Raw genomic sequence first — 41,907 nt, forward strand, 5'->3', positions numbered from 1 at the left:
GTCGGCCTGAAGCTCGTCGGGCGTTGCCATCATCATCAGGTCGGCCCAGCCGGCGGCTTCCGCCACGCTCATGACCTTGAGCCCGTCGGCCTCGACCTTCTTGGCCGTGGCCGAACCCGGACGCAGGCCCACGGCGATCTCCTTGACGCCGGATTCCTTGAGGTTGAGCGCGTGCGCCCGTCCCTGCGAGCCGTAGCCGATAATGGCCACCTTCTTGCCCTTGATGAGATTGAGATCGGCGTCGCGATCGTAATAGACACGCATATTGGCTTCCTTCCCGTGTGTTGTGTCGTCAGTTGCGGTTCGTTCCCGGTGCCGGCTTCGCCGCACCGAAAAGGGTGAAAAACTGTCGCGTCGCGCGCGCCGCATCCGCCGCGATCTCCGCCCGGCTCATCGCCAGGGGATCGCCCAGCAGCAGGCGGATCTGCACGTCGCGGCCGACGAGGCCGAAAAATGTCCGGAACGCCACTTCCGTATCGTCGAACAGAAGAAGCCCGGCCTCGCGCGCGGCTTCCAGAAGCGGCTTCAGGCGTTCGCCGATGGCGAGCCGGCCATTCGCCAGGACGATGCCGCCCAGGTCGCTCTTGCCCGAACCCGCATCCGCGATCGCCACCCGGTTGAGGGCAACCGAGGTGCGCGACGAGATTACGGTCAGCCAGTTGGCGGCGAAGGCTTCAAGGCTCTCGGAAAGCGCGTGTGCGTCGAGATGCTGTCGATCCCAGTTGCCCGCCCTCACCTTCGAGGCCTGCCAGCGAACGGTCGCCGTGAGAAGACCGTCGCGATCGCCGAACCATTTGTAAAGCGTCTCCTTCGAACAACTCGCCCGCCGCGCCACCGCCGTCATCGTCAGCCCGTCGCGGCCCTCCACCAGAAGCGCCAGCACCACGTCCAGTACTTCCTGCTGGCGCGGCGAGAATTCGGTTTCGGAATAGGTCGTTACCTCCATCCGCGCTCTGTACCGTACCGTACGGTACGGCGTCAAGCGTCGCTGATGGTGCCTATAGCGAAGCCAGCCAGCCCTTGAAGACCAGCCGGTCGGGGTCGCGCGCACCTGCCGCGAGCGCAGCCGCGTTGCGCCCTTCCAGGACGGCGCTGCGCGCCTCGCGCGGGCTGAACCCGAAATGCGACTTGAAAGCGCGGCTGAACTGCGCCTCGCTGGAAAAGCAGAGATTGTGGCCGATATCCCCCAGCCGGGCGCCCTGCCCCTGCTCGATGATGTCGCGCATCGCCTGGTTGAGGCGGGCTTCACGGATGGCCTTCGCCACGCCGCCCTGCGCCTCGAACAGCCGGTAGAGCGTGGCCCGCGAGACGCCCGTCGCCCGCGCCACGGTCGAAGGCTCGAGGCCCGGCGCGCGAAGGTTCCCGGCGATGTAGCCGCGGGCACGCGATATGGTCGCCACCTCCAGATCCGCCCGCGCCCGCGCCGCGCTTTCGCGCGAGGGTTCCAGGCAGGCGGCAAGCAGACCGGGCGTCAGCGCGTTGATCGCCGCCACCTCGGCAGCCCCCATCGTGCTGCCATGGCGCATGAGCGAGACGGCGTGATCGGCGAATATCATGGCCATGGGGCTCGCCAGGGCCGCCCCATGCAGTCGCGCCAACTCGCCATCCGACACCCCGAGCAGGCGCCGCGGCACCACGACAGACACGTTGTGGCACGGCGTCAGGCCGTACTCGGTCACGCGACCGAGATCGATCACCACCACATGCCGGGCCCTGCCCCCCTCCTCCGGCGCCCGGTCGAGATCGATCCTGATCATGATGTGGTCGATGAAGTCGCGCAACAGGCGCGCGCGCGGCCGCGTGAAGCAGAATTCGTGGCTGCGCATGGAACTGATGAGAAGGGATCCCAGATTGATACTGTGGATCTCGGCCGAGAAATGGGCCTCGTCCTCGCCGCGCAGCAGATTCATGTCGAACATGGAATCGATGCGGGCCCGAAACGCCTCGTATCTCAGGGCGACAGGTAGACGATCGGAAGAGAATACCTGTGAAACGGGAGATACAGGCGGCACGGCAGCTATTCTCCTCGGCGTTGCACTACCATGACAGATCGGACGTCGCCCGTGACGCAAGCCGGCACATTGAGACAGACGCGCAACTCTTGCCGCGAAGATGAGACGCTGTCGATAGCGCCCGTGTCGGGAAACGGCTTAATGGCTTGGGGGAACGACGGGTGAGACAGAAAAACCGCTTGCGAGCGAGGGCCTCTTCTCGATCCCAAGGCAGCGTGATCCCGACGAAGGCACCTTCGCGGACGAGGAGGAAAGATGCGAGCAGTCGCGGCAAGATGGATGATGTTGATGGGCTTCGCGGCAATTGTCGCGGGCTGCGTGACGACCGAGCAGGCTGGTCAGGCGATGCAGTCGCGCTGGATCGGCCAGGACGCCGACGTCTTCTTCCAGCGCTACGGCGCCCCGATCTCCGAATTCGCCCTGTCGAGTGGCGATCTCATGTACACATGGCGCGGTGGCGAGACCACGAAATACATCGCCGCCACCTACTCCAATCCGCCGGCCGCGGCCAATCCTTCATTTGGCACGTCGCCCTTCGGACGGTCGTCTTCCGCCACCGATCCGCTGTACAGCCGCGAGCGCGTGCGCACCGAGACGCAGGTCGAGAACCCCCGCGCAGGCGTGACCCGGACCACCACCACCACGACGTCGAGCAGCGCCTCGATCGGCCTCGGCGGGTTGGGCTCCACCGCTGGCGGCCGTCAGATGCTCTCGCCGCCGCGCACCGAGCAGCTCTTCTGCGAGCTTCAGATCACGGTCGACCGGGGCAACATGATCCGGTCCCTTCGCATCACGCGCGATACGGCGGCCGCCGGCATCGGGCTTTCCCGCTGTGCTGAGGTGCTCGACGTCAGGAACTGATGTGGCGGGAGATTCACCCCCGGGGGCAGCGTCAGGCGGCTTGCCGACAATTCAGAGTCGGCAGCCGCGCAATTGCTGGGCATAGCTGTTGGCCATGTTCGCCGCGCGCCGTGCGGCGGCCTGCATGCCCGGATTGTTGCGCCACACCCCGCGGCGATACCCGGCATGGCCGCCATAATAGGAGAGATAGAGGTTGTAGGCGTCGTTCAGCGCGATGCCGTTCTGTTCGTGGCTGCGGCGGTGATACCAGCCCACGAAGTCCACGGCGTCCGAGAAACTCGTGCGCCGCGCGCCGCGATTGCCCGTCGCCCGGCGGTATTCGTCCCACGTCCCGTCCAGCGCCTGCGAATAACCATAGGCGGTCGAGGCCCGGGTCCAGGGGATGAAGCCCATCAGCTTGCGCCGTGGCGGACGCGCCCTTTGCTCGAAGCCCGACTCGATGCGGATCGTAGCCAGGAGAACATGGATCGGCACGCCGTATTTGCGCTCCGCCGCACGCGCCGCGCTATGCCAGTTGCCAACCCAGCCATTGTTCTGGGCAAGCACCGCACAGACATTGTTGATCTGGCTGGGCTTGGTGGCACAGCCGGCAAGGGCGAGAAAAACCGCGCAGACAGCGATGACGCAATACGAGGAACGCATGCCTCGATCGATATCGCTAAAATCCTAAGGATTGACCAATCCCGACATTAACCATGTCGGCGCGCGGTTCTATCCCTGGAGCGCCTTTAGATACCGCCTTACCGTCCCCGCCATGCCATGTTCCAGCGCATCGGCGGCCAGCCCATGCCCGATCGAGACTTCCGCCAGCGTCGGTATCGCGCGCGCCAGCGCCGGCAGGTTTGCCACCGTCAGGTCATGGCCTGCATTGACCCCGAGCCCCATCGCCCTCGCCATCCCCGCCGTTTTCCCGAGCCTTTCCAGCTCCCTGGCGGCCTTTGCGGAATCATCGTGGCAAGCGCCATAGGGACCCGTATAGAGTTCCACCCGATCGGCGCCGGTGGCCTTGGCGGCCTCAAGCTGCTCCTCGGAGGCATCCGGATCGCAGAACAGCGAAATCCGCGCGCCGGTCTTCGTCAACCGCGCCACCTTCGCCTTCAGCATGTCGCGATGGGCAAGGAAGTCCCAGCCATGGTCCGAGGTCGGCTGCTCGGGATCGTCGGGCACCAGCGTGATCTGCTCGGGTTCGGCGGCTTCAGCCAGCGCCAGGAAGTCGTCCGTCGGATAGCCCTCGATGTTGAACTCGGCTTGCGGGAACTCGTCGTCGATGAGGGCGCGGATGTCGGGCAGGTCCGAAAAACGTGTATGCCGCTGGTCCGGTCGTGGGTGAACGGTGAGCCCGTGCGCCCCGGCCGCAAGAGCGATACGCCCCAGGACGGTCACGCTCGGCCATGGCAGGTCGCGACGGTTGCGCAAAAGCGCGACCGCGTTCAGATTGACTGAGAGTTGGGCGGGCATCCAGGTTCTGCCTTTCTCGCACGAATGTTGCCGGTTCTAGCGCCCGTCTCGTGGAACGAACAGGGTTTTCCCGTGTTCACGAGAGGGTTAGTCTTGGTCCACCGGCTCAAAGAGGATTCTCATGTCGCTTCATCCGCTCGATCGCATCCCGGCCCTCCGCCGCATCGACACCGACCGCTCGGACGTCTTTGCCATCGAGGTTTCGGGCTATGTGACCTCGGCGGACGTGGAGAACCTCTATGGCCTGATGGAAGGCGCCTATGCGTTGCACGACCAGCTCGACCTTCTCGTGAGGCTGACCGACTTCGAGGGCGTCGACGCCCAGGGATTGTCGCGCGAGACGACCGAGGAGGTCCGTGAGCATGCCCGGGGCCATGTGCGTCGCTGCGCGACAATCGGTTCGACCGGCGACCTGTGGGACTCCCGCACCTTCCTGCGCCTGCCCTCCGATGTGGATCACCGCGATTTCGCCCCTGAAGAGGAGGCGGACGCCTGGGCCTGGCTCGGCGCCGCCCCGACCGATTGACCTACCGCACCACCGTCAGCCGCTCCGCCGCGCGTGTGACCGCCGTGTAGAGCCAGCGCTGGCGCGTATCGCGGAAGGCATAGCTCTCGTCGAACAGCACCACCTCGTCCCATTGCGAGCCCTGTGCCTTGTGCACGGTCAGCGCGTAGCCGAAGTCGAAATCGTCATAGCGCTTCTTCTGCTGCCACGGAATGTCGGCGTCGGGATCCTCGAAGGCGGCTTTCATCAGCTTGATCTTGGAGACGCCGCGATCGGGATCGTCCTCCTCGGGCGAGACCAGCAGATTGATGCCCGGCTTCACCGTCTCGCGCGAGGCCGTCATCACCTTCCACAGCGAGCCGTTGAGCAGCCCCTTGGAAGGATCGTTTCGCAGGCAGACCAGCTTGTCCCCCGCCTGCGGCAGCATTCCGTCGAAACCCTTCAATTCGCGCAGGCGCTGGTTGTAGCGCCGCCGCGTCCGGTTGGTCCCGACCAGCACCTGATCGGCCGACAGCACCAGCTCGCTGTTCACGTCCTCGCGCCCGATCACCTGCGCGGTGCCGTAATCGCCCTTCATGAACTCGCGGCCCTCGCGCACGTCCTGCGCCAGGCGCAGGATCGGGTTGTCGCGGGCCTGGCGATGGATCTCGGTCAGCAGATGGTCCGGCTCGTGCTCGGTGAAGAAGCCGCCGCCCGAGATCGGCGGCAGCTGCGCTGGATCGCCCAGCACCAGGATCGGCGTGCCGAAGCTCAGGAGATCGCGACCCAACGCCTCGTCCACCATCGAACACTCGTCCACGACAACCAGCTTGGCCTTGGCGATGGGGCTCTGCCGGTTGAGCGAGAAGGTGGGCGAGACGGAGGTCTTGCCCGTCATCTCGTCCTCGATCGCCTCCTCGCCGCGCGGGCGATAGATCAGCGAGTGGATCGTGCGCGCATTGGTGGCGCCGCGCGCCCGCAGCACCTGTGCCGCCTTGCCGGTAAAGGCGGCGAATTGCACATGCCCGTCTATGTCTTCCGCGAAATGGCGCGCCAGCGTGGTCTTGCCCGTGCCGGCATACCCGAACAGCCGAAAGAGCTGCCGGTCGGGAGCCTTGAGCCATCGCGCGACGGCCTTGAGCGCTTCGTCCTGTTGCGGCGAGAATTTCATCGCGTTTCAGTGACGGATTCTCCGCTGGGGGGCAAGCCCGCCTCTGAGCGTTCCGCAGGGGCCCCACCGGCGGCAGCTCGACCGCCACTGCTTCGGCTCATCGAAATGCGCGCGCGACCTTGACCGCGCCCTCGCACATGCGGCACGGGAAGGCTGATAACCGGACGGCGAGCCATTGGACAACGACCACCTCGACAAGCTGCGTCGGCAGCATCGCAAATGGCTGCGCCGGCGCGGCCTCCTGGACCGGCCCTGGTTGATCTTCGGCTCGGCACCCGATCCCACCCTGCCGATGGAACTTGCCCAACGCTGTGCGCGCATCGACATCAACAATGCGGGCCGCACCGCGGATGCGTTGGGGCTCGGCGCCGCCGATCTGACGATCCGCACCGAAGCGAAGCCGTGGGCGGAGCATCCCGATCTGCGCACGCGGGCAATGCTGTGGGTACATCCAGGCTCGCTGCTGCGCATGCGCTGGCACATCTTTCGCAAGACCAAGGCCAGGGTCGGCGCCCTGCGCCGCTGGAGCCGCGAGGAGCGCGAGGCCATCGTCGACGAAATCGTCGGCAAACCGCTCGGTGGCGTCGGCGACCTGGGAAAGGCGACGACCGGCGTCGCGGCGGTCTGTTACGGCCTGTTCGTGGGCGTTCCCGAAATCTACATATGCGGGTTCTCCATCTCCTCCGGCCACTCCTATGATGAGCGCAACCGGGCCCGCAAGCAGATCGAGGAGGACCTGTTCGCCTTCGAGCAGCTGCGCGCGCGCCCGCATCTCTGGACAACGGAGCAAGCGCTTTCCGAGCAGGTGGGCCTGCGCCTTTACGGCCGGGATTGACGGGCCGCTGGCTTGCACGCGCCGCCGCCGGACGCTATGGCCGCCCTTGGAACCATGAAGGTAGTTCGATGAAGCTCAGGCACGCATTTCAGGCCGTCTTCGGATCGCGCAGGCGCCGCGACAGCGCCTGGTACGAAATCGCCGCTGCCCAGGGGGAGCGCCACGGTTTCCACGTCTACTCGCCCCACATGGTCTGGAAGGACCAGCCCTTCTTCCGCAAGGGCCGCGAGAAGGCGGCGGGCGTCAAGGGCATCCCCGATCCGCGCTCCTTCGTGCTGCAGAGCTGCATCAGGTCACTCGCGAATGTCGAGGGCGATGTGGCGGAATGCGGCGTGCGGCAGGGCCGCTCCGCCCTCTTCATGCTGGCAGCCGACGAGCGGCCGCGTACCTATCATCTTTTCGATTCCTTCGCCGGACTGTCGAGCCCGGGCGAGCTCGACCGCCGCCCGGACGGCACGCTCGGCTGGAAGGAAGGTGATCTTTCGACCGACGAAGCGCTGGCCCGCGGCAACCTCGCCGCCTTCGACAATGTCTCCTTCCATGTCGGCTGGATTCCCGACACTTTCCCGGCCATTGCGGATCGCCGTTTCGCGCTCGTCCATGTCGATGTCGATCTCTACGAGCCGACGCGCGATGCCCTCGCCTTCTTCTTCGAACGTCTCCAGCCGCACGGCATGATCGTTTGTGATGATTATGGCTCGGCCCGCTGCCCCGGCGCCCGGCGCGCCTTCGACGAGTTCTTCGCCGACCGGCCGGAGGGCATCATCGAGTTGCCGACGGGCCAGGCCCTGGTCACCAGGCGCGCCTGAAGCATCACCTCAGCATCGGCCACAGGCTTGCTGCCAGCAATAGCCCCATGGCGATGTTGAACCATTTGAGGCGAACCGGGTCGGCGAGAAAGCCGCGCATCGCGGTGCCGAAGCCAGCCCAGATGGACACGCTCGGGAAATTGACCAGCGTGAAGGCAATCGAGACGAGAAGCACCGAGACGACGGGCGCCTGCGGGCTGGTGTAGATCGCCATCGCGGTGACCGCCATCATCCAGGCCTTCGGGTTGACCCATTGAAAGGCGGCTGCCTCGAGGAAGGTCATCGGACGACCGTCCTTGCCCTCCTTGGTGTCGAGCGACCGCGACATGGCGATCCGCCAGGCGAGATAGAGCAGATACGCCCCGCCGGCGATCTTGAGCACCAGATGCAGGGTAGGAAACGCCGCCAGGAGCGCGCCCAGGCCGAAGCCCACCGCCAGAAGCAGCGAGGCGAACCCGCCCGCAATGCCGAACATATGCGGGACGGTGCGGCGGAAACCGAAATTCACCCCCGATGCCAGCAACATGAAATTGTTCGGCCCCGGCGTGACCGAGGAGACGAAGGCGAAGGCGACCAGCGCTGCGAAAATGTCGGCGGACATGGGGTGGTCCTGTTGAGGTCGATAATCATGACCTGTTTGTCGGCACGGATGATCGACCAGCCCGGCCGAAGGGCTGGCCCAGGCAAGAGACGGCTCTGCGGATGAGACTGCGCGGGAAGGTGGCCTACATGCCTTCCGGGCCGCGATTGAGCGCGGCCACGCCCGTCCGGCACACCTCGACAAGCCCGAGAGGCTTCATGATCGCGATGAACTGCTCGATTTTGGAGACACGGCCGGTCAGTTCGAAGACAAAATGCCCGGTATTGGCATCGATCACATTGGCGCGAAAGGCTTCCGCCAGCCGCAATGCCTCGACGCGGGCATCGCCCGTGCCCGCCACTTTGACCAGCGCCAGTTCGCGCTCGAGCGGTCGGTCATGGCCGTATTCCGCGGCCGCGATCGTCATGTCGACCACCCGGTGAACCGGCACGATCCGCTCCAGCTGGTGGCGGATCTGGTCGAGCACTTGCGGGGTCGCGCTTGTGACGATGGTGATGCGCGAGAGATGCTTCTCGTGCTCGGTCTCCGAGACCGTCAGGCTGTCGATATTGTAGCCGCGGCCCGAAAACAGCCCGATCACCCGCGCCAGCACGCCCGGCTCGTTGTCGACCAGCACCGACAATGTGTGCTTCTCGGGTTTCGCCACCTCCTTGGAGATGAAATAGGCGGATCCGGTGGGCTGGAGTTGGGCGTTCATGGGTGAATCACTTCTCGAAAATGTTGCGATAAGGTCCTGGCTGTCCTGCTTGATTTCCTGGCTGGACAGCTACACCAGCGCCCTGCCCTTGGCGTCGATGGCATTGGCCACCGCCTCGTCCGACGCCTCGTCCGGCAGGAGCATCTCGTTGTGGGCCTTGCCCGACGGGATCATGGGGAAGCAGTTGGCGAGCGCGGCAACGCGGCAGTCGAAAAGGACCGGCTTGTCGACCTCGAGCATCTCGCGGATCGCATCGTCCAGGTCCCCAGGCTTGTCGCAGCGAATGCCGTGGCAGCCATAGGCCTGCGCCATGAGCACGAAATCGGGCATCGCCTCCGTATAGGAATGCGAAAGCCGGTTGCCGTGCAGCAATTGCTGCCACTGGCGCACCATGCCCATATGCTGGTTGTTGAGGATGAATATCTTGATCGGCGCCTCGTATTGCACCGCCGTCGACATCTCCTGCATGGTCATCTGGACGGACGCATCGCCCGCAATGTCGATCACCAGCGCGTCGGGATGGGCGATCTGCACGCCAAGCGCGGCTGGCAGCCCGTAACCCATGGTGCCGAGCCCGCCGCTCGTCATCCAGCGGTTCGGCTCTTCGAAACCGAAATGCTGGGCCGCCCACATCTGGTGCTGGCCGACCTCGGTCGTCACGAAGGTCTTGCGGTGCTTGGTCAGCTCATAGAGCCGCTGGACGGCATATTGCGGCATGATGACGTCGTCATTGGGCTTGTAGGCCAGCGAGTCGCGGGCACGCCACTTCTCGATCTGCTCCCACCAGGGCGCGAGCGCCTTCTTGTCGGCCTTGACCGTGGCGCGCCACAGCCGGACCATGTCCTCCAGCACCCGGCCGACATCGCCCAGGATCGGCACGTCGACATGAACGTTCTTGTTGATCGAGGACGGGTCGATGTCGATGTGGATCTTGCGCGAATGCGGGGAGAAGGCGTCGAGCCTGCCGGTGATGCGGTCGTCGAAGCGCGCCCCGATGCACACCATGACGTCGCAATCATGCATGACCATGTTGGCTTCGTAGGTGCCGTGCATGCCCAGCATCCCGAGCCAGGCCGCGCCGGAAGCCGGGTAGGCGCCCAGCCCCATCAGCGTGGAGGTGATGGGGAAGCCTGTCAGTTCGACTAGGTCGCGCAGCAGATGGCTGGCCTCGGGACCCGAATTGATGACGCCGCCGCCCGAATAGATCACCGGCTTGCGTGCCTGCGCCATCAGCGCCACCGCAGCCTTGATCTGCTCCAGGTCGCCCTGGATCTTCGGCTGGTAGCTGGTGCGGGGCGCCGTCTGCGGCGGCGTGTACATGCCGATCGCGAACTGGATGTCCTTGGGAATGTCGACGACGACGGGTCCCGGGCGCCCCGTCGTGGCGATGTGAAACGCCTCGTGCAGCACCGCGGCCAGCTGGTTGACATCCTTGACCAGCCAGTTGTGCTTGGTGCAGGGGCGCGTGATGCCCACCGTATCGCACTCCTGGAAGGCGTCGGAACCGATCAGCGCCGTGGGCACCTGGCCGGTGATGCAGACCAGCGGGATCGAATCCATCAGCGCATCCTGGAGCGCGGTCACCGCATTGGTGGCGCCGGGGCCCGAGGTCACCAGCATGACGCCGGCCTTGCCGGTCGAGCGCGCATAGCCCTCGGCCGCGTGGCCGGCCCCCTGCTCGTGGCGCACGAGAATATGCTCGACATCCTCCTGCTGGAAAATCTCGTCATAGATGGGAAGCACCGCACCGCCGGGGTAGCCGAAGATGTGGCGGACGCCGTTGTCCTTCAGCGCCTGGACCACCATCTCGGCTCCAGACATCTCGCGTCGTCCGGTCTCGCTCTTCCCGCTGTTCATCGGTCTCTTCCCGTCTTTCCTGCGCCTGCGGCGTTTTGATGCGTAATTCTGGTTCGGGCAACAAAAAAGGCCCCCGAAGGAGCCTGCTTTTTCGCGCATGGGGAGCTGTCGCCGGGCGGCTACGCCGCCTTGCCCATGCGCTTTCCTACTACGAGAATGATGGTCTTGCTCATGGCGCGGCAACTTAAGTGTCCGCGTGCCGCTCGTCAACGTTCTTTTGTGCCTGCGCGAAACCCGGTGTTTGCCGCAATCGCTTAACCTGTCCTCAACCACATCTTCGAACGACCGTTTAACCCCATCCCGTTAGGCTTCGGGTTTCGGGGGGGACGTGAAGGGGACAGTGCATGTTTGTAGAGCGCGCGAGCACGCTCGGCGAGGAAACCAGCCAGGAACGCCGCGATACGAGGCAGCCCAGCGCGCGGGTGCTCGGTCGCGTCGTGCAATGCGATGGCGCGCGCGCGCGCATGTCGGCCTTCTCGCATGCGGACGAAGCGGGGGAAGCCGGCCTCTGGACCGTCGGCAGACTGGTGTCGATCAATCTGGGCGACATCCGCACCGTCGGCCTGGTCTACAAGATTGAATCGCCGTCCGGCGCCTGGGTGGAGGGCGAGGACAATCCCATCATGGTGGACGTGGAACTGATCGGCGAGGTTCGCGACACGCCTCAGGGACAGCCCTTTTTCGACCGCGGCATCACGCGATATCCCCATGTCGGCGCCATCTCGCATCGGATCCGCTCCAGGGATCTCGCGGCCGTCTACGAACTGGGCGGACGCAATGCCGTCACCATCGGCCATCTCTCCCAGGATGGGTCCATCGAAGCGCGCATCGCCATCGACGACACGCTCAGCCGCCATTTCGCCATCGTCGGCACGACCGGCGTGGGCAAGTCGACGGCCGTCTCGCTGTTCGTGCGCAAGGCGGTGGCTGCCCGCCCCGACCTGCGCGTCCTCATCCTTGATCCCCACAACGAATTCTCCGCGGCGTTTCCCGAAAACTCCATACGCATCGATACCTCGACCCTCGAACTCCCTTTCTGGCTCTTCCGCCTCGAGGAATTCGTCGAGGTTCTGTTCCGGGGCCGCGAGGCGGTGCCGGAGGAGGTCGACCTCCTGCGCGACTACATCCCGATGGCCAAGCAGATGTACGGATCGGCGGCCACAAGCCCCGTCGTCAAGCGCTCCAGCGGCCCGCATTCCCTCACGGCCGACACGCCCGTCCCCTACCGGATCGCCGACATCCTGCGTCTCATCGATGACCGGATCGGCATATTGGAGGCCAAGGCGGAACGACCTTTCCTGCGATCGCTGCGCATCCGCATCGAGGCCGCCATGGCCGATCCGCGCTATCGCTTCATGTTCGCCTCGCGCCTGATCGAGGACAATATCCACCAGACGATCGGCAGGATCTTCCGCGTTCCTCACGAGAACCGGCCGATCACGTGTTTCGAACTCGCGGGCATGCCCTCCGAGGTCGTCAACTCCGTCTGCTCGGTGCTTTCGCGGCTGGCCTTCGACATTGCGCGCGGCAGCCAGGGCCGCCTGAAGCTGCTGGTGCTGTGCGAGGAGGCCCACCGCTACATGCCGGCGGATCCCTCGCTGGGCTTCGCGCCGACACGCCACGCCCTATCGCGCATTGCCAAGGAGGGTCGCAAATATGGCTGCTTCCTCGGCGTCATCACCCAGCGCCCCGGCGAACTCGACCCGACCGTCCTGTCCCAGTGCTCGACGATCTTTGCCATGCGACTGGCCAATGAGCGCGACCAGGAGATCATCCGTTCGGCCATCGCGGACTCCTCCGCCTCGACCCTTTCCTTCCTGTCGGCCATGGGTCAGCGCGAGGCGATCGCCTTCGGCGAGGGCGTGGCCACGACCACCCGCCTGCGCTTCGAGCAGATGGACGCAGCGCTCCTGCCGGGCTCGGCATCGAAGCGCGAGGCCGTCGAGATCATGTCCGATGGCGACGACGTCGATCTCTTTTCGATCGTTTCTCGCCTTCGCACCGTCGGGCGCGTGGTGGAGCAGGTCCCCATGCCCGGACCACCTGCCGATGATGCGGCGCGGATTGCGCAGGCCGTTGCGGCGCGCCCCGAAGCCCAGCAAAGGCTGGCACTTCGTCGAGAGGACGATCACGCCTTCCGCAGGCTCTACGAATAGTCCAGGAGGCTGCGGGCAAAGCCCGCGGCAAAGGATGTGCCGTCAGGCCGAGACGCGGTTGCGCCCGCTTCGCTTGGCTTCGTAAAGCCGCGTGTCGGCGCGCCGGAAGAACTCTTCGGCGTTTTCGCGACCATCCCACACCGCCGCGCCGATGCTGGCGGTCACGCGGATGCGCCCGCGCGGCGTCGTGACCAGGACCTGCGCGACGGCGTTTCGGATTCGGCCGGCAAAGTCGACCAGTTCCGCCTCGTTCAGGTTCGGCACCACCAGCGCGAACCCCTCGCCGCCCAGTCGCGCGAGCACGTCATGGAAGCGCGTGACGGCGCGCAAATTGACCCCGACCTCGCGCAACACCTGGTCGCCCACGTCGTGGCCGTGGGTATCGTTGATCTGCTTGAAGTGATCCAGATCGAGGATCAGCAGGCCGAGCGGTTTGTCGACGCTTCTGAACGCGTCCAGATACTCGCGCAGCGCTTCATCGAAATAGCGCCGGTTCTGCATGCCGGTCAGCGCATCGGTCAGGGCGGCCTGCTGCAGCGTCTCCGAGCGATGACTGAGGGCCGCCGTCATCGCCCTGAGCTTGCCCTCCTCGCGCACCTGGGTCCGGATGATCGGATAGATGAAGAAGACCCCGAACAGGATCGCCGTGGCGATCAGCACGGCCGCCGCGAAGAGATGCTGGTCGAGCGACGCCGGTATGCCCGCCCCCACCGCCGGCTTGTGCAGGCTGTAGGCGTGCAGAATCACGACGCCGGCGAGGAAGACGACCGCGATAAAGACAAAAAAGGCCGTCTCGGCCTTGTGAAACCGCATCAAACTCCCCCACCCGGTGCATGGGCCAATACACCACTTCCGCTCTTTCGGGCCGGTTAACTGATTGCTTCAAACCAATGGATATTGCGCGTCGGGCGCGTGAATTCGCTGCCACGCCGTGCCGAACTGGTTGCGGAACCAGGTCGACTGGCGCTTGGCATATTGCCGCGTCGCGGCCTTGGCCTTCGCGATTGCATCCGCAAGTGTCATCGCGCCCTCGAGCACGCCCGCCAGCTCGCGCACGCCGATCGCCTTCATGGCCGGCATGCGCTGCGACAGGCCGAGCGCGAGAAGCGCGCGCACCTCCTCGATCGCTCCCGCCTCGACCATCCGGTCGAAACGGCTTTCGATGCGCGCCACCACCGCTGCCCGATCGGGCTCCAGAACCAGCAACCGCGCGCTGGCGGCATCGACCAGCGGCCGCCCGCGCTGCGCCTGCCAGTCGAGGATCGACCGTCCGGAGGCTTCCACGACCTCCAGCGCACGCACGATGCGCTGCCCGTCCTGGGGCTGAAGCGCCTCCGCGGCCGCTCGGTCCCGCTGCCACAGCGTCGCGTGCAGCGACGCTGCGCCCTCGGCGAGCAGCTGCGCGCGCCAACGCTGGCGGATTTCGTCCGGTATGTCCGGCATCGGCGACAGCCCCTCCAGAAGAGCCCTGAAATAGAGCCCCGTGCCCCCGACGAAGACCGGCGCCCCGCCCTCGAGCCGGCCGGAACCGAGGAGATCTTCGACCTCCCTGAGCCAGCGTCCCGTCGAATAATCCTCGCCCGGATGGACATGCCCGTAGAGCGCATGCGCAACCGCCGCCATGTCGGCTTCATCCGGGCGCGCTGTCAGGACGCGCAGGATCGAATAGACCTGCATCGAATCGGCGTTGATTATGGTCCCGCCGCTCCGCCGCGCCAGGTCGAGTGCCAGCCGCGACTTGCCGCTCGCCGTCGGCCCCGCTATCAGGATCGCATTCTCAAGCATGCTCGCGGACCGTCATTCTCCATGCCACTCGTCGCAACCCTCATCTCCAGCCAGGCGCAGCGCGCGCTTTCGCAGCCGCTCGCAGATAAGGCCGCACGCGCCATCGGCGCAACCCGGCACGACTGGCTGGCCCCCGAGATCGCCTGCGACCTGCCCGTCCCGGGCGGCATGGCGAAGGGCGAGGCGCTCGCGGCCTTGAACGCGGCCCTTGACGGCGCGCCAGTCGATTGCGTGGTCCAGGCGGCCGACGACCGGCGCCGTGCGATTTTGATCGCCGACATGGATTCCACCATGATCGATCAGGAATGTATCGACGAACTTGCCGACATGGCCGGCCTCAAGGAACATGTGGCCGCGATCACCGCCCGCGCGATGAATGGCGAGATCGAATTCGAGGGCGCGCTGCGCGAGCGTGTGGCGCTTCTGGCCGGGCTCGAAGCTGCCGTCATCGACCAGGTGATCGCCGAGCGCATCACGCTGGCGGCCGGAGGCCGGGAACTGGTGGCGACCATGAATGCGGCGGGCGCTTTCACCCTGCTCGTTTCAGGTGGGTTCACCACCTTCACGACCCGCATCGCCGCCATGTTGGGCTTTCGCGAGCACCAGGCCAATGTTCTGATCGAGGCAGAGGGCAGGCTCGCTGGCACGGTCGCCGAGCCCATCCTCGGCCGCGCCGCCAAGGCACAGGCCCTGCGCGCCGTCTCCGCCCGTCTCGGCCTGTCTCCCGGCGATGCCATCGCGGTTGGCGACGGGGCGAACGATCTCGACATGGTGCAGCTCGCCGGCACGGGCGTCGCCCTCCACGCCAAACCCTCCGTCGCCTCTGCCGCCCCCCACCGCATCGACCACGGCGACCTGACGGCGCTGCTCTACATGCAGGGCTACCGGCGCGACGAATTCGTCGCATGAAACCGATCGAGACCGGCCGGCTGATCATCCGCAACTGGGAAGATCAGGACCGCGACCTCTTTTTCGAGATCAATTCCGACGACCGCGTCATGGCGTTTTTCCCCTTCCGCCGCGACCGCGCGCAGTCGGACGAATTCATGGATCGCATCCGCGCGGAGATCGCGACCCGCGGCTACGGCTTCGCCGCGCTCGAGCTGAAGGAGACCGGCGAGACGATCGGCTTCGCGGGCCTGATGCCGACAGGGATCGTTCCTTCCCTGGCTGAGGGTTGTGTCGAGATCGGCTGGCGACTTGCGCCGCGTTTCTGGGGCAAGGGCTATGCCACTGAGGCAGCCGAGCGCCTGTTGGCCTTCGGCTTCGAGGATCTGGAACTCCCCGAGATCGTGTCCTTCGCGGTCTGGAACAACCACGCCTCCACGGCCGTGATGCGCCGCATCGGCATGGTGGCCGATCCCACGGGCGACTTCGACCACCCGAACGTTCCCGACACCCATCCGCATCTGAAGCGGCATGTACTTTATCGGCTTGATGCAAGCGCCTGGCGCACAAGAAAAAAGGCGGGCTGAGCCCGCCTTTTTCAATTCGCATTCAGGCCCGCCTCACTCCATCCTGAGCGTCACGAAGCGCAGCTCGCCCGATCCGTTGGACAGCATCAGCAGCGCGTTGCGGCGCCCCTGGTTGCGCAGGGCAGCGATCCGCCGCGTCACGTCCTCCGGTGTCGACACGGCCTCCTGCGCGATCTCGGTGATCACTTCGCCGGGCTGGATGCCCCGTTCCTCGGCGGCCGACCCTTCCTCGATCTCGGTGATGATCACGCCCCGCACGTCGGCGCCGATGTCGAAGCTGGACCTGAGGTCCTCGCTCAGTTCGGCCACCGTCATGCCGAGAATGCTTGCAGTATCGACCGCATCGGGGGACGGAGCCACGTCGGGTTCCTCGCCTTCGGGCACGTCGAGCGAGGCGGCATCGGCATCTTCCAGCCGCCCGAGCGTGATCTGCACGGTTTCTTCCTCGCCATTGCGCACCAGAACCACGTCGACGGTCTGGCCGACCGGGCTTTCGGCCACGATGCGTGGCAGATCGCGCATCTGGCGTATGGCGCGGCCATTGAACGAGATGATGACGTCGCCGGCCTGGATGAGCCCGTTATCGGCTGGTCCGCCCTGAACGATGCCGGCCACCAGTGCGCCGTTGGCCGTTTCCAGGCCGAGGCTCTCGGCGATGTCTTCGGTCACCGGCTGGATGCGGACCCCGAGCCAGCCACGCCGCGTCTCGCCGAATTCGACGAGCTGGTCGATCACCGTCATGGCGAGTGCGGAGGGAATGGCGAAACCGATACCGATCGAACCGCCGGTCGGTGAGATGATTGCGGTGTTGATGCCGATCACCTGCCCGTCCATGTCGAAAAGCGGCCCACCGGAATTGCCCCGGTTGATCGCGGCATCGGTCTGGATGAAGTCGTCGTAGGGGCCGGAGCGGATGTCGCGCCCGCGCGCCGAGACGATGCCGATTGTCACCGATCCCCCAAGGCCGAACGGATTGCCGATCGCCATCACCCAGTCGCCGATGCGGATCGCGTCCGAATCGCCGAAATCGACGTCCGACAGGGGACGCGCGCTCGGATCGACGCGCAGCACTGCAAGGTCGGTCTGCGGATCGGCACCCACCAGCTCGGCCGGCAGCGACGAGCCATCGGAGAAGTTGACCTCGATGGCGTCGGCATCGGCGATCACGTGGTTGTTGGTGATCACGATGCCCTGCTCGGCATCGAGGACGAAACCCGAGCCCAGCGACTGCATGGGACGACCGGGCGCCTGCCCGCCCTCCCCGCGATCGCGGAAGAATTCCTCGAAGAAATCCTGGAAGGGCGAGCCTTCGGGAAGCTGCGGCGGCGTGGGCGCGCTGCGCGAGCCGCCGCCCCCGCCCCGCGACTGCGAGGTGGAGATGTTGACCACCGCGTCGAGCAGCCCTTCCGCCAGGTCGGCCACCGAGCTCGGACCCTGCGTCACCTGGGGCTGCGCCTGTGCCAGGGCTGGACCGGGCGACAGGCCGGGGGCGCCGAGCGCCAGCGCTGCAAGTGCTGCCAGGGCCCAGCCGACCCTCCTGCTGGTGGCATTGGACGTCATGCGTGTCGTCTCCCGTTTCTCTTGCGCCTTCGGCAGGGCTTGCCGGCCGATGGCATTCTTCAAACAAATGCGGCGCGGGTACGTCCCCGCTCGCCGATGTGTCAGCCGCGCACGGCCCACACGAGGACGAGACCCAGGACGGCCGCGCCGATACCCGCGATACGCAGGGTCGAATCCGGAATGGTAAGGACTTGGGCGGCCAGCCGCTTCGCCGTCTGCGGCAGGCCGCCATAGATGATGCCCTCGATCACCAGGACAAGACCCAGGGCGACGATCAAATCGCTCACCGGGTCACGGCCCTACTGGGCCGCGCCGGTGGCGGTGATCGTGGTGTCGAGGCCGGGCGCCAGCTGCGCGTCGACTTCCGGTGCGGGCTGCTGGCCCTGGGGAAGCTGCGGCGCGGTCAGGGGCCGGCCGGCCGAATGGCCGAAGAAGCGGAAGAACTCCGAATCCGGCGACAGGACCATGGTCGTGCCATCGCCTTCGAGCGCCCGGCTGTAAGCGGCCATCGAGCGATAGAACTCGAAGAACTCGCTGTCGCGGGAGAACGCGTTGGCGAAGATCGCGTTGCGCTCGGCCTCGCCTTCACCGCGAAGGATTTCCGATTCGCGGCGGGCATCGGCGACGATCTCCACCACTTCACGGTCAGCCCGTGCGCGGATGCGCTGGGCCGCCTCGCGGCCACGGGCACGCAGCCTCTCGGCTTCGGCCAGACGCTCGGCACGCATACGCTCGTAGGTCTGCTGCGAGACTTCCCGCGTCAGATCGGTCCGGCGGATACGCACGTCGACCACTTCAAGCCCGAGCGACGTTGCATCGGGACGCAGCTGATCGCGCACTTCGCGCATCATGGCGGAACGCTCTTCCGACAGCGCGGCTTCGAAGCCACGCAGGCCGTAGACCCGACGCAGCGAGGCGTCGAGACGGGTCCTCAACCGCTGCTCGGCAAGCTGGACGCTACCCGAGACGGCCGAACGGAACCTTCGCGCATCCGAGATGCGGTAGGCAACGAACGCATCCACCTCGTAGAAGCGGCCGCCCGACACCTGGACGCGGATGTCGTCGAGATCGAAGCGCAGCACCCGGTCCTCGATGAACTGGACGTTGTCGGCCTCGACGAAGGAGAAGGGCAGCTTGAAGTAGAGGCCCGGCTCCGTCTTGACCTCGACGATTTCACCGAAGCGCAGCACGATTGCCTGCTGGCGCTCGTTGACCACGAAGATCGACGACCATGCCAGGAAGAGAACGATGGCGCCGATGACGGCGATGATTGGAAGACGATTGGCCATCAGTTGGACCCTCCCTGCGAGACAGGCTGGCTGCGGCGCGCGTCAAGCTCCGGCAGCGGCAGGTAGGGAACAACACCCTGGCCGTTTGCACCGGTCTCCACGATCACCTTGTTGGAACCACCCAGCACGTTTTCCATGGTTTCAAGGAACAGACGCGTACGTGTCACGTCGGGAGCCTTGGCGTATTCGTCATAGACCAGGATGAAGCGCTGCGCCTCACCGGTGGCCTCCTGCACGACGCGGGCCCGGTAACCGGCCGCCTCTTCCCGGATCTGGGCCGCTTCACCGCGGGCCGCACCGAGCTGCTGGTTGGAATACTGGTTGGATTCTTCGACGAAGCGGTCTTCGTCCTGCTCGGCGCGCTGCACCTCCTCGAACGCGTCGGCCACTTCCTGCGGCGGTGCGGCGTCCTCGATCGAGATCGCGTTGACGCCGAGACCGGTGCCGTATTCCTCAAGGGTGGTCTGGACGATCTCGCGCACCTCGGCCGCGATTCCCTCGCGGTCGTCACGGAAGATGTCCTGGGCGGGACGACGGCCCACCACTTCACGCATGGCGCTTTCGGAGACCTGGCGCACCATCTCGTCCGGCGTCTGCACGCGGAACAGATAGGCCGCCGGATCGATGGTCTGGTAGGCAACGGAGAACTTGATGTCGACGATGTTCTGGTCGCCCGAAAGCATCAGGCCCGAGGAACTGCCGCCGCGAAGCTCGCCGATGTCGACCAGCTTCTCGGCCACGTTGGCCTTCTCGACGGTCTCGACCGGCCACCAGTGGAAATGCAGGCCAGGCTGCGAGACTTCGTCCTTGGGCTTGCCGAACCGCAGTTCGATCGCCAGCTCGTCCGGCTGCACCGTGTAGATCGACTGGAACAGCCAGAAGGCTGCAACCGCGAGCACGATCAGGCCGATGAAGGCCGGGCTGGACTTGCCGCCGCCGGGAATGGCCTGCTTCAGGCGATCCTGTCCGCGACGGATGATGTCTTCCAGATCCGGGGGCGAACCCTGCGGGCCACCGCCGCCACCCACGGGTCCGCGCGGTCCCTGACCCCAGGGTCCGCCGCCCCCCTGGCCGCCGCCGCCCCAAGGGCCGCCGCCGCCACCATTTTGATTGTTCCAGGGCATGACTTCCTCTCGATTTATAGAGTTTTTTTCGGATCGCCGGAACCAGCCGCCGCAACGAACCGTTACATCCGGTTATAAGGGTGCAATGTGGCGCTTTCAACGCGCGCTCGTTCGATTCCGGACAGCGCGCGGCACCTGGCCGCATGCGAGCTAGGCTTTCAGCCGCGTGTAGACGACATATTCGGTGGCGAAACTGTCCCTCTCCCCGGCAGCCACCGCCTCGCGCGAGACAGGCTGCCAGACGGCCGGATCGATGGCCGGGAAATGCGTGTCTCCCTCAAGTTCCGCCTCGACATGCGTCACGTGCAGCATATCGGCCGCGTCCATGGCCATCCGGTAGATTTCACCGCCCCCGATGATTGCTGCCGCTTCCGCGCCCTCCGTCTTGGCGATAGCGAGCGCCGCGTCGAGCGACGGCACCGTTTGGGCACCCTGCGCCGTGTAGTCACGATTGCGTGTGACAACGATATTGCGCCGTCCCGGCAACGGCTTGCCGATGCTTTCCCATGTCTTCCGGCCCATGATCACCGGCTTGCCCATCGTTCCGGCCTTGAACCGCTTCAGGTCGGTCGAAAGCCGCCAGGGCATGTCGCCGTCATTGCCGATGACCCCGTTTCTGGCCACGGCCACGTAAATCTCGACGTCCACCGTCACCTGCCTCGTCGGTTCGAATCGTCCCGCACGATAACCACGCCTCATGCGGGGACAAGCCCGCGCCCTTTTGCCGGCGCCCCCTTCTCGGCCTGTCATCAAAGTGTCATCGCACTGTCCTATCCCGCCAATGTGCTTCAAGCGCCGCATGCTATGTTGCAGGTGAATCGAAACGCGAGCCGTGTCACCCATGAGCCTGAACGGAATCGACTTTTCCGCCCCGCGGCCTCGTGTCGCCGCCGCCTCGCCCCCGACACCCGCGTCCTCGGCGCGTGATGGCCAACAGAACCGCTCCGAGCAGGCGATGTTCGCGCCAAGGGTGATGGTGGTGGAGGACGAGGAGCCCCTGTGCGTCCTCCTGCGCTACAATCTCGAGGCCGAAGGCTACCATGTCGAGACGGTGATGCGCGGCGACGAGGCGGAACTGCGCCTGCGCGAATCCGTGCCCGACCTTCTGGTTCTCGACTGGATGCTGCCGGCCGTCTCCGGCATCGAGCTGTGCCGGCGCCTGCGCGTGCGCCCCGAGACCGAGCGCCTGCCCATCATCATGCTGACGGCGCGCGGCGAGGAGAGCGATCGCGTGCGCGGTCTTGCGACGGGCGCCGACGACTACCTCGTCAAGCCCTTCTCGATGCCCGAATTCATCGCCCGCGTGCGCGCGCTCCTGCGCCGCGCTAAGCCCGAAACGGTCGCCAACGTGCTCACCGTCAAGGATCTGGTGCTCGATCGCGAGCAGCACCGCGTCTTCCGCAAGGGCAAGGGCATCAGCATCGGCCCCACCGAATACCGGCTTCTGGAATTTCTCATGCTGTCGCCCGGCCGCGTCTTCTCGCGCGAACAGCTTCTCGACAATGTCTGGGGCAACAACGTCTATGTCGACGAGCGCACCGTCGACGTCCATATCGGACGCCTGCGCAAGGCCATCAACACCGGCCGCTCGGTCGACCTCATCCGCACCGTGCGCGGCGCCGGCTATTCCATCACCGTCGAGTGAGCCTCAGCGGATCAGCCGCACCGAACGTTCGCCGACCTGTTCCATCACCGGACATTCCACGATGACGCGGATGTCGTCATAGTCGCGATCCGTCCAGCCGAGGCCGGGCGGCCGGTCCTCCCAGCCGTAATACATGTATTTGCCCGACGCGCAGGGTTGGTTGGCCCGCTGAGGCGTGCGGTTGACACCCTCCGGGATGACGCCGCCCTGGCTGACCGGCCGGCATTCGTTCAGGTTCCTGCACAGAACCGTCTCCAGGATCTGGTAGCCGCCGAGATCATATTGCGGCAGTCCCTGATCGTAGACCGTGTCGGTATGGAACTCGTAGCGTTCGACACCCGTCTGGCGGTCCCACAGATGCGGCTGCAGCCGGGCATTGCGTACGTTCACGAGGCGATAGCTCAGATTCTCGCCCGATTCGCATTGCGGCATCGCGAACTCGGCATAGTTGGTGCCGGCATTGTCGGCCATGGCGCGCATCTGCGTGCGCCCCTTGGTCTCGGGGTCGTTCTTCTTGTCCTTGTCGAAACAGTAGACATAGATGCGGTTGTAGTCGGAAGCCTCCGGATCGAGGTCGGCCACTGCCGGCTCCTTGTAGACCCAGCGGGGCTCCGCGATCCGCGCGACCGAAAGGGTGGCGATGTCGACAAAATCGCCATAGCCGGGCAGCGCGCCGAGGATCGTGGTGGGCACGCGCGCCGTCACATGGACCTGGAAATCCGCGTCATTGATCCATCGCGTGTCGATGGCGAGATTGTCGAGCCAGTAGCCATGTCCCCAGCGCTCGGCCGTGGCGTGGCGGAAATGCGCCACCAGATGCGCCACATTGCCGTCCTTGCCCTGCTGCACGCCCGACAGCGCAAGGCTGTCGCCCTCGGCCTGCACCAGGCTCTTGGCGTTCACCGCCCGTGCGTAATCGACGGCCAGGCCGACCGCCCCCAGAATCGGAATCAGCCCGACCCCGAAGACCACGGCCATGTTGCCCTTTCGGCACCCCAGGAACCGCTTGATCACCCGTTCTCTCCCTTGTCTCGACGGGCAGTCTAGCGCCAGATTTTCAACATAGGGTTTGGACGCTCGTCCGGATTTTTGCATTTGCCCCAAGTCCCGGTTAACCCTTTCAAAGAAAGGCGCGTCGGCAGGTCGGGCAGCGGGTGGGAATGGACGAACTGGGCAGTCTTCACATCGTCGCCGTCTTCATCGGCGGCGCCGTCGGCGGCGCGGCGCGCTTTGCAGTATCCGGCTTCATCGAGCGCCTCACCGGCGCCGGGTTCCCGTGGGGCACGCTGGCCGTCAATGTCAGCGGATCGCCCCTCGTGGGGGCGCTGGCCGCCCTCTTCATCACCGAGGTCGCCGCGGGCTCGCACGCCCTGCCCTGGACGCTGATGGTCATCGGCATCTTGGGCAGCTACACGACCGTGTCGTCCTTTTCGCTCCAGACCCTGGTTCTCGCCCGTGGCGGGCGCCCCGCCGCCGCGCTCGCCAACGTTCTGGCCTCGCTCGGGCTCTGCCTGGCTGCGGCGGCCGCCGGCTTCTGGCTCCTGGGCGGCTTCGCGTGAGCCCGGCCGGTCTCGCCATGGTGGGCCTCGGCGCGGGACTGGGGGCGGTGGCGCGCCTGCTGGTTTCTTTCGCGGCGCTGGCAGTGCTGGGACCGGGCTTCGCCTGGGGCACGCTTGCCGCCAATGTGCTCGGCTCGTTCCTGATCTGCCTTTATGTCGGCACCGCCCCGCCGCCGGGCCCGGGTGAGCGTTCCGTCCATCTCGACCGGTTCGTGGTGCCGGGTTTCTGCGGCGGGTTCACCACCTTCTCGATCTTCAGCCTGGAAACGCTGCTGCTCGCCGTCGAGGGGTTCGCGGCTGCGGCCGTCTATGTCGCGGCATCGCTCTTGCTCTGGCTTGCCGCCGGCTGGGCAGGTTTCTTGCTGGCGGGCAGGGTCACGGCTGGTCGAGCCGCCGCATGATCAGGAATTCCAGATCCCGCGCGGGATAGAAATCCTCCTTGACCATCCGGAACGTCGTCGGGCCGATCTTCTCGACCCCCTCTCCGCAGAAGCTGATGAAGTTTTCCGGCGCGCCCTTGTCGACCGTCAGCGTGAAGCGGCCGATCGTGCCCGCCCAGTTGCCGCCTGTCGTCAGCACATACGAGATCCAGGCCTCCGAGAAGGGCGGGTAATCGGCGCCGCTCTGCCGCGTGGCATTCTCGAGCGCCCGCAGGAACGAGCCTTCCAGGCAGTAGCGTCGCTGGTAACCCTCCAGATCGTAGCCGCCGGGCGTCCCGTCATTCTCGAGAAAACTCGCGCCCGCCGTGCCGCCCACGCTCGGCGTGTAGCGGTGCGACACGCGCATGCGCGCATCCCCGGGAAAGGTCGACCACCACCAATAGGTCGCGCGCAGGCTCCACAGCGGCCAGTAATGGTCGACCCGCGTGTCGTCATCCTCGTAGAAGTCGTGGTGCAGCATGCCGCGGGCGATCCAGTCCGCCTTCGTGGCATCGTCGAGCTCGGCCAGCTGGGCATCGATGCCGGGCGCCAGATGGTTGACCGGAATTCCGGCCGCAAGCAGCTCCTCCGTCACGTCCAGGCCGGCCGCGCTCGCGCGCATCTCCAGATTGGGCTCGACCGGTGTCCCGTCGATCTCGACGGAAAAGCCGAAAATATTGTCGCCGGGCGTCACATCCTCGCCGAGCCAGGGCGTCGCCACCATCGTATAGGGGCTGGAGGGGATCTCCGGCATGGGGAAGGCCACGATCGAGCGGACATCCTCTTCCGTGCGGTTGCGGAAGACATAGTCGACCCTGATCTCGTCCATCGAGATGAAGAGGTCTTCCTCTTCCATCTCGATCGCATCGCTGCGCACGAAGACGAGACCGCCCGTCCTGAGTTCGGCCGCCGTGTCGTTGGCCCGCGCCGTGACGAGCCCGCCGCTGGAAAGGAGCGCAAGCGCCAGCGCCACCCTGAGGAACCTGTTCGCGTTCATCTGCCCGCCTCCACCCCGTGATGCCAGCTAAACCGCCACCGGCGCCTTGATATGCGCATCGGCCTCGTAGCCGACCAGTTCGAAATCCTCGTAGCGGAAGGCGAAGAGATCGCGGATCTGCGGGTTGATGCGCATCTCCGGCAGCGTCTTCGGGCTGCGCTGCAACTGCAGCCGCGCCTGCTCGAAATGGTTGGAATAGATATGCGCGTCACCCAGCGTGTGGATGAACGCGCCCGGCTTCAGCCCGCTCACCTGCGCCACCATCATGGTGAGCAGCGCATAGGAGGCGATGTTGAACGGCACGCCCAGGAAAATGTCGGCCGAGCGCTGGTAGAGCTGGCACGACAGCCTGCCCTCCGTCACGTTGAACTGGAACAGACAATGGCACGGCGGCAGCGCCATGCGGTCGATCTCGGCCGGGTTCCAGGCGGTCACGATCAGCCGGCGCGAATTCGGATTGGTGCGGATCTCCTCCAGAAGCCACGCGATCTGGTCGATCTGGCGCCCGTCCGGTGCCGGCCAGGACCGCCACTGCGCGCCATAGACCGGGCCGAGCTCGCCCTTCTCGTCCGCCCAGTCGTCCCAGATCGAGACGCCGTTTTCCTTCAGATAGGCGATGTTGGTCTCGCCCTTCAGGAACCACAGAAGCTCGTGGATGATCGATCTCAGATGCAGCTTCTTGGTCGTCACCAGCGGGAACCCCTCGGCGAGGTCGAAGCGCATCTGATGGCCGAAGACCGAGCGCGTGCCCGTGCCCGTCCGGTCGCCGCGATCGGTGCCGTTCTTCATCACATGGTCGAGAAGGTCGAGATATTGCCGCATGGTTCCGCCGTCGATTCCGTCTGCCGCCACCATACGCCCATCGCGGTTCCCTTGGCAGAAGAATCTCTTTGGTCCGCGCAACAGCGATGTGGATATCGCACGCGCCGCCTCAGATTCGATCCAGCCGGTCCAGATGCTTCGCGCAGAGATAGTAGAAGGTCACACGGTCGGCATGGCCATCGCGCGAGAGCGTCTGCGCCACCCGTTCGACGGCCGCCCTGGCCAGCCCGAAATCGTCGACGCGCAACCGGTTGCGGCACCAGTTCTTGGCCACGCGATCGAGCTCCTCCTCCGCGTCGCAGGTCACCGTCGCCGAAGCCGGGTTGCGAAGCGCCACGCCCAGATGCTTCACGATCCGTTCGACCACGTCGTCCTCCGCCAGCGCATCGTAGCGCCGGACATCCTCCAGATGGCTGTTCATTCGCGTCCTCGTACTGCCCCGCCGGCCCCTCTAAACGCCAGGAGGTGTGTCGAGATCAAGAGGGGGCTTTGCAGCGCCCTCGCCCGCCCCTATATGTGTGGTGTCGGTTTTACCGACTATGGCGATAAACGGACGTTGGAATAAACCCATCGGACCCGGGGGCAGTGCCCGGCGCCTCCACCACGAACCGCTTGTCCGGCGGCTGGTGATGGGGGCGAAACAGGATCGACGAGGGCGTAAAGAACGAACTTTCGCTCGGCATGGTAGCCACCGTTATCGGGCCAAACTTGTAGTTGCAAACGACAACTATGCGGAAGCACGTCTCGCCGCGTAAGCAGCGCGACAGCTTCAATTCAAGCCCTAGTGGTTCGCACTTCTAGGCGGGGTTCGGAGGTACCTGGCAACAGAAACCTCCACTATTCCCCCTCCGCTTCGCCATCTGCCTGCCCGCGCCGCCAATCCACGGTTTACGCGGCCCGAAAGCTTCATTACATCAGGGTCAGTTCGATTCAGGAAAGCCGGCTGCGATGCCCGAAGATCACATCCGCTACGACATTCTGGCCCAGGAGGCGCTTCGTGGCGTGATGCGCAAGGTGCTGGGCGAGGTCGCGCGCACGGGCTTGCCCGGCAACCACCATTTCTTCATCACCTTCCTGACCGGGGCGCCCGGTGTGCGCGTGTCGTCGCGCCTGCGCGAGCGTTATCCCGAACAGATGACCATCGTGATCCAGTACCAGTATTGGGATCTCAAGGTCACCGATGTCGGTTTCGAGATCGGCCTGTCCTTCTCCGACATTCCCGAGAAGCTGGAAATCCCCTTCACCGCGGTCCGCGGCTTCTACGATCCCTCGGTCAATTTCGAGCTCGAATTCGACGTGAAGCCCGAAGACGTCTCCGACACCGGGGAAGACGAGCCGGTCGAGGAGATCGAAACGTCCACGGCCGGTCCCATCGCGTCGATCGCGGAAAGCAAGCTCCCCGCCCCCGCGGCGTCGGACGAAAAGGAAAAGCCCGCTGGCGAAGAAGGCGACAGCCAGGGCGGCGCCCAGGTCGTTTCGCTGGATTCCTTCCGCAAGAAATAGGACCCGACGGTTGGCCGAGATCGTCAACCTGCGCACCGCCCGCAAGCGCGCCGCCCGAGACCGCAAGGCGGCCGAGGCCGAGCAGAACCGTGCCCGTCACGGCGAGACCACCGCCGAACGTTCTGCACGTAGGCTTGCGGCCGAACGCGCCGAAAATCTGGCCGAGGGTCATCGCCGGGACCGGACCGACACCGCCGAATGAGCGCCGTCGTCAAGCGCTCCGTGTCCATCCGGGGCCACCGCACCAGCATCTCGCTCGAAGAGCCGTTCTACGAGGAACTCGAGCGCATCGCGCGCCGGCGTGACATGGCCATCGCCGCCCTGATCGCCCATATCGATGAAAACCGGCCGCCCGACACCAACCTGTCCTCGGCGATACGGCTTTATGTGCTGGATGATCTGCGCGGCCGCTGAGGCGGCCATCTGCCTCAATTGCCGACCGACAGGCCGGAAAGCCCCTCCGGCGAGAGCGTCTCGGGCCGGAACAGCGGAGCGTTACCCGCGGCCGGGGCGCGCGGCGGCACCGCCTCGTCGAGCCGGCTCTCCTGCAGGCGCAGGATGCTCTCTATGTCGGTCTCCAGCTGGCGGCGGCGTTCTTCTTCGGCGCGCGCCTCTTCCTCGGCCTGCCGGCGGGCCTCTTCGACGCGCCGGCGCTCCTGCTCCAGCCTGATCTCGGCTTCCTGCTGGGCGCGCCGCCTTGCCTCTTCGTCCTCGATGCGCCGCGCCTCCTCTTCGGCCTGGCGCCGCGTGGCATCGATGCGCCRGCGTTCCTCGGCTTCCGCCCGGCGTCTGATCTCTTCCTCCAGCATGCGCTGGGCTTCCTCTTCCGCCTGGCGGCGTTCGGCCTCGCGGTCAAGCCGCTCCTGGCGCAGCGAGGCGAAGTAGCGGACCTCGCGGCGGATGCGCTGTTGCTCCAGAAGCCCCGCCTGCATGTCTTCCACCCGCTGCTGCTCGCGCTCGAGCGCCCTCTGGGTCAGGAAGCGTGCCAGCGGTTCGGTATCGATGTCGACCCGCATGGCGGCGAGCGGCCCCCGCGCGAGAAGCCGCACCGCCGGATCGGATCCCACCAGCGCGTCTTCGCCGGCATCGAACTGCACGGTGGCATCGGCATGCGCCGTGCCTTCGGCGATATCCAGGCCCAGCTCGGTCGTGATCCGCACTCCCGGCGCCTCGATCTGCACCGGCGGCACGCGCAGCGTGCCCCCCGCCACGGAGAAGGCGAATTCCACCTCCCCGGCCTGAAGCGCCCCGTCCTGCACGATCCGGGGTGCGAATTCGGGCACGACTCCCTCTTCCACGTCGCGTCCCAGGGCATCGGCAACGGCCAGGAGGGCGGGCAGCGCGTCCGGCGCCACGCCCTCGATGCGCATCCCGCTGACCTGGATCGTCCCCGAACCCGCCAGCGCGGAAGCCATGGCGTCGAAGGATTTGCCGGTGCTGCTCAGCGTCGCCGTCAGGCCGGTGTCGCCGGCGATGGCGCCCTGCGGCAGGAGTTGTGTCGCCTCCGCGCCCTCCAGCCGCAGCTGCGCGGACAACAGTCCCTCGCCGGCATCGTTGCGCAGTTCGGCAAGCCCGCTCAGCCTGCCGCCGAAGGCCGCCGCGTCCAGATTGGCGATCGACACGCCGTCGCGCGCCAGCCTGACGCCCATGCGCGCATCCTGCAGCCATTCCGCGCCGCCCAGCAGCGTCCGTTCCACGGTAAGGTCGACATCCGCCGTCATCGGCATGTCGACCCGCTGGCGAAACGGCGCGGACGGCCACGTCGCCCCGTTGGTCTGGTGGGCCTCGGCGCCGAACAGCGTTTCCGTCACCAGGCCGAGATCGATCGCCGACAGATGCGCCTCGCCCGTCACATGCGCCAGCCCGCCCCGGTTCTCGGCGTTGAGCTCGCCATTGATACGTGTGCCTGCCAGTTCGCCGTCCAGTTCGGTCAGGACGAGCAGACCCTCCGTATAGTCGAGCTCCGCCTGCAGCTGCACCGGCAGGACGACGTCGAAGCCGACCAGCGGCACCGCCGCCGCCATCAGGAACGGCGCCAGATCGGCCGACTGCAGCCGGCCCCTGCCCTTCGACGCGAAGCTGTCACCCTGCAGCCGCGCCTCGCCCTCGAAACTCGCCCGCGTCTCCTCGCCCGTCATGACCAGCCGGACGGCCGCGCCCACGTCGAGGCGGCCGTCGAGCGTCAGTTCGGCGCGCGCCGGCCCGGCAAAGCCTTCGAGCTCGCCCGGCAGGCCGACCAGCGCGAAGAGGTCGACCGCATCCTCCGCCGAAGCCTCCATGCTCGCCCTGAGCGCCGATGCCGCCAGCGTATGGTTCCAGTCCGGCGAGGAGGCCCGCATCGCCAGCTGGTTGCCGCCCAGCCTGCCTTGGATGCTGGCCGTCAGCGCCAGCGCCCCGCCATCACCCGCGCTGGTGCTGGCCTGAAGCACGAGATCGGCATCGCGGCCAAGCCCCGGATAGGCCTCGATCCGCCGCAGCATCTCGTGCACCGGCCGGTTGTCCGGCAGCCTCTCGGCGGCCAGCCGGATGAAGCGGGCCAGATCGTCGGCCGAAATCCGCGCCTCGATCGCGCCGCGCGGCGTGCCGGCGGGGTCGCGGATCTCGCCCGCCGCCTTGATGTCGGCACCCGCCAGCCCCTTCACGACAAGCCGCTCGACGGTGATCAGACCGTCCCGCAGCCGGAACGCCGTGTCCACCGATCCCGCCGTCACGCCCGCCATGTGCACGGCGTCGGCGCGGATGTCGAAGTCGAGGTCGTGATCTTCGACGCGGGTTTCCCCGCGGCCGCTGACGAAAAGCGAGGCAAACGCGCTCATGCCGTCGACGTCGAGCCCCTCGCCTTCCAGCCTGAGCGCCATCGAGGGGCGTGCGTCCTCCGGCTGCCGGTTGTCGATCTCGCCGCGGAAGACGGAATTGCCGAGCACCAGTTCCATGTCCGAAAAGCTCTGCTGCCGTTCCTGGAGCTGGACCTGGGCGCTGAAGCCAGCCGCCGGCAGGCGCCTTATCGCCTCGTCGACGTCGCGTGACAGCCAGGCCGCGAAGCCGGATGGCTGGTTGATCGCCATCAGCAGCGAGCCCGCAAAGCCGAGTTCCTCGCCGACGCTGAGTTCGCCGCTGGCCTCGAGCGCGGTGCGGCCGGGCAGCATCGCGTTGAGCGCAGCGATCCGCCAGCCGGCCTCGGAAGGCTCGGCCCGCAATCTGACCTCGCGGATCGTCGTGTCGCCCGCGATCACCGCCGGCAGGTCGAGTTCGACCGTCCCTGGGATGGTCGGCTTGGGCACCTGGTCGAGGAAGCGCCGCAGGGCCGCGAGCCGGTCTTCCAGCGTCGCCGCGCCGCCCGCCGCCTCGTCGACGCGCAGCTGCACGCCTTCGGCCGTGATGCGGAAGCGCGGTTCGGCGCCGAGCGACACCATCGCGCTGCCTTCCGCCGTATAGGGATCGTCGAGCGGCCCGGTCTCCAGCCGGAATTCATCCGACCGCAGGGCCCGGTGATCGGCGTGGAAACTTCCCGAGATGCGGTGGGCTGCCGCCCCCGCCGGTCTCTCGCCTGCCGTCGCGCTGTGCGCGGCGAGACGGAACTGGCCCTCATAACTCAGCCTGCCCTCGTCGGAGACGTCGGCCTGGCCTTCCATCTCCAGCGCCAGCGGATAGTCGGACGGTTCGGCACGGAATCGCACCCGGAAGGGCGCATCGGGTTCGGCCGTGCCCGTATTCACCGTCATCGCGGTCGCCACCCCGTCGATCGTCATCGTCCCGCTCGCCCGCCACGGGCCGGCAAGCGTGCGCGCGGTGAGATCGGCATTGATCTCGGCCAGCACATGCTCGCGCCCGCCCGCCTGGTTGCGCACCACCACCCGCCCGTCCGTCAGCGAAAGGCTCTCGACGGATATGCTGCGCGGGTCGATCTGGGTGTTGGGCCGCACGGCCCAGTCGAGCATGCCGTCCTCGTCGAGCGTGACGGTCACCTCCGGCCGTTCCAGCCGCATGTCGAAGATCAGCACCTCGCCGCTGAGGAAGGGCGCCAGTTCGGCATCCATCGAGAAACGCTCGATGGTCATCGCCGTCTCGCCGTTCGGCCCGGTCACCAGCACGTCGTTGAAGGTCACGGAAGGAAACGGCAGGAGCCGCGCCGACGCGCTGCCCCGCACCTCGACGTCGCGCCCCAGGATGCGGCTTGCCTCGCGCTCGAAGGCGGCGCGATAGCTGGTCCAGTCGATGAACGGCGGAATGACAAGCGCCGCCGTCAGCGCCAGCACGATCAGCCCGCCAATGGCGACGAATAGTCGGGCCAGTTGCCTTCTCCCGCTTCAACCCCTTGGTCGGAAAGCCATTCTATCTACATCAGCATGTCGATAAAGTGGCGATTGGTCGAGGGGCGCCAACCCCTCAGTCGAGCGCGCGTCCCGCGCCCATCAGCTTGCCGGGATTGAGAATCCCCTTCGGATCGAGCGCCTGCTTGATCGCCCGCATATACGCGAGCCCCGCTCCCGCCTCGATATCGAGAAAGGCCATCTTGCCCTGCCCGATCCCGTGCTCGCCGGTGCAGGTGCCGTCCATCGATATCGCGCGCATGTTGAGCCGTGCCACGAACGCTTCCGCGGCCTCGATCTCGGCCGCGCTCTCGGTATCGACCAGGATCATCACGTGGAAATTGCCGTCGCCGACATGGCCCACGATCGGCGCGATCAGGCCGGCCTCCGCGATGTCGGCTTCCGTCTCCACGATGCATTCGGCCAGCCTCGAGATCGGCACGCACACATCGGTGGTGATCGCCTTGGCGCCGGGCCTGAGGCCGAGCCCCGCCCAATAGGCATCGTGCCGGGCCTTCCACAGCTTCGCGCGCTCCTCGGCGACTTCCGTCCAGTGGAATGGCCCGCCGCCGAATTCGGCCGCTACGTCGCCGAAAGTCTCGGCCTGTTCCTTCACGCCGGCTTCTGTGCCGTGGAATTCGAGGAACAGGCAGGGGCCCTCCGGATAGGAAAGCTTGGAATAGGCGTTGATCGAGCGCATCCCGATGCCGTTGATCAGCTCGATGCGGGCCACTGGCACGCCCATCTGGATGGTCATGATCACCGCCTGGCAGGCCGCCTCGACGCTTGGAAACGGGCACACCCCGCCCGAGATCGCGGGCGGAATGCCCTGCAGCTTGAGCGTCAGCGAGGTGATGATGCCGAGTGTGCCCTCAGAGCCCACCAGCAGCCGCGTCAAATCGTACCCGGCCGAAGACTTGCGCGCCCGGTTCGCCGTCTTCACCAGCCGACCGTCCGCCATCACCGCCGTCAGCGCGATCACGTTCTCGCGCATCGTGCCGTAGCGCACGGCATTGGTGCCGGAAGCCCGCGTTGCGGCCATGCCGCCGAGGCTCGCATTGGCGCCCGGATCGATCGGGAAGAACAGCCCCGTATCGCGCAGATGCGCGTTCAGCGCCTCGCGCGTGACGCCGGGCTCCACCGTGCAGTCGAGATCGTCGCCATTGACGGAAAGCACCCGGTCCATGCGCGACAGATCGAGCGAGATGCCGCCGCCCGGCGCGTTGACGTGGCCCTCGAGCGAGGTGCCTGTGCCAAAGGCGATGACCGGCACGCGGTGCTCCGCACAGATGCGCACCACGTCCTGCACGTCCTCCACCGTCTCGGCGAAAGCCACGCCGTCGGGGGCCTGAACGGGGATATAGCTGGTCGTGTGGGCGTGCTGCTCGCGCACCGCCTGGCCGGTCTGGAATTTCTCGCCCAGACGCTGCTTGAGGATACCGAGCACCGTCTCGATGCCGCTTTCGTTGCGCTCGACCGGCTGAAGCTGCGCCAATGCCATGAGGTCCTCCTTCGTGGGCGGTCCACCTTTTCCCCCGCGCGAAGCACGATTGCAATAGCACGCCAAATGGTCAAAACCGGTTCTGCCGGCGGGGCCGGCGTGCGGTTCCGACAGGAGGAAGAAGTATGAGCGGGCAGGTTCCCTTCGTCTCCAGCCAGATGGAAGTGATCGAGGACTGGATCGACTACAATGGCCACCTCAACATGGCCTATTACAACGTCCTCTTCGACCGTGGCGCCGACGAGGCCTTCGCGCTTCTCGGCATGGGTCCCGACTATGCCCGTGATCGCAAGCTGACCACCTACACGGCCGAAATCCACGTCTGCTACGTCCGCGAGCTTCATCTGGGGCACAGGGTGCACAGTTCCCTCCAGCTTCTCGATCATGACGAGAAGCGGTTTCACTACTTTCAGGAACTCCTGCACGAGGACGGGTGGCTGGCCGCCACGTCCGAGGTGCTGACCCTGCATGTCGACATGACCGGTCCCCGGGTTGCTCCCTTCCCGCCCGACATCATGTCGCGTCTGGAAGACATGCGTGCGGCCCACGCCGCGCTCCCGAGCCCCGAACGGGCGGGACGTTCCATCGGCATTCGCCGCAAGGCTCCCGGCTGACCCCGGACCCGCCCGTTAACCATGTTCTGATTGGCCGGCCTTTTTCACAAATTTTGCGGATCAAGTACGTTGCCTCGTCGTTTTCGCAAGGCAAGCTGATGCCCATTGGGGAGCGATTCGCATCCAACCGGTAGGAAGAAGCATGATGCCTGATCAGGTTTCCCGCAGGGCGCGCGAGCTGGCCCTTGATCCCGCCTTGAGCGATTATGAAGTCTGGAGAACTCTCAGGTCCGTCCGCGGCCAGATCTATACTCTGGAGCGTGAAGGATACCCGATTCCGATCCGCCTTCTCTATGCGCGAAAGTCCCTGGAGCTGGCCAACCGGAACCGCGGGAATCCCGACTGAAGGCGGGCCTTCTCCAGCTGGGGCAGCGACCTCAAACGCCTGCATGAGGTGCGATCTCGGGTCGCAGCGTCGCATTTTCGATGAACCATTTCGCCCCTTTGTCCGTTGAATGTCCCGGAGATTGTAGACAGCTGGGGTAAACCCGAATGAATGACAGGCGACCGACCGATGGCGCCGACGATTGGCGCATGACCGACCGGCTCCATGCGCAGCACGGCAAGGGCGACCCCTTTGCCGCCGCGATGCGCGCGACCCGCATGTCGATGATCATCACCGATCCGCGTCAGCCGGACAATCCGATCGTTTACTGCAACAATTCCTTCCTCAAGCTCACGGGCTATGAGCGCGAAGAGGTCATGGGCAGGAACTGCCGCTTCCTGCAGGGCCCCGACACGGACAGTGGGTCGGTCGACACCATTCGTTCTGCTCTGGAGAACCTGAGCGACGTCGCGATCGACATCCTCAACTACCGCAAGGACGGCACCCCTTTCTGGAATGCCCTGTACATCAGCCCGGTCATCGACGAGACCGGCGAACTGCAGTTCTTCTTTGCCTCGCAGCTGGATGTCACGGACCGCAAGGACAGTGAACTCCAGGTGCGCAAGGAGAAGGAGCGCTTTGAGAAAGCGGTCCAGGAGCGCACCGCCGAGCTGCAGGAGGCCTTGCACAAGCAGACCGTCTTGGCCCACGAGATCGATCATCGGGTGAAGAACAACCTCCAGATGATCGCTTCGCTCGTCATCATGCAGAGCCGGTCGATCAAGGACCCCGACACCCGTGATTCGCTCAAGGCGATGCTGGCCCGCGTGGAAGCGCTCAGCACGGCGCATCGCCGCCTCTACCAGACCAAGGACACGACGAGTTTCGATCTCGGCGATTTCATCCGCGACCTGGTCGGCGATCTCGTATCGGCATTCGGCGAAGACGGGCTCGACCTGCGGTTGGAACTCGAACCCATCGACATGGCGGCCGACAAGGCCGCCCCGATCGCCCTCATCATCAACGAGTTGGTCACCAACGCGCTCAAGCACGCATTCGACGACCGCAAGGGCGGAACGCTCGGCATCAGCGTGTCGCGGCCGGACGGCGTGCTGCGCATCGAGGTGAGCGACGACGGCAAGGGCATGAATGGCACGGTCGACAAATCGTCCTTCGGACTGCGCCTCGTCAATTCGCTGGCCCGCCAGATCCAGGCCGATATCGAGTGGCTCGAAAACGGGCCCGGCACAAAGGTCCGGATCAATTTCACCGCTGACGGAGTTTACCGGGCGGCTGGCACGCAGTTGGCTGGTGAAACCCTTGGCGAGCGATGATGTGACCATGCCCAATCCGATTAGAGTGCTGATCGTCGAAGACGAGGCGCTGATAGCCATGGAACTTGAAGGACTGGTCGAGGATGCCGGCCACGAGGTTGCCGGTTGGGCGACGACCTTCGATGAGGCGCGTCAGCTCATCGAGGACGGCGAGCCCGATGTGGCCTTTGTCGACCTGCAACTGGCCGACGGCCAAAGCGGCATGGACGTGGCCCGTTACATCGCCGAGCATTACGGTTCGATGGTCGTCTTCATGACCGCCAATCCGCGCTGGCTGCCCGACGACCTCCTGGGCGCCGTGGGCGTGATGTCGAAGCCCTACACGATGAACGGGGTGCTCGCCCGCCCTGCGGTATCTGCACGAAGGCATCAGGAAACCCCCGCCGGTCTCCAAGCGCCCGTCTGGACTGACCCTGTCGCCGTCCTACTTGGCCGCCTGGGCGCCGACGACCGAATAGGTCCCCCCACCGGCCTTTGGCGCCGGGCACGGGAAAGGACCCGGCCGGTCCATCGCCGATTGCGCCCCGCGCCGCGGACCGCTAGGAAGCGGCCTTTGTGCTGCGGACATTCCATGAGCGAATTCGTCACGAGGCTCGTGCTCAAGCGCGACCTGTTTTCCGAAACCCGCAAGGGCCATCTGGCTTCGGCGCCCGACCGGCCGATGATCCGGCGCGACGTCTCGGCTGCGCCTGCCTGGTCGCGCCCGCTCGGCTGGCTGCTGGCGCGTCGCGAGATCGCCACCATGCGCGCGCTCGACGGCGTGCCCGGAACCCCGCATCTGGTCTCCGTCGATGCCGACGGCCTGTTGCGGACATGGACCGAGGGCGCGCCGCTGCATCTGGCCCGCCCCGCCGATCGCGCCTGGTATGCCGATGCGTTCCGGCTCCTGCGCGCGCTCAGGCGCGCCGGCATCACCCACAACGACCTCGCCAAGCCGCAGAACTGGCTGATGACGCCCGACGGCCGCGCCGCCATCATCGATTTCCAGCTCGCCTCCCGCCATCGCCGCCGCGGACCTTTCTACCGGCTGCTCGCCTATGAGGATTTCCGCCATCTGTTGAAGCAGATGCGCGCCTTCGCGCCCGAGCTGATGACGCCCACCGCAAAGCGCATCCTCAAGCGCCGTTCGCTGCCCAGCCGTATCTGGATGGCGACCGGCAAGAGGCTCTACAATCTTGTCACCCGCGGCATCTTCCGCTGGTCCGATGGCGAGGGCACGCATGACCGGCTGGATGCCGAAGGCCCGGCCATCCGCGCCGCCTTCCTCGCCGAAGGCGGTGTTTCCGACGTCGCCATCACCACCTACCCCCTGCCGCGCAAGGGTGTCGGCCTCTACGCCTTCGTGGAGACCGGCAGCCCCCTGCCCCCCGTCGAGACCAGCGCCGACATCGTCCAGCCCGTCCCTGCCCTGCCGCGCGACGCGCAGGGCCGCGCCCGCCTCGATCTCCTCGACCGCGTCGCCATGAACCAGACGCCGGAGCTGCCCGCCCTGATCGGGGACGATCCGGCCCTCGCCGCGATCATGGAACCGATCGTGGCCGGCCGGCGCAATTTCACCGACCGGCGCATCTCGCGGCTCGAGGGCTGAGCCCTTCACTTTTGCGCCCGCGTCTGGCCTTTGGCCCCCGAATCACTACATTCGGGCGGATGTCCGATTTTCCTGACGACCAGCCCTTCCCCGGCGACAGCAGCCCGCAGCCGCCCTCCGGCATCGCCGCGCGCGCCATGGCCGCCCGGCAGGGGCCCCGCCCCCCCGACTATCTCTCCGGCCTCAACCCGGAGCAGCGCCTGGCCGTCGAGACCACAGAGGGCCCTGTCCTCGTGCTGGCCGGTGCCGGCACCGGCAAGACGCGCGTGCTCACCACCCGCATCGCCCATATCCTGGCCACCGGCCGCGCCTGGCCCTCCCAGATTCTGGCCGTCACCTTCACCAACAAGGCTGCGCGCGAGATGAAGACGCGCATCGGCGTGCTGGTGGGCGAAGCGGTCGAGGGCATGCCCTGGCTCGGCACCTTCCATTCCATCGGCGTCAAGATCCTGCGCCGCCACGCCGAGCTCGCGGGCCTCAAATCGAGCTTCACCATCCTCGACACCGACGACCAGATCCGGCTTCTCAAGCAGATCATCCAGGCCGAGGGTCTGGACGACAAGCGCTGGCCGCCGCGCCAGTTCGCCCAGATGATCGACGGCTGGAAGAATAAGGGACTTTCGCCGACGGAAATCCCCGAGGGCGACGCCCGCGCCTTCGCCAACGGCAAGGGACGCGAACTCTACGCCGCCTATCAGGAGCGCCTGAAGGTGCTCAACGCCTGCGATTTCGGCGACCTTTTGTGCCACCCGATCCGCATCCTGCGCGACAACCCCGACGTGCTGGCCGACTACCACCGCCGCTTCAAATACATCCTCGTCGACGAGTACCAGGACACCAACACCGCCCAGTACATGTGGCTGCGGCTGCTTGCGCAACGGCCGGCGGCAAAGAACCCCTCATCCGGCCCTTCGGGCCACCTTCTCCCACAAGGGGAGAAGGAGGGGCGCGGCACCGCGGCAGTCTCCCCTTCTCCCCTTGTGGGAGAAGGTGGATCGGCGCGCAGCGCCGAGACGGATGAGGGGTATCGATCCAATGACCACCTCACGCCCGACCGGCCCGTGAGCGAAACAACGGCCGAAGGCCGAGCGCCAGACCGGGCGCCCGAGCTTATGCGAGGCCCCCGCGGAGCCGGTGAGCGCAGCGAACTCGGCGTGAGCGAAAACAGACAAACGCAAATCAACATTTGCTGCGTGGGCGACGACGACCAGTCGATCTATGGCTGGCGCGGGGCCGAGGTCGACAACATCCTGCGTTTCGAGAAGGATTTTCCCGGCGCCGCCGTCATCAAGCTGGAGCGCAACTACCGTTCCACCGCCCACATACTGGGGGCGGCCTCCCATCTCATCGCCCACAATGAGGGGCGGCTGGGCAAGACGCTCTTCACCGACGCCGCCGACCCCGACGACACCAAGGTCAATGTCCACGCCGCCTGGGACTCCGAGGAGGAGGCGCGTGCCGTCGGCGAGGAGATCGAGGCGCTCGAGCGCAAGGGCCACAACCTCAACGACATGGCGATCCTCGTGCGCGCCTCCTTCCAGATGCGCGAATTCGAGGACCGTTTCGTCACGCTCGGCCTCAACTACCGGGTCATCGGCGGCCCGCGTTTCTACGAACGCGCCGAGATCCGCGACGCCATGGCCTATTTCCGCGTCATCTGCCAGCCGGCCGACGATCTGGCTTTCGAGCGCATCGTCAACGTGCCCAAGCGCGGCCTGGGCGAAGCCGCCATCCGCCAGGTGCATGACGCCTCGCGGGCGCTTGGCATCCCCATGCTGGAGGCCGCCGCCAGACTTGCCGAATCCGACGAGCTGAAGCCCAAGCCGCGTGCCGCGCTGCGCCAGGTGGCGGCCAATTTCGCCCGCTGGTCGGAGCTTCTCGACAACACGCCCCACACGGAACTGGCCGAGATCGTCCTGGAGGAATCCGGCTACACCGAGATGTGGAAGAACGACCGCTCGGCCGAGGCGCCGGGCCGGCTCGACAACCTCAAGGAGCTGATCCGCTCCATGGAGGATTACGAATCGCTGCGCTCCTTCCTGGAGCACGTGGCGCTGGTCATGGACACCGAGCAGAACGCCGAGATGGACGCCGTCTCCATCATGACGCTGCATTCGGCCAAGGGTCTGGAATTCGAGACCGTCTTCCTGCCCGGCTGGGAGGAAGGCCTCTTCCCCCACCAGCGCGCCCTCGACGAGGGCGGCCGCTCAGGGCTGGAGGAAGAACGGCGCCTCGCCTATGTCGGGCTGACCCGCGCCAAGCAGAACCTCCACATCTGGTTCACCAGCAATCGCCGCATCCACGGTATGTGGCAGTCCACCATCCCCTCGCGTTTCCTCGACGAGCTGCCCGAGGCCCATGTCGAGGTGGCCGAGGCCGATTCTTCCTATGGCGGCTATGGCCGCGGCGGCGGCGGCTTTGGCGAATCCCGCCGCAACCCCTATGGCGCCTCGCGTTTCGACGATGTCGGCGCGAGCAGCGGCTCCGGCACATTCTCCAACACCTACGCCACCCCCGGCTGGGCCCGCGCGCAACAGAATCGCACCGAGGCCACCGACCGCAACTGGGGCTCGCGCTCCGGCCACGCGGTCGAACGCATCGGCTATGGCGAACCCGATTCCGGCTTCGGCGCCGGCCGTGGCTCGGTCAAGGCCCGCACCATAGAAGGCGAACTCGTCGCCCGCTCCGTCTCCGACACCCCCTCGCCCTTCAACATCGGAGACCGGGTCTTCCACCAGAAATTCGGCAACGGCAACGTGGCCTCCATCGACGGCAACAAGCTGACCATCGATTTCGACAAGGCGGGGCAGAAACGGGTGCTGGACGGGTTCGTGAAGGGGGTGTGAGGAATGGGATATGCGCTAACTAGCCCTGTCCTTGGAAATTGCTTCACCCATCCACTTACTGATGAAGAATTCGCAATCATTGAGCGCAGCCGTGAGTTCATTATAGATTACAGCTCTTTTGAAGAAACAATTCTTCAGACGATTTTTGCCTTGCAGGATTTTGAAGAATACCTTTTGCGATCTGCGCTACACGAACATCTATTTCCGATTGGGTTGTACGATTTCGAGGAAGATATGAGACTCCGGGGGAACTTAAGGGTCAATGCGCTCCTGAATTCGGTCGCTAGTATAAAAGATCAGTTCCCCAAGTTTCAGAAAGTCCCTGAACTGCGTCTTTTGCGTGATGATTTTTTGGAGCAATGGCATGAAGCACGAGCTTCCTCAGTCGCTTTCAATTTTTTCGAGCGACTGCGAAATCATGCCCAGCATGCCAGGCAACCGGTCAGTTTGGTCGTGGCAGGCGGGGGTTGGGACGAGAAACGATGTCAGGCGGAAACCAAATTTTCTGTCTACGTCGACGTTGACGCCGTCTGCAGCCATCGCGGTATTGGCGATGAAGAGGCAGATCGCTACCGGGACCACTTTGGAAAGAGTGCCGACATCAGTCTGATATTTCGTGAAACACTAGGTATAATTGGCACCATTGCGAAATACGCGCGGAGGCGGACAGAAAAAACTTTCAACCTTTGCTCTCAGGATTTGAAGAAATACATCGAAATCGGCGAGACATACCGACCAGATAGCAGACTAGCGCACAGCAACGTATCGTTTGTCGATGGCAAAAAAACTAGGAAGATCTTTGAGATTTTCCCAGAACTTTTGTCTCGCGCCTCCAGGCTGAGAGGCATGTTCCTGATGGAAAACAATGCGCGGCATTTCGTTTCTAATCGCGCGTACGGCCACAGGCCTGTGAGACCGAGTTGATCCGCATCTGATACGGCATGCCCTTCTCGGTGGCCGCGTCTTCAGCCTGGCGAGACTGCCCTTGGCGACCCCAGACGCCCCGCCGCTCGGTCTCCAGCGTCCGCCACCCCCACGCGTCGTCATCCTATGGCGAAGCAGGCCGCAGGCCGTCGCGGAGACCATAGGATCCATGCCTGAGTGGCTGATGCCACGCGGGGCTTCTGACCCGAGCCGCCATCTCTTGCCCCGTTCCGGCATGGATCCTCGGGTCAAGCCCGAGGATGACGAAGCGCGGGGGGAGTCGCCCACCCCTCACCCGCCGCTCCCCTCGACGACCCGCCCCAGCCTTCGTCATCCTAGGGCGAAGCAGGCCGAAGGCCGTCGCGCAGACCCTGGGATCCATGCCTGAGTGTCGGTGAGGCGCGGGGCTTCTGACCCCAGCCGCCATCCCTCCCCCGTTCCGGCATGGATCCTCGGGTCAAGCCCTAGGATGACGAAGCGCGGGGGGAGTCACCCACCCCTCACCCGCCGCTCCCCTCGACGACCCGCCCCAGCCTTCGTCATCCTAGGGCGAAGCAGGCCGAAGGCCGTCGCGAAGACCCTAGGATCCATGTCTGAACGGCACATGCCGCGCGGGGCTTACCCCTCATCCGTCTCGGCGCTGACGCAGCGCGACTCCCCTTCTCCCCTTGTGGGGTGAGGAGCGGTCGGCCGCAGGCCGATTGATCGGCAACGATTTGTCGATCAAAGCGACGAACGGTGGCCGACAACGAGCCGTGAGCATGGCGAACGGCGAGGCAGGAGGTCGGATGAGGGGTCTGCGGCCTCCCGATCCGCCCTCGTGGTTCGAGGCTGCGCCTCCGCTTCGCTGCGGCTTCGCACCTCACCATGAGGGCTGCCGGTGCGGCCCGCTTCGGCTGTAGCTCCCCAAGCTGCTGTCTGGGCGAGCCCAAAGCCCGGCGCCCACGTCTCAGCCCTCATCCTGAGGTGCGCAGCGAAGCGGAGCCTCGAAGGGCGAGGGCCAGCCGCGCCCGCTATTTCTCCGCCCCCTCTTTTTTTTGACGCCATCTGTCCACACCCCCAACCACCGCCCGCATACTCCCGGCGCCCAACCAACGGAGGCGGCGATGGACGGAACTGCGGCAATCGAGGCGAACCGGGCGGCACTCATCCGCATTGTCGCCATGCTGGTCGAGATGGCCGGGCTGGCCCAGCCCTCCACCTCCCCCTTGATGGGGGAGGTCGCGACGCAGTCGCGGGAGGGGGTGACCTTGAGGTCGCAACCCCCACCCGACGCTTCGCGTCGACCTCCCCACAAGGGGGAGGTAGAGCTCCGCGCGACCCTCCCCCGCCTGCTCTGGCGCGCG

General features: G+C 65.8%; 40 protein-coding genes, 1 other RNA gene and 2 pseudogenes (1 of these 43 only partly in view). 21 read left to right on the forward strand and 22 right to left on the reverse strand.

Annotated elements, in window-relative coordinates; all coding sequences use genetic code 11:
- The 3 genes in view from ilvC to GRZ55_RS19040 are tightly spaced (at most 52 nt apart) and all read right to left on the reverse strand, a layout consistent with a single transcriptional unit that may run on beyond the window.
- On the reverse strand, positions 1-264 hold the beginning of the coding sequence (gene ilvC, locus GRZ55_RS19030) for a ketol-acid reductoisomerase (protein ID WP_169288540.1). The gene continues 756 nt to the left of window position 1, outside the view; the window shows 264 of its 1,020 coding nt (coding positions 1-264); it begins with the start codon at positions 262-264; the stop codon falls past the left edge of the window.
- Positions 265-292: 28 nt separating this feature from the next.
- On the reverse strand, positions 293-946 hold the full coding sequence (locus GRZ55_RS19035; protein WP_169288541.1) for a TetR/AcrR family transcriptional regulator C-terminal domain-containing protein: 654 nt from the start codon (positions 944-946) through the stop codon (positions 293-295).
- A gap of 52 nt (positions 947-998) precedes the next feature.
- A complete protein-coding gene (locus GRZ55_RS19040; RefSeq protein ID WP_169288542.1) occupies positions 999-1,919 on the reverse strand; it encodes a helix-turn-helix domain-containing protein in 921 nt (306 codons plus the stop codon).
- Between the two features lie 348 nt (positions 1,920-2,267).
- Between GRZ55_RS19040 and GRZ55_RS19045 the strand changes: the two genes are divergently transcribed.
- Positions 2,268-2,873 carry a hypothetical protein gene (locus tag GRZ55_RS19045; RefSeq protein WP_169288543.1) on the forward strand — a complete coding sequence of 202 codons (606 nt, stop codon included), beginning with the start codon at positions 2,268-2,270 and terminating at the stop codon, positions 2,871-2,873.
- 51 nt (positions 2,874-2,924) lie between these two features.
- Here GRZ55_RS19045 and GRZ55_RS19050 read toward each other — a convergent pair whose 3' ends face one another.
- Together GRZ55_RS19050 and GRZ55_RS19055 are read right to left on the reverse strand one after the other, a co-directional pair.
- Positions 2,925-3,515, reverse strand: a complete 591-nt coding sequence (locus tag GRZ55_RS19050) for a hypothetical protein (RefSeq protein WP_169288544.1) — start codon at positions 3,513-3,515, stop codon at positions 2,925-2,927.
- A 69-nt stretch (positions 3,516-3,584) separates the two neighbouring features.
- Complete coding sequence (locus tag GRZ55_RS19055; protein ID WP_169288545.1) at positions 3,585-4,331, reverse strand: pyridoxine 5'-phosphate synthase; 747 nt, start codon at positions 4,329-4,331, stop codon at positions 3,585-3,587.
- Positions 4,332-4,452: 121 nt separating this feature from the next.
- Between GRZ55_RS19055 and GRZ55_RS19060 the strand changes: the two genes are divergently transcribed.
- Positions 4,453-4,857, forward strand: a complete 405-nt coding sequence (locus GRZ55_RS19060; RefSeq protein ID WP_169288546.1) for an STAS/SEC14 domain-containing protein — start codon at positions 4,453-4,455, stop codon at positions 4,855-4,857.
- A 1-nt stretch (position 4,858) separates the two neighbouring features.
- On the opposite strand, the gene GRZ55_RS19065 is transcribed toward GRZ55_RS19060, so the two are convergent.
- Positions 4,859-5,986 (reverse strand): ATP-dependent RecD-like DNA helicase, encoded by a 1,128-nt coding sequence (locus GRZ55_RS19065; RefSeq protein ID WP_169288547.1) that lies wholly within the window; start codon positions 5,984-5,986, stop codon positions 4,859-4,861.
- Positions 5,987-6,161: 175 nt separating this feature from the next.
- On the opposite strand from GRZ55_RS19065, the gene GRZ55_RS19070 reads away from it, so the two are divergent.
- Together GRZ55_RS19070 and GRZ55_RS19075 are read left to right on the forward strand one after the other, a co-directional pair.
- The gene (locus tag GRZ55_RS19070) at positions 6,162-6,821 is read left to right on the forward strand and encodes a hypothetical protein (protein WP_169288548.1); all 660 of its coding nucleotides are present in this window, start codon (positions 6,162-6,164) and stop codon (positions 6,819-6,821) included.
- A gap of 68 nt (positions 6,822-6,889) precedes the next feature.
- On the forward strand, positions 6,890-7,630 hold the full coding sequence (locus tag GRZ55_RS19075) for a TylF/MycF/NovP-related O-methyltransferase (protein ID WP_169288549.1): 741 nt from the start codon (positions 6,890-6,892) through the stop codon (positions 7,628-7,630).
- A gap of 4 nt (positions 7,631-7,634) precedes the next feature.
- On the opposite strand, the gene GRZ55_RS19080 is transcribed toward GRZ55_RS19075, so the two are convergent.
- The 3 genes from GRZ55_RS19080 to GRZ55_RS19090 all read right to left on the reverse strand — a co-directional run bounded on the left by GRZ55_RS19080 (position 7,635) and on the right by GRZ55_RS19090 (position 10,785).
- Entirely contained in the window at positions 7,635-8,231 is a 597-nt protein-coding gene (locus GRZ55_RS19080) for a LysE family translocator (protein WP_169288550.1), read from the reverse strand.
- A gap of 124 nt (positions 8,232-8,355) precedes the next feature.
- The gene (gene ilvN, locus GRZ55_RS19085) at positions 8,356-8,928 is read right to left on the reverse strand and encodes an acetolactate synthase small subunit (RefSeq protein ID WP_169288551.1); all 573 of its coding nucleotides are present in this window, start codon (positions 8,926-8,928) and stop codon (positions 8,356-8,358) included.
- 69 nt (positions 8,929-8,997) lie between these two features.
- Positions 8,998-10,785 (reverse strand): acetolactate synthase 3 large subunit, encoded by a 1,788-nt coding sequence (locus GRZ55_RS19090; RefSeq protein ID WP_169288552.1) that lies wholly within the window; start codon positions 10,783-10,785, stop codon positions 8,998-9,000.
- A 344-nt stretch (positions 10,786-11,129) separates the two neighbouring features.
- On the opposite strand from GRZ55_RS19090, the gene GRZ55_RS19095 reads away from it, so the two are divergent.
- A complete protein-coding gene (locus GRZ55_RS19095; RefSeq protein ID WP_169288553.1) occupies positions 11,130-12,941 on the forward strand; it encodes an ATP-binding protein in 1,812 nt (603 codons plus the stop codon).
- A gap of 42 nt (positions 12,942-12,983) precedes the next feature.
- Here GRZ55_RS19095 and GRZ55_RS19100 read toward each other — a convergent pair whose 3' ends face one another.
- Positions 12,984-13,754: a GGDEF domain-containing protein gene (locus tag GRZ55_RS19100; RefSeq protein ID WP_169288554.1), complete on the reverse strand. Its 771-nt coding sequence runs from the start codon at positions 13,752-13,754 to the stop codon at positions 12,984-12,986.
- Positions 13,755-13,823: 69 nt separating this feature from the next.
- On the reverse strand, positions 13,824-14,726 hold the full coding sequence (gene miaA / locus GRZ55_RS19105) for a tRNA (adenosine(37)-N6)-dimethylallyltransferase MiaA (protein ID WP_169288555.1): 903 nt from the start codon (positions 14,724-14,726) through the stop codon (positions 13,824-13,826).
- Between the two features lie 21 nt (positions 14,727-14,747).
- Here miaA and serB point away from each other — a divergent pair, with 21 nt between their 5' ends.
- Positions 14,748-15,635, forward strand: a complete 888-nt coding sequence (serB, locus tag GRZ55_RS19110; protein ID WP_169288556.1) for a phosphoserine phosphatase SerB — start codon at positions 14,748-14,750, stop codon at positions 15,633-15,635.
- Positions 15,632-16,201: a GNAT family N-acetyltransferase gene (locus GRZ55_RS19115; RefSeq protein WP_169288557.1), complete on the forward strand. Its 570-nt coding sequence runs from the start codon at positions 15,632-15,634 to the stop codon at positions 16,199-16,201. Before serB ends, GRZ55_RS19115 begins: the two co-directional genes overlap by 4 nt.
- 33 nt (positions 16,202-16,234) lie before the next feature.
- Here GRZ55_RS19115 and GRZ55_RS19120 read toward each other — a convergent pair whose 3' ends face one another.
- The 5 genes from GRZ55_RS19120 to GRZ55_RS19140 form a co-directional block, all read right to left on the reverse strand.
- Positions 16,235-17,761 carry a DegQ family serine endoprotease gene (locus GRZ55_RS19120; RefSeq protein ID WP_169288558.1) on the reverse strand — a complete coding sequence of 509 codons (1,527 nt, stop codon included), beginning with the start codon at positions 17,759-17,761 and terminating at the stop codon, positions 16,235-16,237.
- A gap of 101 nt (positions 17,762-17,862) precedes the next feature.
- Positions 17,863-18,048, reverse strand: a complete 186-nt coding sequence (locus tag GRZ55_RS19125) for a DUF2065 family protein (protein ID WP_169288559.1) — start codon at positions 18,046-18,048, stop codon at positions 17,863-17,865.
- 12 nt (positions 18,049-18,060) lie between these two features.
- The gene (hflC, locus tag GRZ55_RS19130; protein ID WP_169288560.1) at positions 18,061-19,050 is read right to left on the reverse strand and encodes a protease modulator HflC; all 990 of its coding nucleotides are present in this window, start codon (positions 19,048-19,050) and stop codon (positions 18,061-18,063) included.
- The gene (hflK, locus tag GRZ55_RS19135) at positions 19,050-20,174 is read right to left on the reverse strand and encodes an FtsH protease activity modulator HflK (protein WP_169288561.1); all 1,125 of its coding nucleotides are present in this window, start codon (positions 20,172-20,174) and stop codon (positions 19,050-19,052) included. Before hflK ends, hflC begins: the two co-directional genes overlap by 1 nt.
- Before the next feature lie 150 nt (positions 20,175-20,324).
- Entirely contained in the window at positions 20,325-20,822 is a 498-nt protein-coding gene (locus GRZ55_RS19140; protein ID WP_368856646.1) for a dihydrofolate reductase, read from the reverse strand.
- Between the two features lie 307 nt (positions 20,823-21,129).
- On the opposite strand from GRZ55_RS19140, the gene phoB reads away from it, so the two are divergent.
- Positions 21,130-21,819 (forward strand): phosphate regulon transcriptional regulator PhoB, encoded by a 690-nt coding sequence (phoB, locus tag GRZ55_RS19145; RefSeq protein ID WP_169288586.1) that lies wholly within the window; start codon positions 21,130-21,132, stop codon positions 21,817-21,819.
- A gap of 3 nt (positions 21,820-21,822) precedes the next feature.
- On the opposite strand, the gene GRZ55_RS19150 is transcribed toward phoB, so the two are convergent.
- Positions 21,823-22,833, reverse strand: coding sequence for a TadE/TadG family type IV pilus assembly protein (locus GRZ55_RS19150; protein WP_169288563.1), 1,011 nt, complete (start codon positions 22,831-22,833; stop codon positions 21,823-21,825).
- A 146-nt stretch (positions 22,834-22,979) separates the two neighbouring features.
- Between GRZ55_RS19150 and GRZ55_RS19155 the strand changes: the two genes are divergently transcribed.
- The gene (locus GRZ55_RS19155) at positions 22,980-23,378 is read left to right on the forward strand and encodes a CrcB family protein (protein WP_169288564.1); all 399 of its coding nucleotides are present in this window, start codon (positions 22,980-22,982) and stop codon (positions 23,376-23,378) included.
- Positions 23,375-23,779 (forward strand): CrcB family protein, encoded by a 405-nt coding sequence (locus tag GRZ55_RS19160; protein ID WP_368856647.1) that lies wholly within the window; start codon positions 23,375-23,377, stop codon positions 23,777-23,779. The genes GRZ55_RS19155 and GRZ55_RS19160 overlap by 4 nt, the downstream gene beginning before the upstream one ends.
- Here the strand turns inward: GRZ55_RS19160 and GRZ55_RS19165 are convergent.
- From GRZ55_RS19165 to GRZ55_RS19175, 3 genes are all read right to left on the reverse strand, one after another.
- A complete protein-coding gene (locus GRZ55_RS19165) occupies positions 23,754-24,794 on the reverse strand; it encodes a DUF4424 domain-containing protein (RefSeq protein WP_169288565.1) in 1,041 nt (346 codons plus the stop codon). The genes GRZ55_RS19160 and GRZ55_RS19165 overlap by 26 nt on opposite strands.
- Before the next feature lie 27 nt (positions 24,795-24,821).
- Positions 24,822-25,616, reverse strand: a complete 795-nt coding sequence (locus GRZ55_RS19170; RefSeq protein WP_169288566.1) for a thymidylate synthase — start codon at positions 25,614-25,616, stop codon at positions 24,822-24,824.
- A 109-nt stretch (positions 25,617-25,725) separates the two neighbouring features.
- Positions 25,726-26,037: a DUF2853 family protein gene (locus GRZ55_RS19175; protein ID WP_169288567.1), complete on the reverse strand. Its 312-nt coding sequence runs from the start codon at positions 26,035-26,037 to the stop codon at positions 25,726-25,728.
- Between the two features lie 63 nt (positions 26,038-26,100).
- Here GRZ55_RS19175 and ssrA point away from each other — a divergent pair.
- From ssrA to GRZ55_RS19195, 4 genes are all read left to right on the forward strand, one after another.
- Positions 26,101-26,455: a transfer-messenger RNA gene (ssrA, locus tag GRZ55_RS19180) on the forward strand.
- 109 nt (positions 26,456-26,564) lie between these two features.
- Positions 26,565-27,119 carry an SspB family protein gene (locus GRZ55_RS19185; RefSeq protein ID WP_169288568.1) on the forward strand — a complete coding sequence of 185 codons (555 nt, stop codon included), beginning with the start codon at positions 26,565-26,567 and terminating at the stop codon, positions 27,117-27,119.
- A 10-nt stretch (positions 27,120-27,129) separates the two neighbouring features.
- A complete protein-coding gene (locus tag GRZ55_RS19190; protein ID WP_169288569.1) occupies positions 27,130-27,321 on the forward strand; it encodes a DUF4169 family protein in 192 nt (63 codons plus the stop codon).
- Entirely contained in the window at positions 27,318-27,533 is a 216-nt protein-coding gene (locus tag GRZ55_RS19195) for a ribbon-helix-helix domain-containing protein (RefSeq protein WP_169288570.1), read from the forward strand. Before GRZ55_RS19190 ends, GRZ55_RS19195 begins: the two co-directional genes overlap by 4 nt.
- Positions 27,534-27,547: 14 nt before the next feature.
- On the opposite strand, the gene GRZ55_RS19200 is transcribed toward GRZ55_RS19195, so the two are convergent.
- Both GRZ55_RS19200 and GRZ55_RS19205 read right to left on the reverse strand, forming a co-directional pair.
- Positions 27,548-31,411, reverse strand: a complete 3,864-nt coding sequence (locus GRZ55_RS19200) for an AsmA-like C-terminal region-containing protein (RefSeq protein WP_256379819.1) — start codon at positions 31,409-31,411, stop codon at positions 27,548-27,550.
- A gap of 94 nt (positions 31,412-31,505) precedes the next feature.
- Entirely contained in the window at positions 31,506-32,930 is a 1,425-nt protein-coding gene (locus tag GRZ55_RS19205) for an FAD-binding oxidoreductase (RefSeq protein ID WP_169288572.1), read from the reverse strand.
- Positions 32,931-33,055: 125 nt separating this feature from the next.
- Between GRZ55_RS19205 and GRZ55_RS19210 the strand changes: the two genes are divergently transcribed.
- From GRZ55_RS19210 to GRZ55_RS19240, 7 genes and pseudogenes are all read left to right on the forward strand, one after another.
- Positions 33,056-33,544 carry a thioesterase family protein gene (locus GRZ55_RS19210; RefSeq protein WP_169288573.1) on the forward strand — a complete coding sequence of 163 codons (489 nt, stop codon included), beginning with the start codon at positions 33,056-33,058 and terminating at the stop codon, positions 33,542-33,544.
- Between the two features lie 492 nt (positions 33,545-34,036).
- Positions 34,037-35,203, forward strand: a complete 1,167-nt coding sequence (locus tag GRZ55_RS19215; RefSeq protein ID WP_169288574.1) for a PAS domain-containing protein — start codon at positions 34,037-34,039, stop codon at positions 35,201-35,203.
- Between the two features lie 58 nt (positions 35,204-35,261).
- A pseudogene (locus GRZ55_RS23490) lies at positions 35,262-35,468 on the forward strand (response regulator); the annotation flags it as partial.
- Between the two features lie 306 nt (positions 35,469-35,774).
- Positions 35,775-36,791: a phosphotransferase gene (locus tag GRZ55_RS19225; protein WP_169288575.1), complete on the forward strand. Its 1,017-nt coding sequence runs from the start codon at positions 35,775-35,777 to the stop codon at positions 36,789-36,791.
- Positions 36,792-36,850: 59 nt separating this feature from the next.
- A complete protein-coding gene (locus tag GRZ55_RS19230; protein WP_169288576.1) occupies positions 36,851-39,637 on the forward strand; it encodes an ATP-dependent helicase in 2,787 nt (928 codons plus the stop codon).
- Between the two features lie 3 nt (positions 39,638-39,640).
- A complete protein-coding gene (locus GRZ55_RS19235; RefSeq protein ID WP_169288577.1) occupies positions 39,641-40,561 on the forward strand; it encodes a hypothetical protein in 921 nt (306 codons plus the stop codon).
- A gap of 1,106 nt (positions 40,562-41,667) precedes the next feature.
- Positions 41,668-41,907, forward strand: a pseudogene (locus tag GRZ55_RS19240) (hypothetical protein); the annotation flags it as partial.

The organism is Chelativorans sp. ZYF759 (assembly GCF_012911015.1).
Classification (GTDB): domain Bacteria; phylum Pseudomonadota; class Alphaproteobacteria; order Rhizobiales; family Rhizobiaceae; genus ZYF759.

What these genes read in the sequence shown, in the direction of transcription:
- GRZ55_RS19035 (WP_169288541.1), bottom strand. Translation starts at nt 946, where the DNA reads ATGGAGGTAACGACCTATTCCGAAACCGAATTCTCGCCGCGCCAGCAG.
- GRZ55_RS19040 (WP_169288542.1), bottom strand. Translation starts at nt 1,919, where the DNA reads ATGTTCGACATGAATCTGCTGCGCGGCGAGGACGAGGCCCATTTCTCG.
- GRZ55_RS19045 (WP_169288543.1), top strand. Translation starts at nt 2,268, where the DNA reads ATGCGAGCAGTCGCGGCAAGATGGATGATGTTGATGGGCTTCGCGGCA.
- GRZ55_RS19050 (WP_169288544.1), bottom strand. Translation starts at nt 3,515, where the DNA reads ATGCGTTCCTCGTATTGCGTCATCGCTGTCTGCGCGGTTTTTCTCGCC.
- GRZ55_RS19055 (WP_169288545.1), bottom strand. Translation starts at nt 4,331, where the DNA reads ATGCCCGCCCAACTCTCAGTCAATCTGAACGCGGTCGCGCTTTTGCGC.
- GRZ55_RS19060 (WP_169288546.1), top strand. Translation starts at nt 4,453, where the DNA reads ATGTCGCTTCATCCGCTCGATCGCATCCCGGCCCTCCGCCGCATCGAC.
- GRZ55_RS19065 (WP_169288547.1), bottom strand. Translation starts at nt 5,986, where the DNA reads ATGAAATTCTCGCCGCAACAGGACGAAGCGCTCAAGGCCGTCGCGCGA.
- GRZ55_RS19075 (WP_169288549.1), top strand. Translation starts at nt 6,890, where the DNA reads ATGAAGCTCAGGCACGCATTTCAGGCCGTCTTCGGATCGCGCAGGCGC.
- GRZ55_RS19080 (WP_169288550.1), bottom strand. Translation starts at nt 8,231, where the DNA reads ATGTCCGCCGACATTTTCGCAGCGCTGGTCGCCTTCGCCTTCGTCTCC.
- ilvN (WP_169288551.1), bottom strand. Translation starts at nt 8,928, where the DNA reads ATGAACGCCCAACTCCAGCCCACCGGATCCGCCTATTTCATCTCCAAG.
- GRZ55_RS19090 (WP_169288552.1), bottom strand. Translation starts at nt 10,785, where the DNA reads ATGAACAGCGGGAAGAGCGAGACCGGACGACGCGAGATGTCTGGAGCC.
- GRZ55_RS19095 (WP_169288553.1), top strand. Translation starts at nt 11,130, where the DNA reads ATGTTTGTAGAGCGCGCGAGCACGCTCGGCGAGGAAACCAGCCAGGAA.
- GRZ55_RS19100 (WP_169288554.1), bottom strand. Translation starts at nt 13,754, where the DNA reads ATGCGGTTTCACAAGGCCGAGACGGCCTTTTTTGTCTTTATCGCGGTC.
- miaA (WP_169288555.1), bottom strand. Translation starts at nt 14,726, where the DNA reads ATGCTTGAGAATGCGATCCTGATAGCGGGGCCGACGGCGAGCGGCAAG.
- serB (WP_169288556.1), top strand. Translation starts at nt 14,748, where the DNA reads ATGCCACTCGTCGCAACCCTCATCTCCAGCCAGGCGCAGCGCGCGCTT.
- GRZ55_RS19115 (WP_169288557.1), top strand. Translation starts at nt 15,632, where the DNA reads ATGAAACCGATCGAGACCGGCCGGCTGATCATCCGCAACTGGGAAGAT.
- GRZ55_RS19120 (WP_169288558.1), bottom strand. Translation starts at nt 17,761, where the DNA reads ATGACGTCCAATGCCACCAGCAGGAGGGTCGGCTGGGCCCTGGCAGCA.
- hflC (WP_169288560.1), bottom strand. Translation starts at nt 19,050, where the DNA reads ATGGCCAATCGTCTTCCAATCATCGCCGTCATCGGCGCCATCGTTCTC.
- hflK (WP_169288561.1), bottom strand. Translation starts at nt 20,174, where the DNA reads ATGCCCTGGAACAATCAAAATGGTGGCGGCGGCGGCCCTTGGGGCGGC.
- phoB (WP_169288586.1), top strand. Translation starts at nt 21,130, where the DNA reads ATGTTCGCGCCAAGGGTGATGGTGGTGGAGGACGAGGAGCCCCTGTGC.
- GRZ55_RS19155 (WP_169288564.1), top strand. Translation starts at nt 22,980, where the DNA reads ATGGACGAACTGGGCAGTCTTCACATCGTCGCCGTCTTCATCGGCGGC.
- GRZ55_RS19165 (WP_169288565.1), bottom strand. Translation starts at nt 24,794, where the DNA reads ATGAACGCGAACAGGTTCCTCAGGGTGGCGCTGGCGCTTGCGCTCCTT.
- GRZ55_RS19170 (WP_169288566.1), bottom strand. Translation starts at nt 25,616, where the DNA reads ATGCGGCAATATCTCGACCTTCTCGACCATGTGATGAAGAACGGCACC.
- GRZ55_RS19175 (WP_169288567.1), bottom strand. Translation starts at nt 26,037, where the DNA reads ATGAACAGCCATCTGGAGGATGTCCGGCGCTACGATGCGCTGGCGGAG.
- GRZ55_RS19185 (WP_169288568.1), top strand. Translation starts at nt 26,565, where the DNA reads ATGCCCGAAGATCACATCCGCTACGACATTCTGGCCCAGGAGGCGCTT.
- GRZ55_RS19195 (WP_169288570.1), top strand. Translation starts at nt 27,318, where the DNA reads ATGAGCGCCGTCGTCAAGCGCTCCGTGTCCATCCGGGGCCACCGCACC.
- GRZ55_RS19205 (WP_169288572.1), bottom strand. Translation starts at nt 32,930, where the DNA reads ATGGCATTGGCGCAGCTTCAGCCGGTCGAGCGCAACGAAAGCGGCATC.
- GRZ55_RS19210 (WP_169288573.1), top strand. Translation starts at nt 33,056, where the DNA reads ATGAGCGGGCAGGTTCCCTTCGTCTCCAGCCAGATGGAAGTGATCGAG.
- GRZ55_RS19215 (WP_169288574.1), top strand. Translation starts at nt 34,037, where the DNA reads ATGAATGACAGGCGACCGACCGATGGCGCCGACGATTGGCGCATGACC.
- GRZ55_RS19225 (WP_169288575.1), top strand. Translation starts at nt 35,775, where the DNA reads ATGAGCGAATTCGTCACGAGGCTCGTGCTCAAGCGCGACCTGTTTTCC.
- GRZ55_RS19230 (WP_169288576.1), top strand. Translation starts at nt 36,851, where the DNA reads ATGTCCGATTTTCCTGACGACCAGCCCTTCCCCGGCGACAGCAGCCCG.
- GRZ55_RS19235 (WP_169288577.1), top strand. Translation starts at nt 39,641, where the DNA reads ATGGGATATGCGCTAACTAGCCCTGTCCTTGGAAATTGCTTCACCCAT.